The organism is Bradyrhizobium sp. CCBAU 53340 (assembly GCF_015291645.1).
In the GTDB taxonomy this organism is placed as follows: domain Bacteria; phylum Pseudomonadota; class Alphaproteobacteria; order Rhizobiales; family Xanthobacteraceae; genus Bradyrhizobium.
This window is the reverse complement of record NZ_CP030056.1, coordinates 458,136-515,806: the sequence shown is the minus strand read 5'-3', so window position 1 is coordinate 515,806 and position 57,671 is coordinate 458,136. Positions and strand designations below refer to the sequence as shown.

Sequence of the window (57,671 nt, the reverse complement as noted above, 5' to 3'; positions counted from 1 at the left end):
CAAAGACATATCTGTACGGCATTTGGACAGAGGCCGAGCAGGACGGAAAGCACTTTCGAATCCAGACTCTATCGAAGCTCTCACGAGAGGAGTTTGCCTCCGCGATCGCCAATCCTGCCGACAGCCTGATGCTGTTCGTCCATGGCTACAATGTTCCTTTCTCGGATGCAGCGTTCAAGGCCGCTCAGATTGCCTTCGATGCAAATTACAAGGGCCGCGTCATGATTTATTCCTGGCCCTCGAAAGGCGGGTTGGCGGATTACGATTACGACCGCGAAAGTGCTTTGCATGCCACCGATGGATTGTTCGATCTTCTCAAGCTCATCAAGACGGAGGGGAACGTTTCGCGGATCATCCTGATCGCACACAGCCTTGGCAGCGAAGTGGTATTGGGCGCCTTGCAGCAGGCAGCGCTGAGCCAAACAGCGCTTGGCATTACCGAGCTGATTTTCGCAGCACCCGACGTCGACCGTGACCTCTATCTGGAGCGGGCTAACCAGATCAAAGCGGCCGCGGGTGCGGTGACCGTGTACGCCTCGTCAACTGATCTGGCTCTGCTCGCCTCGATGAAGAAGGCGCAGTCGAAATCGCGAATGGGCTATGTGACTAAGAGCGGTCCAACTCTCGTCTCGGGCATCGAGACGATCGATGTCTCTGCGGTCGGAAGCGAAATGTTCGCGCTCAATCATAGTACCTATTCAACGAGCCGGGCGGTCCTCGACGATATCGGCCGGATCATCTCCTCATCTAGCCACCTCAAGCCACCGCAGCGGACCCCAACTTTGCGCTCGATGCCTAACGAGCTCAACGCGACCTATTGGATGTATCCTTACTAGTCATCTGGAACGCAAGTTCATCACATTAGTTGATGGCTCGAATCTTTGTAGAGGAGAGCGCTTGTGGGGAATGCAGGTGTGAGAGGCCGGCCGATCGCGCCGTTAGTGCTCAGTCCGCAGGAGCGCACGTACCTAGAGAGGCAAGTTCGTCGTCATCGTGTCGCGCGGTGCTATCTGAGCGATGCCGCGCGATCCTGCGATGTGCGGATGGCCTGCCAAGCAAGTCTGTGGCTGCTGAACTCGGCATCCATGAACACACCGTTGGCAAGTGGCGCCGTCGGTTTTTTTAGAAGGATCGCTGTGATGGCCTGCTTGATGAAGCCCGCCCGAGCCGCCCTCGCACCATCGACGACGATCAGGTTGCTGAGGTAATCGAGCGGACATTGCGTACGACGCCGGCCGACGCGACGCACTGGTTGATCCGCTCGATGGCTGCGGAAACTGGCTTTTCCCACACCACGATCCGCCGAATGTGGTCGGCGTTCAGCTTGCAACCGCACCGTAGCCAGACATTCAAGTTGTCGAGCGATCCACTGTTCGTCGACAAGGTACATTGTCGGCCTTTATCTATCCCCACCGAACCGAGCCGTTGTCCTCAGCGTTGATGAGAAAGCCAGATCCTGGCACTCGATCGCGAGCAGCCGGTCTTGCCGATGATGCCTGGGATGCCAGAACGTCGCACGCACAGTTATGTGCGACATGGCACGACCACACTGTTTGCCGCGCTCGATGTCGCTTCCGGCTTTGTCATTGGCAAATGCTACAAGCGTCATCGGGCGGTCGAGTTCTTGAAGTTCCTCAAGGAAATCGACGCTCAAATCCCCGAGGGGCTTGCGGTCCACATCGTCATGGACAACTACGCCACCCACAAGACACCTAAGATCAAGGCGTGGCTCGCTCGCCGGCCGCACAACCATGTCCACTTTACGCCGACTTCCGCGTCATGGATCAATCAGAACGAGCGCTGGTTCGCTGAACTCACCAGAAAGCAGATCCAGCGAGGTGTTCACACCTCCGTCAGACAGCTCGAGGCCGACATCCGTACCTTCATCGAACTGCACAACAATAACCCGAGGCCCTTCAAATGGACCAAGTCTGCAGACCAGATCTTGGCTTCCGTCAAACGCTTCTGCCACAAAGCCCAGCAGACTTTATGCGGCGAACTTTAGATTCACGTGACTAGGGGGGCGTGCGCATTAATCCTCGTTGATGTGCGGCTCGTTCCTATTTCGAAGCCTTTATGTAACGGCAGCAAATGTCGCGCAGCTTTCGCGGAATCGAGCAGTCTTGCACGATAGTGAGAAGCGGGCCGTGGTGAGATCGGGGACCGTACATGCATGCGCCCGGGAAGACCACAGTTTGGATCGGGATAGCGCGCATCTCGTCGTACGAGTGCCGCTTACTCAGTTGATGGTAAAAGTCCGTTCGGGCTTTTGATGTTTGAGCGTGCGACGCTCCATCATAACAGCCAGCCTTTGCGCTTTTTAGGTCTTGCCGAAGGAGGCGCCCTCTGGGTCCTCTGGCCGGGTCCGCTCTTCAGCATGAAGCCCATCAGAATGAGAGCTGAATACAGGGCTGCGCCGTCACCGCACTTGATCGCGGGGCGAGCATCTCTGAGGGGCCGCTCAGTCCGTGGTGGCGGCGCAAAGATCCGGCAGGCCAAAAGCATGATGGGCAACGACTGCAGTGTCCGAACGGATCCTCCGCTATTAATACTTCCATTATAATGGGTTGATTCTTGAGCTCACCTGCCATATACATCCCTAAAGGGATTTGTAAATGGACCTGACTGTAGAAACTTTCATAGAAGGCACGTGGCACGAGGCGGCCATTGTCAACTTGGAAGCCCCCGAAAAGGGCTACACGACGCCTTCCAGAACTAGCTACGAAATGGGCTATTTTGCCAAGTTCGGCGCCATTCCATTTGCGGAAGACCGTCCCCTTAAAGGCGTACATGCTTACTCGATCAACGCCCCAGTCGATCTGGTGGATCGCGCAGCAAGCACCTGGCCAGCTTTTCTACTGGACCTAATTCCTCAAGGTCACCACGCCGAGAGGATCGCGCGATTTCTGAACCTTCCGGTCGAGGCGCCTTCTACCCAAGTCCATCTTCTCATGAGAGCTGCGAGTTCTCCCGTCGGCAATATTCGCATCAAAGAAGCATATGATCAGGAGGTCGAACGTCTTCAGGACATATCGGTCGCGGGAATCACTATGGAAGAAATTCTCGATCGGAGCGATGCGTTTCTCGAAGTTGCTGATCGCTTTTCCTTGCTTGCCTCGGGTTCGAGTGGGCTGCAAGGTGACTGGCCCAAGGTGTCACTGACTCGCTCCCGAGACGGACTTTGGTATCCGAATTCGATGGTCCCGGACGCGGACGCCCTCGAATTTATCATCGTAAAGCTTCTGCGTAGTGATGAGCCGGTGGATCAGCGGATCCTGGAGTCTGAATCGGGCTATTCGGTGGTCGCAAAAGAGTTTGGCGTCAACGTCGAACGCACGAGCACCTACGGCAATGGTGTGCTTGTCATTCCACGGTTTGACCGCAGGGTGACGTCGGGTGGTCTAATCCGCTACGGACAAGAGAGTCTGGTCTCTGCGATTGGCGTTGCGGAGTTTGCATTTCAGAGCAGGCACGAAACTTATCTGAAAACAATCCAACAGGTCTCGTCGTGTCCGCTGGAGGACACGACGGAGTATCTGCTGCGAGATGTCTTGAACCTGGCTATGGGCAATCCCGATAATCATGGTCGAAACGCCGCGCTTAGAAAATTCCCGGATGGAAGCATACGTCTCGCCCCCTTGTTCGATTTCGCACCAATGAAGATCGCGACAGCGGGCATCGTCCGTTCCACAAGGTGGGGGTGCATGCTCGATGGTGGAGGACAGGACACCAATCCTGATTGGAGGCTCGTCTGTGAGACAGTTTCTAGCCCCAAGGTGCCCGCCCACAAATTGATGTCCGCTTTGGCAGCTAAGGAAGATCTTCTCCGGGCCCTTCCAGAGATTGCAAGAAAGTGCGGCGTGCCGGTCTCCGTCGTGACGAATGCAATCATTCGCAACGAAGATATGGCGAACGGTGTTGCCAAACTGCGCAATGTGACAGATTAGGCGAGCCTCATGGCCAGATGGCGTAAACCTACGAAAGAGGAGATCCGAGATCGTCGCGCCGCAATTGCAGCCAAAGCGCGCGCGGGTACTCTCCGCTTGCCGGAGGCTGTCGCCGAGATGCGTCAAGCCCTCGGGCTCACCCAGATTGAGTTCGCCCGACTGTTTAAGCTGACACCGCGCCAAGTCGCCGACATTGAAAGAGGAGCGGCCAATCCTACTGCGCAAACGCTAGACAAAATAGGTCGCGCATTCGGTTTCCAAATCGGCTTTATTCCGATCGCTGCTGGGGCGACAACGGCCTCTCGCGAAGATGAGAAATCTGCCGGGCCACATTGATGATGAGCGCGTCTCGAACCGAATAGATTCTTCCGAATGGCCATTCGTGAGGAATCTCTTTGGCGTGTTCGCAAACGGTCCGTAATGCTCTGGAGTTTTGAGGAGGCGCAAATCCGGTACGCTGGTCTATTTCAAGATGACACTGCCGGTGTGCCGGGCGAGCCCTTGGCCGACCAAAGGAGCGACGCTGATCGCAAAAAACAGCGGCAAGAGGTTGCGTCGAAGTGCAATTCTGCGAGATCTTGGCCTCTTTTCATCCACCTTGGTCGCCTTCGAACATCTTCGGCCGGTCGGCTTCCCCGTGGCGTTGCTGCAAGATCTTCGTTCAAACTTGACTGGAGGACGAATGTCTTGAACTGAAGAACTGACCTCGTACCCAGGAGGACAATGTCATAATCTTGAGCCGTGGGGTTCACAAACAAAGACAGCGCTCCATATCCCCAGCGAAAGTCGCGAGGCTTTTCGCATAGGAGAGAAGCCGAGCCCGGGCTGGATGCGCGTTAAACCCAAGCTCGCTCCAAGAGATTCGTATCATCAAATGTCGTGGAATGCGTAACCATTTGCGTCTTTTCGTTTCCGCTAGCGTTCACCGGACGACAGAGCCTTGAATTGCCAAGGCTCCCACCACGAAACTGACGTCATCAGCTCTACGGCGATCGGCCAAAAGATGACGTGGGGCGACGCATCCATGGCCGCGCGACCCCGTCGAAGGCCTCGAATGCGTCGATATCGCTGACATAACGCAGCGTCAGCTGGATATCGTCGAGCCCTTCAAGCAATGCTGTCCGACGCGAAGGCGACACGACAAACGGTATCGATAGCGAACACGACATCCTGATCTCACATCGCTCAAGATCGACCTTAATTTCACGCCCGGGGTCTTTCGCAAGCGCGCCTAGGATTTGCTCATAGTCGGCTTTGGGCAATGTGATCGGAAGAACGCCATTCTTGAAGCAGTTCTCGAAGAATATTTCCCCGAAGCTCTCGCGATAACGCAGCGAATACCAAATTGCTTCAGCGCCCAGACTGCTGCTTCTCGCGAGCTGCCGCAGCCAAAGTTATCGCCTGCCACGAGGATCGAGCTGCTCCGAAATGGCGGAATATTCAGCACAAAGTCGGCGCGTTCGGATCCGTCGTCCTGAAATCGGCTGTTGGCGAACAGGGCCTTACCCAAATTAGCGTTCGCAGAACGCATGAAGCGGGCAGGGATAATTGCATCTGTATCAATATTCGGGTCCGCCAGCACTGCGGCGACACCTTCCAACGTCACAAACTTTTCCATTTGCCGCCTCTATGCGTGCGCGAGCTTGCGAACGTCGGTGATGACACCCGTCACGGCGGCCGCCGCCACCGATGCCGGACTTGCAAGATGCGTGCGGCTATTTGGTCCTTGGCGATGCTCGAAGTTGCGATTAGAGGTCGCCATGCAGCGCTCACCTGGCGCGACTTGGTCGTCGTTGATCCCCAGACACATTGAACACCCGGCCTCTCTCCAGTCGAAGCCTGCATCGAGAAATACTTTGTTTAGACCGAGGGCCTCAGCCGCGCGCTTGACCGACGTCGATCCAGGCACAACCAGCGCCCGCACGCCTTTGGCGACCTTGCGCCCCTTGACGATGGCCGCTGCCGCCTGAAGGTCCGATAGGCGGCTGTTGGTGCAGGATCCAATGAAGGCGACGTTGATCGGAATGCCTTCAAGAGGCTGATTAGGTTTGAGGCCGATATAGTGCAGCGCCTGCTCCGCCATGGCGCGACGGACAGGATCGCCAATCAACACGGGATCTGGGATGTTTTCGTCGATACCTACGACATCGCCAGGTGTTGTCCCCCACGTCACCTGGGGGGCAATCTCGCTACAGTTAACCCTGATTTCCTTGTCGAAGAGAGCTTGCTCGTCTGTGTTAAGAGTGCGCCACTGATCTAATGCGGCCTGCCAATGCGCACCTTTGGGAGCATAGTCGCGGCCAGCGATATATTCATACGTGGTATCGTCCGGCCCGATCATGCCAGCACGTCCACCAAATTCAATGGACATGTTGCAGATCGTCATCCTGCCTTCCATGGACATCGCACGAATGACGGGTCCGCAATATTCGATGGCATATCCGCGCGCCGCCTGTGTTCCCTCTTTGCCGATCAAGTAAAGTATGAGGTCCTTGGCACAGACATCCTTTCCCAGACGTCCGGCGAACGTCACCCGTAGCGCCTTTGGCTTGCGCTGAAGTACGGTTTGGGTTGCTAGAACGTGCTCGACATCGCTTGTGCCAAAACCCCACGCATAGGCACCGAGCGCGCCATTTGTTGGTGTATGGCTGTCTGCGCAAACAACAGTCATCCCTGGCGTGATAAGCCCGAGCTCCGGCGCCACGACGTGTTCGATACCCTGCCTGGCATCAGCCAAGTCAAACAGCTCAATTCCGTGTTCGCTGCAGTTCCGTTCCATCAAGGTGATTAGCTCGCGCCCCTCGGGGTTCGAATCGACCGTGCGCCCAGGACGTGTCGAAACGATGTGATCCGTGACACCGAAAGTGAGATCAGGTCGACGCACAGATCGCGAGGCGCGCCGTAGCCCATCAAATGCTTGTCCGCTCGCCGATTCCTGGATGATGTGGCGATCGACATAGAGCAAGAAGACGCCGTCACCCATTTCCCGGATGACATGACTGTTCCAGATCTTTTCAAAGATAGACCGCGGTTGGATCATGTTACACCATGGCCGAGTTGCTCCCACGCTAAGAGCGGGTAGGCTTCACGCCAATTGCGTGATCGGCGACACCGGTCTTGATGCAGGAGGAGCTCGTCGACTAGTAAGAAATTGCAATTTCGAGCGGATGAGGGCTTATGGTCCGGTCGCCCACTTTTTGATATTTAGTCCTTACCCCTTCAGGCCCGATGCACCGGTAACACGGGACGGCTCTCGACTGAGCAGTCGAAACTTCTCAACCCAAGACTTGGCCTGGAACGCCAATGCGCGAGCGTCAGTGGAAAGCGTGACGAATCGAAAGCCACGCGTGACCATGCGCCACGCTTGTTCGGGACCAGGTGCGAAAATGCCTGCAATCAGACCCTTCTTAATGCACCCCTTCAAAACGCGATCGATGGCAGCGTCCACCTCGGTATCAAACTCCTCCAGCTGCGGCTTCCTGTTCAGGGACAGCGAGAGATCGCCTGGTCCGATATAGACACCATCCAGACCTGGCACATCAAGAATACTCTCGATGTTGGCGACGGCTTCAGCGGTTTCAATCATAGCGATGACGCTGAGCTCCCGGTTCGCATGCGCAGCATAGTCCTCGCCATAGGCCGTCGCCGCACGGACGGGGCCTAAGCTGCGCTGGCCCATCGGTGGATATTTGCAATATTGGACGAGGCGCTCAGCGTCCGCTGCCGTGTTGACCATAGGGCATGTCACACCAAGAGCACCTGCATCAAGCGCTTTCATGATGATTGCCGGGTCGAGCCAGGGGATGCGTACCAACGGGAGCACGTCCACGGCCGTAATGGCTTGTAGCATCGCGACGGCGGCATCGTACCCGATGAGACCATGCTGCAGGTCAAGCGTGATTACGTCGAAGCCTTGTCGAGCATAAAGTTCTGCCGAAAACGCATCGGGGATCGCGCAATAGCCGTTCAGTAAATGGCCATTTTCGGCCATGCGGCGATTTAGTCCTCGAAAGGGGGCCATAAGGAAGCTTTCTTTGCTGTGAATATGACGACTGGCCTCGATATCCTGTTGACGGCTGCTGGCATCGGAATGTCGTCGACGCCGCGCGCAACAAGTACACCACTGACCGCGTGATCACTTGACTGCTCCGATTGCGCCGGCAACCGCGCCTTGTTGTGCGCCGGAGCGGATTAGACCCTCAAGAACTCTAGACAAGCTTTTGCAAAAGGTCTGTCGCCAGTGGCGAACTTCTCATGCGCTCGATTTGCCAGCTAGCTGGTGGCTACCGCAACATAGCGCTTTGGCGTCACGCCGTGGACACGCTTGAAGTGCTTCGTGAAGTGACTTTGGTCAACGAAACCGACCTCGTAAGCTACTTGTGCCGCTGGCTCTCCCTGAAGAAGAAGATCAGCGCCGCGCGCGACGCGCCGTTTTATCAGATAGGCATGGGGCGTTACTCCCAAATCTCTTCGGAATGCCCTAATCAGTTGAAAGATACTTGCGCCCGTCTGACGCTCAAGATCGCGAAGCGTAATCCTGATCTCAGGGCTCTTCTTAATAAACGCGAGCGCAACTTCTGTAATGCTTCCGTCAGGGTCGCCGGGCGGAGCAGAGAATGCGTCTGCCGATACGACTGCCGTTTCCATCCCACAAGTCATGTCCAACTCTTGCTGCAGTGGACGAGTTTCATCGCGGGGCTGAGGATGAAGGCGATCAGCATGCCGCGCAAAGCAAGTTAACTGATGACTTGCATGAGTTTTTGCGATATAAGCGAAAACCTAGGGAGAATAATGGGTTATGGGCCAATACTTGCCCATGAATGCGCTACGAGCCTTCGATGCTGCGGCGCGTCATGGCAATTTCAGTCGAGCGGCGGAAGAGCTTTGCATTACCCAAGGGGCCGTCAGCAGGCATATCGCGGTACTTGAGACCCACCTCGGAATAAAGTTATTTGTTCGTAAGCATCGTCGCATCGAACTGACGGAAGAGGCTCGACGATATCATAAGCGGCTTCAGGTTGCGTTTGACGAGATAAGGTCCGCGACGTCCGAGATCTGCGCGTCGTCAAAACACAATGTCCTAAAGCTTAGGTGTTTACCCACCTTTGCCATGCGCTGGTTGATCCCTCGCCTCGCGAGGTTTCGCGAGCAATATCCGCAGGTGGAAATTCAGGTCTCAACCTCACAACAATCCCCTGCCAATTTTGAAGCGCAAGGCATCGATGCCTCGATCGAGTACGGATTGGGCCAGTGGCCTGGGCTCGAGGCCAAACATCTGTTCGACGAACTGCTCATCGTCGTATGCGGCCCCAAGCTTGCGAATGGAATGCCGGTCCCGCGCTATCCGCACGAACTCGATCATCACGTTCTTCTCCATTCCTTGCAGCGCCCGGATTTTTGGCGGCAATGGCTCCAGACTGCAGGCGCGCCGCAGGTCCCGGCCAACACGGGCCTACGATTTGAAAACTCGGGGCTCGCGTGCCAAGCAGCTATCGACGGCCTTGGTATTGCAATTGTGCATCTTCCCTTGATTGAAAGGGATCTCGAAACCGGCCGACTGATCGCACCGTTCAATCTCATTGTCCGCAACCAGATGGCATTCTATCTCGCTTATCCAACCGAAAAGAGCGATTTGCCGGCACTTGTCGCGTTCCGCGCAATGGCTGCTCGGTGAGGCGGCGGCAACCGTCAGATCCATCGATCTGAAATGGACGGGAAAGAAGCGACTCTCAGCCCCGGACATGGACCTTGTGACATCCGCGTAATATAGCGTGAGCAGCCCTTAACTGGTCTGCCCTCCGCGACCTGCGACTAACAGTCCCGGCGTCCCGCAAGATTATACAAGAATGCACTCCTCTAATGCCCTCTATCTGGGCCGAACGATGGGCGCAGTCGTCGCCTTGCTTGCGGCGCATGGCGGTGCACAAATAGGGGGACGGAAACAATGAAGCGCTTCAGCTTGCTGGCCTTCGCGGCGGTTCTTGCCTCACTGTCCATTTCTACAGATGCGCATTCTGCCGAGGTCAAGATCGGCATCATCGGCTCTTTTAGCGGCCCCTATGCCGAGTGGGGCGTCCAATTCAAACGAGCCGTTGACCTCTATGTCGAGAAGCACGGAGGAAAGCTTGGAGGCCACACCGTTGAGGTCCTCTATCGTGATTCTGGCGGCCCAAATCCCGCTCGAGCGAAACAACTCGCTCAAGAGCTGATCACCCGAGAGGGGGTACAATTTCTCGGCGGTATGGACTTCACGCCTAACGCGGTAGCCGTTGCCGATGTTGTGACGCAAGCGAAAATTCCCTTCGTCATTTTCAACGCAAATACCGCAGATACCACACGTAAATCGCCATATTTTTTAAGAGTGGGCTGCACCATCTGGCAATTGGCGTATGGCATCACGCGCTATGCTATTGATCAGGGCAAGAAGAAAGCTGTTGTCTTTGCCGTCGACTACGCCCCCGGTCACGACGCAATTGCAGCTTATGATGCCAATTACGGCAAGCTCGGCGGCAAGATCGTCGATGTCGTAAAGGTGCCTTTGGATACAACTGACTTCTCCAGCTACTTCCAGCGGCTGCAGGACGCGAACGCTGACGTTCTATTTACGTTCGTCCCGAACGGGCCCATCTCCGTTGCACTGTTCAAAGGGTATTTCGAGCGCGGCTTGGCACAACGGGGCTTGCAGTACTTTGGCCTCGGTGAAACCGAGGAGGCACCCCTCGCGGCATTGGGACAAACCGGCGAACTGGCCATCGGTGTATATTCCTCTCTCTTTTATGGTCCTCATTCGCCAGAAAGCACCGCGAATAAGGAGTTCGTCAATGCGCTGGAAGCAAAATACGGGAAGGGCGCCATACCTAATATCGGGACCGTTGAGGCGTGGGACGGCATACACCTGATCGCCCATATGACCGAAGCAACCGACGGGAAACTTGATGGTGAAAAAGCCTTGGCGGCCGCCAAAGGGTACTCCTGGGAGAGCCCGCGCGGATCGATCCGGTCGAACGGGACCTGATCCAAAACGTCTATATCCGAAAGGTCGAGAAGATCGACGGCGTCCTCGTAAATAAACAGGTCGCCGTAATTCCGAATCTCAAAGATCCCTGGAAGGAGGCCAATCCTGCCTCGCGCTGACGACGTTTAGGCGCGCGAAAATAGGGGAGTAGAATCAGGCCGCATGACTCCAGGCCAATGCGGCGGGACGTAATGGCCATTGGCAGCATGCTTGTGATGCAGGCGGTGTTTGAGGGATCAAGTGAATAGCTACTGGACGACGGGTATATCGCTTTTGATCGACGGCCTGTCCTTCGGGATGATCCTCTTTCTGATCTCCTCTGGCCTGACGATCACGCTCGGCGTGATGCGTCTTCTAAACATTGCACATTGTGGTTTCGCCATGATCGGCGGTTACACTGCACTCTCGCTCGTCAATCATTTTGGCCTGGGTTTGCTCGCCGCGCTTCCGATTGCTGTTGCAATCACGGCGATACTCGGGGCCATTCTTGAACGGACCGTATATCGATGGATCTATGAGACGAGTGCTCTCGGTCAAATCCTGATGACAATTGGCCTCACATTCATAATGATCGCCTCGATCAACGCCGGTTATGGCTCGCTGACGCATACATTACCAACGCCTGAATTCCTGGCGGGAGCATGGCATTTTGAAGAGATATCGATTTCTGCTTACCGTAGCTTTCTTTCAATCGTCAGCCTGACAATCGCAGGCCTGATTTGGTACGTCATCGAACAGACCGATTTTGGCGCCCGCTTGCGCGCCTCCGTCGATAATCCGCGCATGGCTCGCTGTGTCGGGATCAATGTGCGGCGGGTGTTCGCTCAGACCTTCGTTGCTGGGTGCGCGTTAGCGGCCATAGCCGGCGTACTTGGAACGCAGATGCTGCCGCTGCAGCCATACTATGCCACGAACTATATGGTCATGGTTTTGATCGTCGTTGCGGTTGGCGGCTTTGGCAGTCTCAAAGGATCGCTTATCGCCGCGCTCGGCTATAGCATCTTCGATACCTATTTTCGCTATCTCTTTCCGGCGGCCGGCGCTTTCGGCATCTACATTCTTCTGGCCCTCATTCTGTCCATTCGACCTTTTGGGCTTTATGGCCGTGCTTAAGGTAACTCCCTCAAAGGACACACCTAAACGGGACATCGCCGCGTCCTTTGGATCCCACCGCTTGGGACTTAGCGATGCGCTGGTGTGGGCGCTTGCAATTTTCGCTTATTTCTTCTTGGGCGCCTATCACCAGCTCGGCACCCAAGTCATCATCATGATCATCTTGGCTCTGTCGCTCGATCTCGCCATCGGTTACTCTGGAATCGAAAGTTTAGGTCATGCCGTCTTTTTTGGTATCGGAGCCTACGCCGCCGCCCTTTTTGCGCTCAATGTTTTATCTGAACCCTTGACCGGCCTTGTGGTAGGAGGGCTAGCTGCCGGCGCGTTCGGCTTCGTCACGGGTTTGCTGGTTCTTCGTGTTCGCGGCTTGACTCAAGTCATCCTCACGATCGCCATTGGTGCCGTCGTCCTCCAAGTTGCGACAACCTGGAAATCAGTAACGGGCGGAGATGATGGCCTTGCGGGGTATCAGGTCGCACCCATCTTGGGACGTTACTCGTTCGACCTCTATGGCCATACTGCCTATCTCTATTCGCTTTGCGTGCTGGCCTTCGTGTTTGCCCTTGCCCGGATCTTGGTAAACTCGCCATTTGGATATGTTCTGCGTGGGATACGCGACAACGACCAACGCATGCGCATGCTAGGCGTACCGGTCGCCGCACGGTTGCTTCTCATCTATTCGATTTCGGCAGCAATAGCGGGTGTGGCCGGTGCAATTTCCGCACAAGTCACCGGGCTTGTCGCAACCGACTCACTCTCATTCCTGCTATCCGGAAACGTCCTCATCATGTTGCTAATCGGCGGGATGGGGCGCCTGACCGGCGCATTCATTGGGGGCATTATTTTCGTCATTTTTTCTGATCGGGCCGCGGCGATAGACCCCTTCAATTGGTTGTTTATGCTGGGTGGACTCCTCATTCTCGCCGTCAGGTTTACACCTCAAGGCGTTGGTCCCTGGATTGATCGTATGGGTGGCTATCTCCTCGATCGCAGGCGGAAACCATGAATGATACGGTCCTCGAAATCGTCGGTCTGCACAAAAGCTTCGGTGCTCTCGCCGTCACGCGTAATATCAACTTCCGCCTTGAGATTGGTGCAAGACACGCTCTGATTGGTCCGAATGGCGCAGGAAAGACCACCCTTGTAAATCTCATCACGGGAGCGTTGGCTCCATCCTCTGGGTCGATCCGACTTGAAGGACGTGACATCACACGGTATTCGCCGCAACGCCGAGTCTCTCTGGGGCTCGCGCGAACGTTTCAAATAAACTCGCTATTCCCGTCCATGACGGTGGTCGAAAATATTGCCCTCGCGGTCGTTGCAAATATGCATATCGACGCAAAACTGTGGGGCGCGCTCAATAGGCGCAAGCAGGTTCTGATCGAACTCGAGCGGCTCCTAGACGTTTTTAACCTCAGTGGTTCGGCATGCCAATTGATTTCCAATCTCGCATATGGTCAACGGCGGCTCGTTGAGCTCGCGCTGGCGCTGGCTCTCAAGCCAAAGGTGCTCATTCTCGACGAACCTGCTGCTGGCTTGCCGAAAGAAGACAGCGGAAAACTTTCGGAATTGCTGCGGCGGTTGCCCGCCGACCTCGCAGTCATCGTCATCGAGCACGACATGCAGATCGTTTTTGGTTTCGCTGACCGTATCACGGTGTTGGCAGAGGGAAGCGTGCTGACGCAGGGAACCCCGTCCGAGATTCGAGCAGATGCTAAGGTACGAGAGGTTTACCTCGGACAGGCGCGCAATGACTGATTTGCTGAGACTGGAAGCTGTCACCGCAGGATATGGCTATGGCGCCGCGGCTATTGAAAACGTGGCTCTTTCGCTCCCGAGAGGGTCGTCATTGGCCGTGTTGGGACGCAATGGTGTCGGCAAGACGTCCCTGCTTGCGACCATTATGGGCCTAACGCAAATGGCCTCCGGCAAGATCACATTTGACGGCGGCGAGATCGGAGGCATCGATACCTACGAGCGGGCTCGCCTGGGCCTCGGTTACGTGCCTCAGGAACGAGAGATCTTTCCTTCCCTGACGGTAGAGGAAAACCTTTCCGTTGCAAGGGTTGATCGGGGAAAGTGGAACATTGAATCCGTGTTTGAGCTATTCCCCCGGCTTGCTGAGCGACGGCAGAACTTCGGAAATCATTTGTCGGGTGGAGAGCAGCAGATGCTGGCTGTCGGCCGAGCGCTCGTCAGCAATCCCGCTTTGCTTATTCTCGACGAGCCGTTCGAAGGATTGGCTCCGGTCATTGTTGACCAGCTTGTGGAAGCGCTCAAACGCATCAGAAAAGAAAGCGATATGACGTTTATCCTCGTAGAACACCATGTTGATCTAGCGCTGTCACTAACGGTCCAGGCCCTAATTCTGGATCGAGGCCAAGTGGTTTGGAACGGCAAAAGCAACGATCTGGCGGGCAATAAGTCCGTTCTATCGAGCCTCGTTGGCATCAGCTAGGGAGGTAGACGACCTCCGATTACATACCTACCGGCAACGATACCAGTGCCGAGGTTACGGTACGGGACAATTGCCTCCATCGACATTAATGGCTGTTCCCGTTACGAACGAGGCTAGGTCCGAGGCTAGAAAGCAGGCCACATTCGCAACCTCGGTCACAGTTCCAAGCCGACCGAGACGCACGCTCTTTCCTTTCTGCAAAACGAAGTCTTCGTAGCTCGCTTGCGGTGCGGTGGACCGGTGCATTCGTTTCCACTGGTCGGTTTCGATCGATCCAAGGCAGATGGCGTTGATAAGGACGTTATCCGGCGCGCATTCGTTAGCCAGCAGCTTCGTCATGGATAGGCCGGCCGCCCGGCTCAGCGCCGACGGAGCGGCGCCGGTACCGGCCTTTGCCGCAATGCTGAGAATATTGACAACTCGTCCCCAGCGTCTTGCTCGCATTCCAGAGAGGCAACGCTGAGTTAAGTAAAGTGCCCCTCCGACTTTCAGCATGAAATCGGACTGGAGTGCGTCCCACTCAACTCCCGATATTGGCTCGTGGGCAGCGTTGCCTGCGTTGTTAACGAGGACGTCAACATGACTGAAGTCGGGGGAGAGCCTCGACCAGGCCTGGTCAATCTGCAATTTGTTTCCGAGATCACATGAGATTCCAATCACGCGCTGACCGGTTGTGCTACTTATCTGGTCGGCGGTATCACTCACTTGTTGTTTATCTCGGGCGAGAATTGCAACAGAAGCGCCGGCCTCGGCGAACGCCAGAGCTATCGCTCGGCCAATGCCTCGGCTTCCGCCCGTTACGATTGCGGTTCGGCTTTTCAGCGAAATCTGCACTAAACTATCCTTGCTTGCTCTAGCACCGAGATTTCCATCGCAGCAGTCCGAAAATGCGGAACCGCGGACGAGTTACGTGGCGGGCGCAGAGGCCTGGGACCGGGCAACTTTGTCGAGCGCCTGCCAGTCTCGAAGTCCGACCGCCTCAGCAAAGGCCGCGCGAGCCGCCGGAAAATCGGCCAGTGCCGGGAGAGGGGACCCGTCGGCCGTGGACAACAACAACCCTGCGAGCGCGCTCGCCATCGCTTCTGTGGTCCGCAGCATCAAATAACTCGGATAAGCGATAAGATCGTAGCCCATCACAAAGAGATCTTGTGCCCGCGGCAGTTGCGCTTTCCCATCTTCAGTTAGGGCAAGCAGCTGGTGTTTCCCCCGGAAGGCACTCCCAACCGTCACGAGATCGTCATGTGCTTTCAATCCTGGAATAAATACACCATCCGCGCCCGCGGCTAAGCTGCGCTCCGCTCGCTTTAGGGCGCCATCTAGGCCAAGCGTTGTTAAGGAGTCCGTGCGGGCGATAATCAACATGTCGCCTGAACTGCGGGCATCAACAGCTGCCCGAAGCTTTGTTTCGAATTCTGCCATCGCGACAACAGCAGGAGCAGGATTATCGCCGGGTTGCTTGCTCGGGCGAGCCTGGTCCTCCAGGATCACGGCGCCAACACCAAGCGCCTCGTACGCGCGGATCATGCGAACAACGCTCTTGATGTCACCGTAGCCGTCATCGCCATCGGTGATGAAGGGTAGATCGGAGGCCGCCGCAATATCCTGAATACCGGCGACCATCTCGCCAAGCGCCGCAATGCCTAGGTCCGGCAACCCGTAACGGGCAGCAAGCATTGCCGACCCACCAATTGCAAACGCTTTGAACCCAGCCCGCCCTATCAGCCGGGCGGCAAAAGCATCTTGAGCAACCGGAAGGACGAGCGGTCGTCCGGCTTCCATGACCTTGCGCAGAGGAATACGAGCTTTCAAAAGACACCCAATGATGCGAGTACGGCAACGACGCGAGTCCGACAACCGTGAAAGCGGTTAGTGAAGGTCGCTCCAGTGCAGAAGACCATCGTTGGACTCAGCACGTTTCATAAAGCACGTGTACTATCAACCGACAGGCGCCGGCATCACTAGGAGAAAATTGCACGATGGGCTGCCCCGATAGCATTGCAATTTCTTGCTAGCGGATCAGCGCCTAAAACCCTGTACTCGCGCAAAATCCTGTGGCGACACGGCGGGCCTCAGGGCTAGTACTGCTCAAGCCAGAGGAGAACGTCGCACTCTTCTTTCATGGACGAGGTCGCATGACGAGTGGCCACCTTAGCTAGCCAAAGGGTGCGCCATGCCATAGTGCACTCAGCCAAGCGCGTGGTCTCTTGGTTCGCTGGGTCAGTGTCCGACGTGACGACATGGAGTAGATCTCGACAGGCGCCAAGGCCGGTCGAGCCTGGCCTTTTACTCAACCGAGCTCGCAAGGCACACATCTGGGCAGCTCAGACTAATGTTGCGTCCCGATGCGTGTGGCCGGTTCTGTCAACAATCCCATTCAATCGACCAGACACGGAGACTTCCACGATGACAGGACACACCAAACAGGAGCCTCGCCTGGCGGGAGGCGAAGATGCGTCCCTCCGGGGCAAGGTTGCGATCGTAACGGGCGCAAGCCGAGGCATCGGTGCTGCCATTGCGCTCGAGCTCGCGCAAGCAGGCGTCGATTCCGTTATCGTCGCCCGGGATGAGGCCATGCTCAACAGCGTTGCCGAACGCGCACGATCATTTGGAACAAGGGTAGAGGTCGTTGCTGGCGACCTGCGAAACGTGGAAACCGTTTCCTGGACGATCGACCGGGCCTTGGCCGCTTTTCAGAAGATTGATATTCTTGTCAACAACGCCGGTGCGACCACGCGGGGGCACTTCCTGGAGCTGCCCGATAGTGATTGGGAGGATGGTTTCGGCCTAAAATTCTTTGGTGCAATGCGCCTCTGTCGGGCGGCCTGGCCTACACTTGTTCAGACGAGTGGATCCGTCGTGAATATCGCCGGTGCAGGCGGCCGAACACCCGACATCTATTTCGCTATCGGTTCGCCAGTGAATGCCGCACTCAATAGTTTCAGCAAATTCCTCGCCGAGCTTGGCATTAGGGACGGCGTGAGGGTCAATTGTATCAATCCCGGCTTGGTGAGGACAGACAGATTGACAAAGCGCCTGACGCTGGAGAGCCGCGAACGACGCATCGACCCTGCCGAAATGGAATATCAGCTCAGCCGCGAGTTGCGCATTGCGCGAATCGGCGAGCCTGAGGATATCGCGGCGCTGGTTAGATTTGTCTTGTCAGATCGCGGTCGTCTCCTGCAAGGGGCTGCTATCGATGCGGATGCAGGTCTGACAAAAACGCTTTAGATTCGCCTAACCGCGCAACTCTGGTTCGTCGGCCCCACTCAGGGAGAATGCCGAGGTTCAGGTCGCGCGTATAACCAGGGCTGGCACGCTCGGCTCTTCTGCTGGAAGTCCTCAATGTCGGCGACGAATCTTAGCGTTTGACCAATCTCGTCGAGGCCCTCTAGCAGCGTTGCGCGACGGGCAGTTGGAATGTTAAAAGCGATTGTCCTGTCGTTCGGTAATTCGATGGTGCAGCTTTCGAGATCCACCGACATCGTCGGATCGTTCGTGGTCGCCAGGTGGTGATGGATCTCATCAACCTCTGCCTGCGGTAACGTGACGAGTAGCAGCCCGTTCTTGAACGAGTTTTCGTAAAAAATGTCGCCAAAGGTGGGTGCAATCACGCAGCGAATACCGAACCGTACCAGGGCCCAAACCGCGAACTCGCGGGAGCTGCCACAACCAAAATTGGCTCCCGCAACAATAACTTTGCTCTTGCGAAAGGGGGCGCGGTTCAAGATAAAGTCCGGCACCTCTTGGCCTTGCAGATCATACCGCCAGATCGCAAACAGGCCTTCCCCCGGATTGCTCTTCAAGCTGCGTTGCCAAGCGACCGAAATGATCGCGTCTGTATCGATGTTAGGGCGCGGGAAACTGGCCGCGACACCCTCGACACGTGTGTATTTCTCCATACGAATTCTCCGGCGGCCTAGGTTAAGTACCTTCTGACGTCCGTTACCGCCCCGGCAATCGCAGCGGCGGCCACCGAGGCGGGACTGGCTAGGTGGGTGCGACTCTTTTGGCCTTGGCGCCCCTCGAAATTGCGGTTCGACGTAGAGATGCAACGCTTACCGGGTCCTACAAAGTCATCATTGATGGCGACGCACATGGAACATCCGGCCTCCCGCCACTCAAACCCAGCTTCCAGGAAGACTTTGTCGAGCCCCAGAGATTCAGCGGCATGTTTAACCTGCGCTGAGCCGGGTACCACAAGCGCGCGTACATGCGAAGCGACCTTGCGCCCCCGCACGACTTCGGCGGCAGCCTCTATATCGGAAAGGCGGCTGTTGGTGCATGAACCGATAAACGCCACGTCGACGGTGAGCCCTTCGAGAGACTGACCGGCCTCAAGACCGAGATAAGTCAGCGAACGGTCCATTGCGGCGCGACGCGCAAGGTCGTTAACCGCCGCGGGATCAGGAATCGGATCGCTGACGCTGCCAACATCCTCGGGGGTCGTCCCCCAGGTGACCTGCGGGCCGATGCTCGTGCAATCAACATCGACCTCTCGATCGAAAACCGCTTCTGGGTCGGTCGGGAGCGAACGCCAGTAAGCCAATGACTGTTCCCACATTTCTCCCTTGGGCGAATAAGGCAGATCGTGGAGATATTCGAATGTGACGTCATCGGCAGCTATAAGTCCAGCTCTCGCACCGAACTCGATCGACATATTGCAGATGGTTTGGCGTTCTTCTATCGACAAAGACCGTATGACGCTGCCGGCATATTCCACAGCGTAGCCACGTCCCGCCGCAACGCCGATCTGACCAATCAATCTCAAAATGAGATCCTTGGCGTATACCCCTCGGTTGAGCTTGCCTTCGAAATTGATACGCATGCGTTTCGGCCGCCGCTGGACGATTGTCTGGGTCGCGAGCACATGCTCCACCTCGCTGGTGCCAATGCCCCAAGCCCAACAACCAAGTCCTCCACACGTTGCCGTATGGCTGTCGCCGCATACCAGTGTTGTGCCGGGCAAGACGATGCCGAGCTCAGGTGCGATTACATGGACAATGCCTTGCCGAGGATCGTCAACATCAATGAGTTCAATCTTATGAGCCTGACAATTTTCACGTAACAGCTGCACGAATTCCCGACCACCAGCGAACGTCTCTCCCGTACGACCTTTCGCCGTGGAAAGGATGTGATCGACAACAGCATAGGTCAGTTCGGGATTACGGGTCTTGCGGCCAGCACGCTTCAAGCCCTCGAAGGCGGCAGCCGATGTGCATTCATGAACCATGTGCCGGTCCACATGAAGAAGAAACACGCCATCTTCAATCTCCCGGATAACATGCGACAGCCAGATCTTGTCGAACAGAGTTTCGCTGTTTGCCATGGCGCTAATCGACTTGTCCCAAGGGGCTTGAATTCTCACGAGGTGAGCGAGCCGTACACGAGCTTTGGGAAGTTAAGAACCTCGGACATTGCCCAATAGGAGAAAATTGCAAACACCCCTTTTGCCCGGCTAGCAAATCGATGCTGTGCGTCAGATGCGCTTAAGTACTCGCGGTCCACGCAAAATAGAACGATCGGCCTGCATCAGGCCTGCGCTATCTACAAGAGCAACTTTCTGGAAACGCGGAGCGAGCCAACGGGTATTGCCTGCGCAAACAACTACGCCGGGCACAACGATTGCAAGAGGCGAAAGCTGCCTATTGACGTCCGTTCGGATGATCTTCTTGGCGAGCCAAACCGAAAGGTTCCAATATAGGCTGATCGCTTGTCCGGAACAGAATCGATTTCTCATACGCAATATATTCGCACCACGACCAAGCCGGCTCTGCGATCACATCGCGCTCTGACCATTCGTGCTTGACGCCATCGATAATGGTGGCACCGCTTCCCTTCGCAACAACACAAAGACTACTCGATGTGCGTCGTCGTGCCTTCGAGTGGAAGCCTTTACGGAATCCGTTCACGTGACAGGCGATTGTCGGCATGACATGCCCACCCGTGATAGGATTTACGTATTCGTAAACGACACCCTCGTACGGGTCATCATCGTCGCGGTCCAGTCCGGCTTGTATCATTGCTTCGGCGGCAGCCCATTTGTACACCAACTGGGGCGAGGCCGGCGGTTGCGCGCGCGTCCGACCTTGTAGCATTCCGAGCGCGCCAATATCTTCGTAAGAGCCCACAGTATTGGTATAGGGTTCTAAGGATTTGCTAGGATGCATCTCGAAACAATCGGCTCGCATGTATGAAACGAATGGGGTATCGAGCGCATCGAACCAAACCATTGGCTCCGTCCCGCCATTGTGCGCGTGACTATGCCAGCACCCTCCAGGCGTGAGCAAAAGATCAAGCTCGTGCATATCCGCGCGCGTGCCATCGACGACCGTGAACGCACCACTTCCCGACAAGATGAAGCGCAGCGCTGAATAGGTGTGCCGGTGCGCCGGTGCGACTTCGCCAGGTAGGATCATCTGCAACGCGCCATTGAGCGTAGGCGTTGCTGCTGCGGACCGTGGCATCCCGGGATTCTCAAACAGAAGAATTCGGCGCTCAGTGCCCGGCCCGGCCAATGATGTCTTAACAGCTTCCTCGAACTCAGCGTGCAAGTCGCGCCACCGCCATACATGGCCGCGCGCCTTGTAGCCCATCTCTTCGGCGACCCCGCTGGTATTCCAGATGGGAATGATACTCAGCCGCTTCATACGATCGGCCCGCTCGGCTGTGGGATCGGCATGTTTCGGATCTGGCTGAGCCGTGCTGTTCGACATTTTGGTTCCTCAACTTTAGTTCGAGCTTGCCGCCACGCTGCGGTTGATTAGACCTGCCGGCTAGCATGAAATTGCAGGACGAGGACTGCGCCTCCTCTAATTTTTGGCTATGCGCGGTGATCGGAGCATTTCGTCCGCCGACCAATCGCCGGCCTCGATCAGGAGCGTCATTTCGCCAATATCCTGTACGCCAACGACGACGCGGTCGCCCGGTACAATTTCGGATACTCCTTCGGGAGTGCCGCTCATGATGATGTCGCCGGGATGAAGTGTATAATAGGCGGACGCGAACGCGATCAGCTTGGGAACCGACCATATGAGGTGTCGCGTATTCGATCGCTGCTTCTCCTTGCCGTTTATGCTCAGATAAAGGTCAAGAACCCCGGGATCGGGAATCTCATCTCGCGTAACCAACCAGGGTCCCAAGACGGAATAGGTGTCGATTGATTTCCGCAGGCTCCGCTCTTCGGGACCACGGACAACCGCGTCGACAGCAACGGCGTACCCAGCGACATACTGCAAGGCGTCTGCCTGCGGGATGTTGCGACCCCGTCGACCTATAACAACACCCAACTCGGCTTCGGGGTCGTGCCTTCGCGTCGGATCGCCCAGTCTGATCAGCGATCCCGGGCCCACTAGCGAACTATTGGCCTTCAAAAAAAGACCGGCTCTGTCGATCGTCTGAACCTCCGATCGGCCCTGCCGCAATTCTTGATTGTTCGTCCCCTCGTCGAGATGGAGCTGATAGTTGACAGGGGCAGCGATGATCTTAGACGGATTAGCGACGGGGCTATCAAGCCGAACCGAGCTCACGGGAATGCGTCGAGCGCGCCCGGCCAGCTCCTGTGCCTTGGCGATGACGCGGTCCAAATGCTCGATCATGATGTCGTGCTGCGGAAACGGCCACTTGAGGCTGGGCAGCACGTCCAGCGCCTCGGTAACGACGAGAATTTCGCCATCTCGCACGATACCAAGCTGATTTCCATCGAAACGACAGAGCCGCATATTATTCTCTCCTATCCAGATAGAGCGGTTAGGGCAGCCAAGCCGCCGGCTTATGCCCTAACCCTATGGCGTCGCCCCGACGTAAGTGTTGGAGTGGGCGTGGCGCCGAATCGCGCGAAAGAACTCGTCCGTCTCCGGCAGAAACTCGAACAGCGCAAAACTATGAATGCTATCGTCGAACAAGTGCAGTTCGGCATCTCCGCCCGCCGATTTAGCAGCAGCGACCAATGCACGAGCGTCGTCAGCGAGGGCTTCTCCACGCGCCGCAAAGACGCGCATCGGTGGTAGCCCGGCAAGATTTCCGCGAAGCGGCGAAATGGCGGGATCATCGGGCTCTCGGTCTTGGATGAACGCACCAGCCAAAGTCAGTAGTCGCCGCCGGGTCATCCAGGGCTCGGTTCGTCTATTGCCGTCGATACTGGCCGCCGTCAGCGTGAGATCGGCAAAGGGCGACAGGAGATAAAGGGCGGCGGGCCGAGTGACATTCTCGTGACGGAGCTTTGCGGCGAGACTTAAAGCAAGACCACCGCCCGAGCATTCGCCACTGACTGCAACTGGGTCTGCGCGCCGCGAAAGCCACGCAAAGGCCGCTCGCACATCCTCCTGCATTTGCATTGGCGTATGTTCCGGGACAAGTCGGAACTCGGGTACCAACGCCCAGCCACCGATCGCGCGCGCTAGACCAGCTGCAAGCAAAACCGAGCTCTTAGCCGAACCAAACACATATCCTCCCCCATGAAGATGAAGAACGGCAGGACCACTTTTCCCGCCGGGGGGAATGACGCATAACGCAGGCACCCCGTCGCAGTCGACGGTTTCTACCGACACATCCTCTGGCAACGCACATAGACTCGACATGAACCGCTCGTAAGCAGCCCGTTCGCTCATCCAGTCTTCATCTTCGAACTTGAGAGCATTCGACCAAAGATCGAACGCGCGGGCGGCGGCCGGCCGCGACGGCCGCACCAATGGACTGGCGTTAAACAGGTCGAATGGCTTGTTTGATTCGGCGACTTCATCATAGCCATAGAGCCACGCAAACCGCTCATACCCAGCTTGGTCGAGCTTCAGCATGCCCCGCCCCATCCGTCCGTAAGCCGCCTGACGCTCGGGTGCCTTTTCATGAAATGCCGTAAGATCGCCGCGACTTTGGTGAAGCAACCGAGTGGTCCGCGGCTTCCGCCGCGCTTGAAACTCGGAAAAAGCGGCTTCCAAGTTGCTCCCGCTCCGGTGCAAACAAGCCGCCAACGCCACCGAATCTTCGAGCGCCATCGCCGCACCGGAGCCGGATGTCGGCAGCACCGGGTGGGCCGCGTCGCCAATCAGAACTATTCGCCCGCGATGCCATTCTGGCAGGGGATAACGATAATTGATCGCCGTGATGAAAGCTTCGGTTACAGCCTCAGTGATCTCTCGGACGTCTTTGCAGGCGTCCTTAAATGAGGCGCGCAAATCCGCGACATCCCCAGCTGTGGCCCAGTCCTCACGATGGATCTCATCGGCAGGTACGTAGAAGGCTGCATAAAACTGTTTGCCGCGACGAATCGGATAGCAAACCACGTGGCGACCCGCACCGCTCCACACATTGGTATCCAATGTTAGCGCTTTGCTGAGAAGCGTCGTTGGTAGAACGGTCCGCCAGGCGAGGAGGCCCGTAGATATCGACTCGCTTTCTCCAAAAATTGCGCTTCGCACCTTGGAACGCAGGCCATCGGCTCCGATTAGGAGATCGCCAAGAACAGCCTCACCCCTCTCGAGAATGACGGTAACACTTCGATCATCTTGCTTCACATCGACAACAGAGCAGTTGAGCCGGATCTCCGTTCCGTCCAAATGTCTTGCAAGAGCGTCGATCAAATCGCGGCGATGCGTCTTGTAAAGCGGGGCGCCATACAGCTTGGCTCCCGCTTCGCCCAGTTGGGTGCGATTGCGTACCTCACCGCTCACCATATCATAAAATGTAATCGTCTCGGGCGGCTCATCCGAGCGCTTTATCTCCGCCGCAATGCCCAGCGATTCAAGAACGCGCATAGCATGAGGTCCAAGGACAACACCTGCTCCAACCTCGCTTAACTCCGCCGCTCGCTCGATGACGGTCACGTCGATGCCGTTACGACGCAAAGCAACCGCCGTAGCCAGTCCGGCCACTCCGGCTCCGACAATCAGGGCACGCATAGCCATCCTCCCGTAGTTGGACATCTGTGACCGATATCCTTTATTCGCAGGTTAAGCTCACCAGTCGTCGAACCGACCAGAGCGCTGCGGGTTAAGGCGAGCTTTCCGGGCTACTCACTGCCCGGTCAATCATCGACCTACGTCGCGCTGCCGCCTTGTCATTTTGGTAAACGTGTTTCCTATTCTGTCGTTTGTCAAGCAGCGCCCAGTCCTGGCGGCAAACCCCAAGCCAAACTCTTTCCGTCGCACAAGTATGCGGCGCAGTATTGTCCTATTCCGCTAGTCGCACCGATTGTAAGTTCCGGCGATACCCTCAAGCCCTGCGGCATGCATACGCCCGCCGCTACACAACTTTTGCTGACCTATGAAACAGCTGATCTCTCCTGTTCGGTGCAGCTTTCCACTATGCGGGGCCGTTCAAAGCGCACCGCCGCCACATAGCAGTGCGACGTGCACCAATCGATGCGACCCTGCTGCGAGCGAGGTTAAACAATAATGGCTGGCCGTCTGGCTGGACGTCACATTTTGATCTCGGGCGGCGGAAGCGGAATCGGCCATGCCACCGCCATGCGATGCGCCGAGGAAGGAGCGGTGGTGACTGTTGTCGGACGGCGGCTCGATTGCTTGAAAGAGGTCGCCAGGTTGACGCGAGGACACGCTATTGCGGCGGATCTTACCGACGAGGCGCAAGCATTTGCCGCGGTGAACGACGCCGCGGCCCTTATGGGCTGTCTCGATGGTATCATCAATTGCGTCGGCAATGCCGAGGCCGCTGTTCTAGAAGATATCGACTTAGCTCGTTGGGACGCGAGTCTTCGCACCAACCTTACGTCTCACTACCTGGTCTGCAGAGCAGCATTGCCACATCTTCGAAAGACTCGAGCAGCAGCCATCGTCAACGTGTCGGCACTGGCAGGTATACGACCCGGTGTAAGCAGCGCGGCGTACGGAGCCGCAAAGGCCGGCGTCATCCAATTTACCAAGACACTTGCTGCCCAGTTGGCGCCCGATATACGAGTGAACTGCGTCTGCCCGGGGGCCGTCGATACTGAGATGATGGACCGATTTTTGGCCGGAAAGTCAGCCTCGCAACAAGACGCTTTTCTGGCGAGGTACGCGCTGAGGCGGCTGGCAATTCCCCTAGAAATAGCAAATCTCTTGCTGTTCCTGGTCAGTTCGGAGGCTCAGTACATCACAGGCAGCAACTATGTCTGCGACGGAGGTCGGGCCTATCAGTGATAGGGAGGTCCTACCGAACGGAACTTGTCACCTGTCCAGTCGACACTGGATCATGACGGCTAGGCTAAGGCTGGCACGCTTGGATAAGGCGACCAGCCTAATTTGCAGATGAGATCGGGCCTAGACAGGCCCGCGATGGCTCGGTGTCGACAGAGCAGGCATGGCGCGCTGCCAAGCCCGCTCAGCCCTTTTGAAAGATCTGACAGTGCGAACCGCGGGTCGGACCGCTTGAACTAGGTCGGCAGCCGCGAATTCGCGGGGACGATCCGCGGCGGCCCCAGAGCGCCACGCTGGGTGCGCGGCTTCTTCACGAAGTCTGCAAACTCGGCATCGACGCCGTATGGCCAGCTGCGCTTGAGAGGGTCCTCCACTAACGTCGTCAGCCGACCGAGCCCCGTTATTTCCTGAACGATGGTATCGCCATGCTGCATCGGACCTAAACCCTGACGGTTGCAGCCTGTCGCGATTATATCGCCTGGGAAGAACGTATTGAACATCGAGGCCTTGTGAATGAGCGCCGGGATTCGATGGGCCATGTCACTTGTGTGGTAGTCCTGCCGTAGCTCGCCGTTGGCCCAAAGCCGGACCTGCAGATCGTGAGGGTCCCGCACTTCATCCTTTGTCACGACCAAGGGACCAAGAGGCGCAAACGTATCCCAATTCTTTTGCGTGAAAAATGACATCTGACCGTTCGACAATATGCCGCGTGCGGACCCGTCTTGAACGATCGTGTATCCAAAAACATAATCCAACGCTTCGCTCTCCGAGACGTCCTTGCAGGTCTTGCCTATGACCACGCCTAGTTCCAATTCGTGATGGACGATGGTCACTTCGACCTTAGGAAGAATCATTGTGTCGCCATCGCCAATGATCGCAGATGGCGATTTGTGAAAGAACTCAAGATCGCTGATATTGCCTTCGATCCCCTCTTTATAGTTCGCTGCGGCGCACAGAATTTTAGATGGTCGCGGCAGCGGCGCTCTCAGCCGCACTTCGGAGACTGGGCGGCCCTTCGTGCGCGACACGTAATCCTCCAAGAGCGGCCGGTAGGTCGCCCAGTTAGTCATCAGACCTTCCATCAGGTATTGAGGCCCGCATTTCGCGAGCGCGGAAACCGGCTTTGTGATGTCGACAATTTCATTCTCTTTGATTGCCCCGGGTATGAACTCGTTGAACAAAGCTAGTTTCATCGAAGTACTCCTCGCATCCCGCTGAAAGCCGCCGCCTAAGGTGCATAAACCAAGGCGCATCCGACGCTGCACGTCGCGACCGACGCAATGTCACTAGGCGTCAAACCCACCAATCAAAATAGTATGGAATTTTGCAAGCGCTGGAACAGCGCAATTTTTTACTCGAATTGCACAGCGAAGCACCGAATACTCTGATGTAAAGCATGGCAGGTCGGGGCTTGCATGACGGTAAGGAGAGCGGCCTCGGAAAGGCGACCGGACCGTAGCTCGCGGCCAAGTCTCTGACGGGAGGGGAGTGAAGGAGCGAGCCCGCCACCTGCGCTCGGCTTCACCTCGTCTGCGGCCATTGGCTTCCATGACCGAATGTGGACGCTGCGGCGCGGCGTGTCGAGCGGCAAGCCAATGATTGGACTTCCACAACATTCGTCCAACTGCTGGCTCTTGCGAGACCAATGCTCCTAAGTTGGCGGCTCGGCTAGGCCGCCCAGGCGCCGCGAAGCTGCTTGCGCGGCGGCGCGGAGCTTCTTTTGAAGTGCAGGTTCGCTATTGATGGACGAACCATGGACTGACCCAAAAAACGTGAGGGCCATTGGCACACGGCCGCGATGATCGAAAATCGGCGCTGCTGTGGTTTCCAATCCTAGTCTGATGACTGTGGGAAATACGGGGTCGAGCAGACCATTGCGTTGCTGCGATGGAACCGATGCTGAGAGACCGAACTCGCGAACCGCCGCACACATGCGCGTCACGTCCTGGCGCCGAATCTGCTGTTCGGGGTTCTCGCGATTCCACACGGCAAGCTCTTGCTTCACCAGCGGGGCAATTTCCCCTCCCTCGCGATAGGCCATGAGCACGCGCCCGGTTGCCGACCATAAGAGCGGGAGCACGCGGCCTTCGTCGATCCGGAAATGATAGCCCAAGCGTCCGGATTGCCAACGCACCACCGTCGGACCAAATGAGCCCCAAACGGAGAGATGTCCGTCAAAGCCGGTCTCCTCACTGAAGGCGACGAGCGCATCCACGCCGATCCGAATGTGATCCAATTGACCGAGGGCAACCAATCCTAATTCGACAACGGCTTGCCCCAAAGCGTAATGGCCTGATCTGACGTCCTGCTCCATAAAGCCCGCCGCGAGCAGGCTTGACAAATACCTATGAGCCCGGCTCGGGCTGAGTCCGCTGACGGTGGCAACATCCTTAAGCGGAAGCGGCCGGCGCTCCTTCGCGATCGCCTGTAGCATTGATAGACCAACGAGCATGGCACGGATGCCGTTGCCGGCCTCTTCCCCGTCCTCCCGTTCACGCAGCGGCATTCCCTTTGACCGGAGCCTGCCGCCAGCTGGAAGGCCCTTAGCTTTTTTCGGATCCGAGCGGAGGTTCTTTTTTCGGGCCATGTCTTTGATAGCGGTGGCTGCGCCGTGGTTCGGATCAAGATCGTTATTCGGTTCCGTGCCGTGCTTCAAGCGGCGGTCGGTTGAGACTTGGGGAGCGAGTGGCTAAAAGCCCGAGAGAAACTAACCGGCCGCTGGGCTGTTTCAAGCGCCAGGCACAACTGGGCAGCCTATCAAGATTACTGCCGGCTGAATGGCCGTGTGAGAGCGCAAACTTTGGTAGCTCCTCTGCTGGAGTAGCCGATCTGGAAGCGCAAAAGAGCCGATGTCGCCCTGCGCGGTGGCAGGTTTTGCTAGGCTACGTCGGATCAACAAACCGGACCGATGATCGTGACAGCGACGATATCGCGGGCCGTGCCGAGCCTGGAAGGACACGAACCGACGTCACGAACGTCGCACGTAGAAGGCGCCCCAGCCAAGGCCGAGCGTCACGGCTATGGCCGAGCCCAACAACACGCCCAATTTTGCTGCCCTTAAAAAACCTTCACTGGAGAAGGCCAGCATCGAGATGAAGATGGACATGGTGAAGCCGATGCCCGCTAGCAGTCCGACGAGAAAGACGCCGCCCCAAGAAACCCCGGGAGCAAGGCAGCAGAACCCCGATCGTACGGCGATCCAGGCCGCTCCGAAAATGCCAAGCGGCTTTCCCACTATCAAAGCAAGTGCGGTGCCCATCGTCACCAGCAGGCCGGCAGCGGGTAGATCCGCGCCCTTTATGCTGACCCCCGAATTCGCCAGCGCAAACATTGGCATCACTCCGTAAGCTACCCACGGATGAAGTACCATCTGCACGCGCGACGCGGGCGGCAAAATCTCACGGTGAGCTATGCGAAGGTCGCGCAACGGCTGCTGCAACAAATGCAGATCTCCTGTTTTCATCGCATCGCCAGTTTTCAACTGTCCGAGCGCTTGCGACGCCACCTCCAGCGGAGGTTCTCGCATCGCTATGGGGCGAGCCGGAGTCATCAACCCGAGCACCACTCCAGCAAGTGTTGGGTGGACCCCGGCAACGAACAATCCGACCCAAACCAACAAACCTGGCACCACATATGGCGATGCCGCACCGATCCCCATCCGCTGGAATCCCAAGACCCCGAGAACGCCAACGGCTGCGATAGCAAGGCCGCCTAATTGCAGAGTTTCGGTGTAAAAGACGGCGATGATCAAAATCGCAATGATGTCGTCGATGATCGCTAGAGCGAGTAGGAACACTCGCACATTGACCGGGATTCTTCGTCCAAGCAGGGCGAGGACGCCAACAGCAAAGGCGATGTCCGTCGCGGTCGGCACGGCCCAGCCGTGTCCCCGAGCAGCATCATTGTTGAGGCTTAGATAGATAAGCGCGGGAACGAGGACGCCACCGGCCGAAGCAATCAGCGGCAGAACGGCCTGGTCAAAGCGGCTCAGTGCGCCCTCATGAACCTCCCGCCGAATCTCCATGCCCACAACAAGGAAGAAGACGGTCATCAATGCGTCATTCACCCAGAAATGCAGCGACTGGGAAAAGACGTACTCACCAAGGCCAATGGTGACAGGGAGAGTCCAAAAGAGGTGGTAACTCGGGGCCGCGGTCGAATTCGCCCAGATCAAGGCCGCGGCTGCTGCAACGAGAAGCACCGCGCCGCTTACTGCCTCAATATGCAGAAATCGGTTAAGTGTGTTCGCAGCCTGTTCTGCCAATCGCTGAGCTGTCGGAAGATCGCCGAATTTAGGATCGTGGTTCATAGGCGCAGATCGTCCGCGTGGCGGCCCGACCATCGCGTTACCTGACGCCGCCCCAATGCAGCGAACACCCATGCGTCCCTATACAGGGTAATGGTGGCAATTCAACGTCGGGACGAGACCCTGGAACAAGGGCCAGCGGCAGATGGCTGTAAACTGCCGAGGGTCTTCATTTTGACTGTGCTCTAGATGCCTTGGCTGGCTCAGTGGCGCGCGACAATTCGCCGGCCAATTTTCGATAGGCTTCCATAGCCGTCAGCTTCAGGTCGCGCGAGAGTCGAATGGCAGATAGCAGGCAGAATTGGCGATGATTGCTCTGTGCCGGCTCCGGCAAACGGAAACGATCAACAAAATCGACCAAGTGTAGGTTGATGGCCGCTATCTCTCCTTCAACGAGCTCGATTTGCCGGTTGAGCACGGCCACAGCTTCACTGGGCGGAAGCAACCGCAATGCCGCCATCTTTACGCTGAACTCGTCCCGGACAGGCACATGGGTCGGACCTTTTCTCGCCCACTCCTTGAGAGCTTCGAGGCCGCGCTCCGTAACCTCGTAGACCTTCTTGTCCGGTTTGCTTTCCTGCGCAATGTCCTCGAACGTGACATAGCCGTGTTCCGCTAGCAGCTGCAGCGTCGGATAGACTTGGCTGTGCTTGGCCTCCCACATGTAATTGCGCGGGGGGCCCATCAATTGAGTCAGCTCATAACCGGTATGAGGATGGTGGGCCAAGCTCGTCAGAATGACATAACCAAGCGTCGGAATTGCTGGAGGAGTTGCCGCAGGGGCCTTCCGTTTTACGGTCGTCTTCTTCTTCGCCATCGCTAGTTCCAAGCTCGCCTAATCTCCAAGCACAATCACGCTCTTACGGAGCATTCAGTGACCTTGCCCTGACCCTGCATAGTCTGGAGGGCGAGCTTTTACCATCGGCAACATTTGACATATGCACATTCGCCTGTTACTCACATATGTAATATATGACATATGGAGGAAATCGATGCTTCCCGGCGTCGAATGCCCACTAAGCCCCGTTGCGCAGCCGGCGTTCGGGTTATTGCGAGGGCCTCTGAAGAATGAGTGGCATGCCCGCAGAGGGACGTTCCGGAGAGCAGCGCGCCCGGCCAATTCTCAAAAATGCAGGGCAGGGGCATGCCTCTTGGAAAGCCTCGGTCGCTGCCGAAACACCACCTCTAGCGCCGCAGCCCATTGACCGGTGCGGCCAGACGGTCTCCGGCGAGCAGTTCAATTCAGGAGGAATGTCCGTGGAAACGATCGATACGCCCGTCTTGATAGTCGGCGGAGGGCCGGTCGGCTTGTCGCTTGCAATCGATCTCGGTTGGCGCGGTGTCGAAGCGCTGCTCATAGAGCAGGAGCGGCCGACGGCCCGGATGGTTCATCCTCGCATGGACAATGTCGGCATTCGCACTATGGAATTCTGCCGACGCTGGGGAATTGTCGAGGCCATCGAAATGGCCGGGTTTCCTCGCGATCTGCCGGTCAGCATCGTCTATGCGACGGGGGTCCTCGGCCACGAACTGGCGCGCGATGTCTACCCTGATAAAGCGCACGCGGTCCCGCCACCGTTTAGCCCGCAAAAGCACGAGCTATGCCCTCAAAATTTTTTCGACCCCGTACTCCAGAACGCAGCTTCGAGCTACTCGACCAACCAGTTGCTGTATCAGCACCGCCTAGAGGAATTCGAGGACAAGGGCGACCACGTCATCGCTCACGTGCGCCCGCTGCTTGGTGGCGAACCACTATGCGTGCGTGCGCAGTACCTTGCCGCCTGCGATGGGGCAAGCAGCACAGTCGCACAGCGACTCTCGCTTGGTCCGACAAACAGCAAGGTATTGAGTTGTAGCACGAACATCTTCGTTCGGTGTCCGGCTCTGGCGCAGAAGACGCTCGCCCAACGGGCGTATCGGTACGTGTTAGTCGGGCCTGAGGGGGTTTGGGGAAGCTTCGTCAATATAGACGGGCGCGATACCTGGCGGCTTCAACTGCTCGGCGACGAGACCTGGCCCAATTGGAGCGAGGCGCAGATCAACACTTTTGTGCGACGAGGAATCGGAGCCGATGTTGACTACGAGGTGCTCTCTTGGTTGCCGTGGTCCCGTCGTGAGATCACTGCGCCGAAGTTCAGCTCCGGGCGCTGCTTCCTCGTCGGCGATTCGGCCCATCAGCTCTCTCCGACCGGCGGATACGGCATGAATACGGGCATTGCCGAGGCGGTTGATCTGTCATGGAAGATCGCAGCTGTGTTGGAGGGGTGGGGCGGCCCCACACTCCTGGAAAGCTACGACACAGAGCGGCGCCCGATCGCCATGCGCAACGTGTCGCAGGCGTCCGCGAACCTAGCCGCGATGCGCTCGGTTCCTCCAGAGCCGATGCTGCTCGACCAAGGCCCTGCGGGCGAGACGGCGCGGCGCGCAACAGGAGCCTATACCCAGCAGGCCATGCAGCGGGAATGGAGGTCGTTCGGAATTCATCTTGGGGCGGTCTATCGCAATTCGCCGATCGTCGTCGCTGAATCGTTCGAACGAGCCGAGCCCGATGTCGCGAACTTCGTGCAAGTAGCCGAGGCCGGCGGCCGCGCACCTCATGTTTGGCTCTCGCCGGGCCACTCCACGTTAGACTTATTCGGTCGTGGGTTCGTGCTGCTGGAGTTCGCATCGGAGGTGGGTGCTGCTGTGGGCGGTCTGACCCGTGCGGCGCACGCGGTTGGGCTGCCAATCCGTCATCAGCTCATCCCGGAGCCAAACACCATCGCCGTCTACGGGCGCCGCTACGCTTTGGTCCGCCCGGACGGACACATCAGCTGGATTGGGGACGCTATTCCTGAAGAGCCGGCGCGGCTCATTGATCGCATCCGCGGCGCGGGCGGCGTGCAGGGCACGTCGGCATTAAGAACGCTTCCCTTGAGCATGGGCAGCGTGGCCTCATGAGTCTGACCGGCAAAACCCTGTTCATTACCGGCGCAAGCCGAGGCATTGGGCTCGCCATTGCGCTGCGAGCCGCGCAAGACGGCGCCAACGTTGCAATTGCAGCCAAGACTGTCGAGGCGCACCGGCATCTTCCCGGCACGATCTATTCTGCCGCCGAAGCCATCGAGCGAGCTGGGGGCAGGGCGTTGCCGCTGGCCGTCGACGTCCGTGATGAATCCTCCGTCGAGGCCGGCGTTGCCCAAGCGGCAAAGACGTTCGGCGGCATCGACATTTGCATCAATAATGCATCAGCGATCCATCTGGCCGGCACCCTACAAACGGATATCCGGCGCTTCGACTTGATGGCTCAAGTCAACGCACGCGGGACCTTCATCACTACCAAGGCATGCCTTCCGCACCTGATGAAGGCAGCTAATCCGCATGTCTTGATGATATCTCCGCCGCTTGACATGACGCCCAAGTGGTTCGCGCCGCACACCGCCTACACCATGGCGAAGTTCGGCATGAGCATGTGCGTGCTCGGCATGAGCGCGGAATTTGCCGATCGCGGTATTGCTGTCAATGCTCTCTGGCCCCGAACCGCCATTGCGACGGCTGCCATCCAATTTGCATTGCTCGGAGAGAACGGAATGCGTCATTGCCGCAAGCCGGAGAGCATGGCCGACGCAGCCCATGCCATCCTCTCAAAGCCTGCGCGCGCCTTCACGGGCAACTTTCTGATTGACGACACGGTGCTCTATGACGAGGGGGTGCGCGAGTTTACGCATTATAGCGTGGATCCGGCGCTGCCTTTGATGGGAGACATGTTCGTTCCGGGCGACTTGCCGGCCCCACCCGGCGTGCAGATCAGCTCCGCTATCGATACCGCACGGAGCTAATGCCGGCGTGCCGGAAAGTCTTTTGCGCCAGCGCATCCAATGGAGTTGCGAATGAGTAATTCCTCTATCTCGCTCGATGATCGTTATTCCAAGCGCGGCGGAACAGTTCTCCTCGGCGGAGTGCAGGCGCTCGTCCGCCTGATGCTATTACAGGCCGAGCGAGATCGGATGAATGGCTTGTCGAGCGCGGGTTTCGTCAGCGGTTATCGGGGTTCACCCCTTGGTACGCTCGATGCCGCGTTTGCCTCTGCGAAGCGGCTAACGAGCGACCAAAAGATTGTGGTGCAGCCGGCGGTCAATGAAGAACTCGCGGCCACCGCCGTGGCCGGTACGCAGCAGATCCATCAATCACCCGGCGCCCGGGTCGATGGTGTTTTTGCGTTGTGGTACGGCAAGGGCCCTGGACTGGATCGCGCGGCGGACGCGATTAGGCACGGCAACTCGCAAGGTTCTTCGCCGAACGGCGGGGTGGTCGTCGCCGTGGGTGACGATCATCTGGCAAAATCCTCAACGGTCGCCTGCTACAGCGACGAGACTGTCGCCAGTCTCCTCCTCCCGCTGCTCTACCCGGCTGATCCCGGCGAGATCGTCAGCTATGGACTCCACGGCTTTGCCATGTCGCGGCTGACGGGATCTTGGGTTGCGCTAAAAGTGCTGACGGAAGTGGCCGACAGTACACGCACCGTGCCGGCCGCAGAATTAGGTAATTTGCCCGTTCGGCCCGACGTCACTGTGCCGGACATTGGCCTGCATAACCGCTGGCCTGACTTGCCGCTCGATCAGGAACGGCGGCAGCATGAATTCCGTTTGCCGGCTGCGCTTGCTTATGTCCGGGCAAACGGTCTCGATCGCGTCGCGGTGAGGCCTAAGGACGCGCGGGTCGGTTTCGTCGCGGCCGGCAAATCTTGGAATGATTTGCGCGAAGCACTCGACCTGCTGGGCCTTCACGATTCACGGCTGATCGAGCTCGGGCTGGCTCTCTACAAGCCGGCGATGATCTGGCCGCTAGAGCCTCAGGGCCTCACAGCCTTTGCCGAAGGCCTGCAGGAGCTCGTCATCGTGGAGGAGAAGGCGCCGCTGATCGAGCGCCAAGTAAAGTCTATACTCTACGGCCGGTCACAGGCTCCCTCGGTTTGGGGCAAATGTGGACCGGAGCAACACCCGATGTTTTCTGCAACGGGCGATCTAACGCCCGAGCAGATTGCTGTCCAGATCGCGGCGGTCATCGCAAGGATATCCGGTGATCAGGTCGTAGCAGCACGAGGCGAACGCTTGCGCCGGCACACGAACCAACGCGGATTTGCAGATGTGCCCGCATCCCGGCGTCCATTCTTCTGTTCCGGGTGTCCGCATAACCGGTCGACAGCCGTGCCAGATGGCAGTCGAGCTCTCGCTGGGATTGGCTGCCACGGTTTAGCCGCGCGCAATCGCCCTGACACGTTCAGCTATTCCCAGATGGGCGGCGAGGGAATCCACTGGCTCGGCCTCGCTCCGTTCACCGACGAATCGCATGTGTTTTCGAATATGGGCGATGGCACGTATTTCCATTCAGGCCTGCTCGCAATCCGCCAGGCGGTCTCTGCTAAGCTGAACATCACCTACAAGCTGCTCTACAACAGTGCTGTCGCGATGACAGGCGGTCAAGCAGTCGATGGCGACCTTTCCCTCGAGCGGCTTCTGCGCCAGCTCCGGGCCGAGGGCGTCAGCACAATAATTTTGGTCACCGATGATCTGGCGTCCTATCGTGAGCATGCCGAGGTCCACTCCCTGGCGGGAGAGGTGGTGGATCGCGACGAACTTGATGCCGTACAGCTCAAATTGCGAGCCCAACCGGGTGTAAGCATCATCGTATATGACCAGATGTGTGCTACCGAGCGCCGGCGGAAACGCAAACGTGGCCAACTGAAGGAAACCAGCCGCCGCGTCTTCATCAATCAGCTGGTCTGCGAAGGCTGCGGCGATTGCTCGATCAAGTCAAACTGCCTATCCGTGGAGCCGGTCGACACTCCACTAGGTACGAAGCGAAGAATCAATCAATCGAGCTGCAACACCGATCTCAGTTGCATTCGAGGCTTCTGTCCCAGTTTCGTAACTGTCGAGGGTGCCCGTGTGAACCGCGGGCCAAAACCGCAGCTTACGATCGACCAACCATTGCTGCCCCTGGTGAGCGCTGCGCCGCCGCAACACAGCCGCATTCTTCTTGCCGGCGTAGGTGGGACCGGAATCGTGACGACGAGCGCGGTGCTGGCAATGGCCGGACACCTGGCAGGTCGAGGGGCCGCGGTGCTGGACCAGATCGGAATGGCTCAGAAGGGCGGGGCGGTTACAAGTCACGTTCATCTTGGCGGCCCCATTCATGCTTTGCGGATTCCAGCGGAGCACTGTGACCTTCTCCTGGCTTGCGACCAGATCGTCGGCAATGCATCGGACGTGATGGCATCTCTCAACCGAGGGCGGAGCCGCGTCCTCGCCAATGCTGACGTGTCCATCACTGGAGATTTCGTCACTAATCGTCAGGCCGTCGTGAATTCGAGTTTGCTGACGAGACGGCTGAGCACACAAGTTGAACCGGAACATTTCGCGGTGTTTCCCTTCACGGCTTTGGCACAATCTTTGTTCGGCGATTCGATCGCCGCCAATTTCATGATGATCGGGTGCGCTTATCAGAAAGGCTGGCTTGGCCTTAACCTTGAGGACCTCCACCAGGCGATCGAACTCAATGGCGCCGCCAAGGAGGCAAATCTCGCTGCGCTTGAGTGGGGGCGTCGGTTAGCTTCCGACCCTCAATTCGTCTTTGTTGCAGCAGGCCTGGCCGAAAAGACTGAGCAGCGCACCCCTGAGGCGGAGATCCAAGATCTTACGACATTTCTTCGCAACTATCAGAGCAATGACTACAGCCAGCGTTTCCTTGATGTCATCAACCACATCCGTGAGGCGGAGACTAAGGTTCATACTGGCCATTCGCTAACGCTGGCTGCTGCGCGATCCCTGTTCAAGCTGATGGCCTACAAGGATGAGTACGAGGTTGCCAGACTCTATACGAGCGGAGAGTTCGAGCGGGCAGTCCGATCTCAGTTTGATAGCTTCGCAAAGCTGTCAATCTATCTTGCACCGCCTTTTCTGTCTCGCCGCGACAAGACAACGGGAGAGCCGCGCAAGATCCGGTTCGGAGCTTGGATCTTGCCCGTCTTCAGAATCTTGGCGGCCTTGAAGATCTTGCGCGGAACACCCTTCGACGTCTTCGGAAGGAGCGCCGAGCGCCGCACCGAGCGTGCTCTGATCGCCGAATTCATCGATGCCTTGAACCGCTTACCCCGTCGATTGTCAGCGGCATCGCTTCCACAGGCTGTCGCCATTGCTGAGCTACCGCTCGAGGTGCGTGGCTTCGGCCACGTGAAGCAAAAGGCGATCGAATTGTTCCGGCGGCGCCTTGGGGAGGCGCTCGCAGGTTACGAAAATGCGGCGCCTCACTTGGACGCTAGCGCGCGCACTACGCTAAAGGCATGAAAACCGAGGTGACAAATGACGAAGCGTTTCCCTGACGATCCGATTTATCATGGCTTCGACGCTCCTGGCCGTGTAGAGGCACACGTGTTCGATCTTGACGTTGAAGGACGCATTCCAACCGATCTCGACGGCACCTTTTTCGTGTAGCTCCCGAACCACAATGGCCGCCGAGCTTGGCCGTGACATCTTTTTTAACGGCGATGGCATGGTTGGCGCCTTCCGTTTCAAGGATGGTCATGTCGACTTTACGTCGAAATATGTCCTGACCGACAAGTTCGTTGCGGAGCGGGCGGCGCGCCGCGCCCTCTACGGCGCCTACCGCAATCCGTTCACTGACGATCCATCGGTTGCCGGTACTATCCGAAGCACGGCCAATACCAACGTCGTCGTTCACCATGGGCTGTTGCTCGCGCTGAAGGAGGACGGACCGCCGGTCGCGATGCGGCCAGATACGCTTGAAACGATCGGTAACTACCGTTTTGACGGAAAGATGACCAGTCAGACATTTACGGCTCACCCCAAGATCGATCCGACCAATGGCGAGCTGATTGGCTTTGGTTATGCCGCCAAGGGTGTGACGACCACCGATATCGCCTATTACGTCATCGATCGCGGCGGACACGTGGTGCATGAAGCTTGGTTTAATGCGCCGCGGGCAGCGATGATACACGACTTCGCCGTGACGGAAAACTATGTCGTCTTTCCCGTGAGCTCGCTGACGTCGGACATCGAACGCCTGAAGCAGGGCGAACCGGCCTTTGCCTGGCAGCCGAATGTGGACCAAATCTATGGGGTTCTGCCCCGCCGCGGCAGCGGAAAAGATATTCGTTGGTTTACAGTGCCGACGAACGGCTTCCAGGGCCACACCATCAATGCATGGGACGAAGGACACAAAGTCTATCTCGACCTGCCCGTCGTCAATGACAACGTGTTCTGGTTCTTCCCAGAATATAGTGGGCACGTGCCTGATCCCCGGTCCCTGCGTCAAGCCATGACGAGATGGACATTTGATCTATCTAGCAACAGCCCCGTTCCTCAGGCCGAGATCTTTACCCAAACGATGGGCGAGTTCCCCCATGTGGACGAGCGTTACGCCACGCGGCCCTATCGTCATGCCTTTCTCGCCCTTATCGACCCCTTCGCTCCGTATGACGCGGATCGCTGTGGCCCGCCCTCGGTCAACGCTTTCCTCAACGGCCTCGCTCACCTGGATATAGCGACCGGAAAGAGCGAGCGCTGGCTACCCGGTCCCACCTCGTCTGTCCAAGAACCGGTGTTTGCTCCCCGATCCCCTAATGCGCCGGAGGGAGACGGCTACGTCATTGCGCTCGTCAACAGGCTCGACGAAAGGCGGAGCGGCCTCGTCATCTTGGACACTCAACATTTTGCAGATGGCCCGGTCGCAGTCGCTCACTTACCGCTGCGGCTACGCAACGGCTTGCACGGCAACTCGGTGCCTTCAAGCGAGCTCACTGCACCAAACTGACACGGCTCCACTACGGACAGCAACCAGCTGACCTCAGCCACAGGCAACCACAAGAGGATGTAACATCTCTTGTGGTGACCTGCCTGTGGCTGATTTCGCTCGTGAGGCGACCGTCGCGCCAGGGACGGCGATCTTGGACGGCCTTGCATGTTGCCGCTTCAGCATGACGGGCGTTTGATCATTCACGAACAAGCGCCCGCGCTCAACTCCAGACAAATGCTGCATGGCGCCATATGTAATAGTTGACATATCGTCGAGCCCTGATAACCTAGAACTATAAGTCAAAAGTGTCATATGAGGAATCTGTCCCCATGAGCGTCCAATCGCTACCCGCCGACCTGCACAAGGCAACCTCCGCGCTGCCTTCGCCGCGCGTTTCGGAGATCGTTCTGCAAACTGCACAGTACGAGCTGATGCGCGACTGGTACTCATCTGTGCTGGGATTGAGCTGGAGCATCACAAATCCTGGCGGTGCCCCGGAAAACCGGCGCCGTTTCGCCGGCTCGCCCAAACAGACCCGAGCTAGCGACGTGCGATCCTGTTTCATGTTCTTGGACCGCTCGCCGGTTCATGGGCAGGTCCTGGCGCTATTCGAGCTGCCAGAGCTATCCGACTCGCCCAGCCGCGATCCCGGCTTGAATCACTTTCAATTTCGTCACGCAAATCTGGCGGCGCTGCTGGATCGCGTGGAATTGTTGCTCGGCGCTGGTCTGCAAGCCCACCGCGCTTCCAACCACGGTCCAGTGACAAGCTATTATTTCTCAGATCCAGACCAGAACGTCGTTGAGCTTTGCTGCAACAATTTTGACGACGCCGAGAAACTCAAGGCCTTCATCGACTCTGACGCTTTCAAGAACAATCCCTCTGGCATTGATGTCGACCCGAAGGATTTCTTGGCGCGCTTCCGCGCCGGCGAGCCATTAGACCAGCTGCTTAAGATCTGAGGGCCCATGCAGCGGGATAGGCTAGAACGAGCGGCGGATATCCTCGAGGCTCAAGCGACGGTCTTGAGCTTCATGGAGCATTTTGACTATGGCAATGCCGAGGCCGCTGCAGGGCTCTTCACAGAAGATGGTGTCTGGCACCGCGGCGATGGCCTTGTACGCGGCAAGGGCATGCTTGTTGATCTTATCAATCGCCGCGATCGCAACCTGGTCGTCCGACACCTGATCTCCAACATCAGATCGGAATGGCTGAACGAAGATCGCATTCTTATTCACGCGTACGTAACTCTGCTCAGCCAGCGCAGTGAGACCACTCCTCAACAGTTTCCTCTGCCATTTGATGGCGTAGCAGGATTTGGCCGTTACGAAGACGAGCTGCATCGGAGCGACGGGCGCTGGTTGATCGCAAGAAAGAAAACGGTGACCGAACTCAAGAAAAAATAAAACATGAGCTGAAAAGGGGAGGAAGATGATGACGAGCGTTAATACGCCTGCGCTGCCGGCCGTTGGCGACCTGTCGCCGCAGGTTCAGCTACGTGGAATAGAGGCAACAAAGGTCGTGCTCGGTTCCGGAATTGGCATGTTGACCAATTTCGGGCCGATCGTAATCTATACTTTCGGAACATTCCTGCTGCCAATTGTCAACGATACGGGCTGGTCGAGGGCCAGCGTGGCTGCCGCTCTTGCGCCAGCTGCTCTCTGCTCCGGCTTCTCGCAGCCAATCGTCGGGTGGCTGGTCGACCGATATGGGCCGCGCGTCTTTGCAGGCTTTTCTTTCGCTTTGTTTGCGCTCGGCCTGATTGCACTCGGTCAACTTCCACGTGATCCCTTAAGTTTTGCAATCTTTATGGGCCTGCTCGGACTCCTTGGCGCGGGGCAAGGGATCACGGCTTTCACCTACATAGTCACTCGGACTTTTTCGACCTTTCGTGGGTTTGCGCTCGGCATCATTAATGCAGCCTCGGCCGCCGGCATCATGTTAATGCCCGCGATCGCCACCTTTTCCATTGCAGAATACGGCTGGCGCAACAGCTACGCAGCGATCGGCGCTGGGGTCGCAATCCTTGGCGCAGTAGCCGTCATCTGGCTCATTCCCGGCAAGGAGCGCTTTCAGAAGTCCGCCGCTTCCGCGCAATCCTCCAAGCTTGTCTTCGGTGAGCTTTTGTCTGCTCCAATTTTTTGGATGCTTGCGTTGGCATTCCTACTGATGACGCTCGCCATTCAAGGTATGATTGTCCACATGACACCGTTGTTGATCGATCGCGGCTTTCGGCCCGTCGATGCGGCGGCTGTGATGGCGACATACGGCATGACGATGCTGGTAGCCCGCTTCTTGCTCGGGTCCATGCTTGATCGATGGTCTCCACGGTTGGTAGCGGTCGTTGGTTGCCTCGGTCCTGTGGCTGCCGGACTGCTGTTGGTCTCGACACGGCAGACTTCTATGGTTTATTTGGCCGCAGCTCTTCTTGCGCTTGGAGCGGGAGCAGAGTCGGATCTCATCCCATACACTGTCGCACGGCAATTCGGCGTTGCCCAGCTGGGGCAAAAGATCGGGCTGTTTATCGTCGTGTTCGCCATTGGCGTAGCCATTGGCCCGCTGATGTTTTCCGCGGTTCAAGCCTTGCGGGGAAACTACGACATCGCGCTCATCGCCAGTAGCGCCCTGATGCTGGCGGCGTCAGTCATCTTTGCTTTGATCCCATCCGCCTCGTTAAGCCAAAACGGCGAAAAGAGCGGCTGAGTCAGCCTTCATCAGCGCCTCAAAAAAAGAAGGTATCTCAATGAAAGTAGCTCGATTTGCTCGGAATGGCTCGGTCAGCATCGGCCTTGTGAAGGGCGACGGCATCATCTCCCTGTCGCCGTTTGATAAAGGCCTATCTGATATCGATGAAGTAGTGGCTGCGGAAGGCTGGGCTCGCGCAGAAAAGCTTATGACACGCGAGCCTGACCTGAAGATTGGTGACGTTGAGTTTCTTCCTCCCCTGTCTGCTAGGGCCAGGGTGTTCTGCGTTGGCTTCAACTATAAAGCTCACGTAGACGAGACCGGAAACGAGGCGCCTGCTTACCCGACTTTTTTCCAGCGAACGCACGAGAGCTTCGTTGGGAATCGCCAGCTGCTGCTTCGGCCTAAAGTGTCTGAGCGCCTCGATTACGAGGGGGAGCTTGCTCTCATCATCGGCCGGACGTGCCACAGAGTGGAGGAGGGAAGGGCGCTCGACTACGTCGGCGGGTACACCTGTCTAAACGAGGGCAGTGTCCGAGATTACCAAAAACACTCTGCCACTGGCATGACGGGCAAGAATTTCGATTCGAGCGGATCCATAGGACCCTGGATCGTGGCGGCGACTGACGTCCCGCATCCGGACCGCCTCGCGCTTTCCACGCGCTTAAACGGCGAGGTGGTTCAACAGGCATCGACGAGCCAGCTGATCTATGGGTTACCGCGGCTTATAAGCTATCTGTCCAGTGTTCTCAGGCTCCTGCCAGGCGATATCATCGCGACCGGTACTCCAGCAGGAGTTGGGTCGCGTCGCGTTCCGCCGCGTTGGCTGCGCGCTGGCGACCGGGTCGAGGTGGAGATCTCAGGCGTCGGAATTTTGGAAAACGCGGTGATCGACGAACCGACGTGAAAGCTCGCCCGAAAGCGGCCGCTTAAAACCTTCCCGATAGGCGGACCCAACAATCTGCTTTCAACAACGGCCCGCGGTTAAGCGCGCCAATACGACCTTACCAATTCAGCGCACGGAGGTGTTCATGCCCGCAGCCATGATGAAAGCTGTTCAAGTCGAAAAGCCGGGAGGACCCGAGGTCCTCAAATACATCGATCTGCCAATTCCCACACCGGCGGCTGGGCAAGTCCTCATTCGGACCGACACCATCGGGGTCGGGAAATACGATGCGCTGGTCAGGACTGGACGCTACCCGTGGCCCGTGGAGTATCCGGAGGTGCCGGGGATCAGTGTAACCGGCTATGTTGAGCGGGTGGGAGATGGTGTTGAAGGCTTCTCCCCGGGCCAGCCCGTTCTCGCATGGAAGTTTTCTCGCCGATGTTACGCCGAATATGTCGCCTGCGATGTCCACGAGATCACGAAGCTGCCTGAAGGCATAGACATTGAGGGCGCGGTCGCAATTCCCGACTATCAGGTCGCATGGGGCATGTTGAATGACGCTGCAGATCTGCGCCGGGTAAAGGTCGCCTCCATCAACGGAGCTACTGGCGGCGTCGGCTGCGCCATGATCGATCTTTGCCGCGCTGCTGGGATACAGCTGATAGCTGTCTGCCGGGCCCCGAACAAGGCAGCGTTCGCCTTGGAGCGGGGTGCAAGCTATGCGATCGACAGCAGCTCTGAAGCGGTTGGTGCCCGGATCTTGGATATCACCAAAGGTACGGGCGTCGACTTGATGTTCGACCAATTGGTCGGTCCGGATTTCCGCGACAACATCAAGCTCGTTGCTCCCTTGGGACAGATCGTCACGTTCAATGCGCTGTCGGGACTTCCATCGTCCGACCTATTCGCGGACTTGCGCAAGAACATGGACCGCAGCATCTCAGTGCGTGCTTATAGCGTTCACGTCTACGATCCATTTCCTCAAGAGCGCGTACGGATTGCGTCAGAGGTCTTCAAACTCGTGGAAGCAAGAGCCATCAATCCGTCCGTGACGGTGCGATTGCCGCTTAGGGAGGCTGTGCAAGCGCATCGAATGCTTGATGGCCGGGAAGTTATGGGCAAGCTGGTGTTAAAGCCGTAGCGAGGGATGCATCACCGCACACCCGAGACGCCGTGATTCGCCGCCTTCCATTTCCTGTCGATGGCAAGGAGATGCGGCGCAATCGACGACACGACAATTCTATACATAGGCATACCGCCACCAAGATGCGTCCCGGACTTAATGATGAATTAGCGAGAGCGCGATAGGTTCTCGGAAACTTATGCGAAATGTGGGGTACGCATGCGAATCGGAAAGCTCTTTGCGCTGTCGATGCTGACGGTGACCACGTTTGCGGTTATTCTCGGCGCCGAGGTTCTGCTTCCGCAGACGCGCATCTTCGTTAGTCGCTCCGAATCCATCAAAATGGTCGAGGCTTTCGGCGCGGTGCTGATGGTCAGTCAACACCTGGCGGGCCTTCGTACACCCTACATCACGATCTTTCAGGAAACGCCCGCCACGCCGACCCAGATCGAAGCGATGGGCAAGGCGTCGAGCGCCGCCGATGCGGCCTTCGACCTGGCCCGCAACAGTTTGCTGGCCCTTGATGGTGGCGAACCGATGATCCAAAGCCTGGACCGTACCGGGCGCCGTTTCAAGGATGTTCATGCGGCGGCCGATCGGGCCGTGCGCGTATCCCTCGGATCGCGCGATAGTGCGGTGGTCAAAGAACTCCTTCCCACTGTTGCCGAGATGATCGGCGCGATCGAGCCGATCCTGAATCGGCTGGAGGGGCAGGTGGTCAGCGCCGATTCTTCACTTGCAACGCTGCTGAGCCTGGCGCGAACCGCGCAGGATTTGCGGGTGACCGCCGGCAGCCACGCCTCGCCACTGTCGCCGGCCTTGAGCGCCTCGCGTCCGCTCACTCCCGCTGAATTTGCGCTGATGGATCGTATGCAGGGCCGCTTAGATGCCGACCGAGAACGCATCGAGGGCACGATCGACCAGCTCGGCAATCCGCCCCGCCTTGCCACGGCCATGAAAGCGGCCGTCGAAGCCTATTTCGGAAAGGCGATTCCGGTCGTCGAGAAGGAAATGCCGGCGGCCAGAGGCGACGGCAAATACAGTCTCAGTCCCTCCGACATGGCCAAGGTCATTGTGCCCGCTATCCAGATGTTCTTCGGCGTCCGCGATGCCGCCTTGGCCGAAGCTGCCGAGCGCGCCTCGGCGGTCCGTGACGGCGCGCTGGGGATGCTGGTGCTTGCAGGAGTTGCAGTGCTGGCCCTGCTCGGTACGCTCGCTGGCGTGACCATAATGCTGCGCCGACGCGTGGTGACGCCGCTAGGCCAGCTTGCGGAGGTGATCGGCACTCTTGCGGCCGGAAACCATGACGTCGAGATCCCATCGACCGGCCGGAATGATGAAGTCGGCCAAGTTGCCGGCTCGCTACAGCATTTCAAAGACAAGCTAGTCGCCCAAAAGGCTGCCGACGCCGCGGCCGCCAGCGAAGCCGAGGGCAAACTCAAACGCGGCCAACGCTTGGACCAGATTGCGCGCGAATTCGAGGCCATGATCGGCGATGTGATCAGGACCGTTTCGTCCGCCTCCGCGGCGTTGGAAGCGTCGGCCGGTATGCTGACTAGCACGGCCGAGCAATCCAAACAGATCACGGCTGCCGTGGCTGGCTCCTCCGAACAAGCTTCGACCAACGTGCAGACCGTGGCGGCGGCCGCCGAGGAGATGTCGTCGTCCGTCGACGAGATTGGTCGCCAAGTGCAAGATTCAGCCCGCATTGCTGGCGAAGCGGTGCTGCAGGCGGGACGGACCAACGAGCATGTCGCCGAACTCGCCAAGGCGGCCCGTCGGATCGGCGACGTAGTCGAACTCATTAGCCAGATCGCAAGCCAAACCAACCTATTGGCCCTCAACGCCACTATAGAAGCGGCACGCGCCGGGGAGGCCGGCCGCGGGTTCGCGGTGGTGGCGTCGGAGGTCAAGGCTCTGGCCGAGCAGACGGCCAAAGCAACCGACGAAATCGGTCAGCAGATAACAGGCATTCAGAGCGCAACCCAGGACTCGGTCGGCGCGATCAAGTCGATCGGAGACACCATCGGCCGCATGTCAGAAATCGCCTCCACGATCGCGGCGGCGGTTGAGGAGCAGGGCGCGGCAACGCGCGAAATCTCCCGCAACGTGCAGCAGGCGGCGCATGGTACCCGACAGGTTTCGGCCAGCATCGTTGATGTACAGAGGGGCGCCAGCGAGACCGAAACGGCGTCATTCAACGTGCTCGCCGCCGCGAAGTCACTGTCCGGCGAAAGCAACCGGCTAGAGACCGAGGTCGCCACATTCCTGGAAGCGATCCGCGCAGCCTAACGGGCCTAACACGGATCACCTGTCCTCGCCGGAACTCTCCGGGCTGAACGTCTCATTGCTCGTCTTGAACGGGCACTCACCACAAGGTCACCTGGACACACCGTCGATAGTCATGTCGGGATAGCACTCAATATGTTTGCCTCGAGTTCGTTGCGGAAACCCCGCAGACTCTGATCGTCCGCTGGATAACAATTGAGTGACAGGTCAGCACCCACACTAGTCACGACCGCCGCCTCACAAACTTTGCTGGCGGTGCAGCTGTGAGCCGTGTCGTGGAAACGTTGCGATCACGACGTGGCTGGGCAGCCTCCTACTTCCTTTTGGTAAACTCAGGCGGCGACGACATTCTCTTTTTCGCCCGTCGATCGGCTACTAATTCAGCAGCCTGCTAGGCGTTTTCGGGACACATCACTGCGCTAATGACGGCGATCAGCTCCTTGCGGAATTGCTTGTCGTCTTTAGCAACCGGCGCAAATCGCGCGATGAATTGCCGGTTAGCCATGGACATCGACATCGCGCCGAGGGCGGCAAAGAATCGCAAGTTCGGATCGACTTTCCGGCTGTTGCCACTCCGATTGACTGCTGCGATCAAGGGTACCAAGGTTTCTCGGAGTGGCTTAGTTAGGGCATTGTGAAAGAACTCAAATCGCTCGCTCTGGTCGATCCCGGCAACCTCGTTGATGACAAATCGCGCAAATTGCGGCTTACGCTGGCCCACATTGATCAATTGTTCAATCGTAAGCTCTAGGCGCTCCCTCGAAGACACTTCTGCCCCATCCGATCGCACGGATGCGAGCAGAGCCATCGCCTCCCCCGAAAACGACTCGATTACGGCCTTCCATAGTTCGAGTTTTGATCCGTAGTGGTAAGAGATCAGGGCGACATCAACTTTCGCGGCAGCAGCGATTGAGCGGAGGTTTGCCTTTTCGAAACCGTGCTCGGCAAATGCGTCGAGCGCTGCATCGAGAAGGTTGTCGGCCTCTAGTTCTGAGCCCTTCCGTGGTCGACCGCGCGTTCTCACGGCTTTTCGAGACATCCCTCCTCCTCCATCGACCATTCCGACCTCTTGACGTTTAGAACGATGCAACTAAATATTCAACGCCTGTTGAATATTACGCCTTGGAGTTCTTTGGCGGGGCGCTCAGACAACTTGAAACTTTGAGTTAAATCAGCATGTTGCAAATGCCCAGCGAAGAAGGGGACCTAATGCCGCGGCTGGCCAACAGGGCGCAATTCCGCACGTCGCTCGCGCTCGTCGCGACCGTGCTTACAGCGTTCCCGAACTCGATGGCGCGAGCGGGTGACAAGTCTTCGGCGCTGTTGCGCGTGACCGTCGCCACCGCCCGCCGGCAACACATCACGCCAGACCTTCCCCTCACTGGGACGATCCAGGCTCGCATCCTTTCGAACATTGCATTTCAGACCAGTGGACGAGTTGTCCGTCGCGACGTCGAGGTTGGGCAGTATGTCAAAGCAGGTCAAACTCTCGCGCATCTTGAACGGACCGAGCAGCAGACCGATGTTACCAGTGCTGAAGCAGCGCTGAATGCTGCGAATGCGCAGTTGCTGGAAGCCCAACGAAATTTCGAGCGACAACAGTCTCTGCTTAGCAGTGGCTCTACCACACGTGAGCGATTCGATCAGGCGTTAGCCACGCTTCGAACAGATGAGGCGCAGGTCAACAGCGCACAAGCTGCCCTGAATACGGCACGCGAGCGGCTAACCTACACGGAATTGAAGGCAGGACGGGACGGCATCATTGTCTCACGTAGTATCGAAGTCGGCCAGGTTGTGCAGGCCGGACAGACGGCTTTCGCCCTTGCCGAGGATGGCCCGCGGGATGCGGTATTCCAAGTTCCCGAGATTCTTGTCACCAATCCGCCAAACGACAGGACTGTCGACATCACCTCGCAATCGATGCCGAATGTAACTGTTGCCGGCTCTGTGCGCGAGATCTCGCCGATTTTGGATCAGGCCACCGGCACCGTTACGCTCAAGGTCGCGGTCGAACGAGCGCCGGCCGATTTGACACTCGGTTCGGCCGTCGTCGGTAGAGCCCGTTGGGAGTTATCGCCTGCCTTTGTCATTCCATCGAGCGCGCTGTTTGCAGCCAACGGTAAGCCCGCAGTCTGGATATTGGATAGCGAGAACAAGGCCCGGCTTCGCGGGGTCGTCGTGCAGGAATATCTCACTGGAGCGGTCGCGTTGGCCGCCGGATTGGAAGAAGGCGAGCGTGTCGTAACTTCCAGCGTACAACTGCTGTATCCAGGGAAGGTTGTCGCGGTCGCCTACGGAGCCGAGCCATGACGTCGCCCGCACCCACGGTCTTGCGGCTGCTACTTTTCGCCTGCGCCGCGGCGCTTTCCGGGTGCGAGGAGAAGAGCCTCGAATCGCCCGTCATTCGTCCCGTGCTCACCATGGTTGTGCAACCGGCCTCGTAGAGGATCGACACCTTCACCGGAACGGTGCAGCCTCGGTACCAGGCCGAGCTTGGCTTTCAAACAATGGGGCGAATGAGCTCGCGCGACGTCAATGTGGGAGATCTCGTTGCCAAGGGGCAAAGACTCGGGTCCCTTGATTCGACCGTCGCGCAGCTCGCGATCGTCTCAAGCCAGGCCGATCTGGCCAACGCTCGAGCGGTCCTTGCCAATGCCGAGGCCACTCTGGAACGAAAGCACAAACTGTTCAGCACGGGCAGCGGGACACAGGCGGACCTCGATGCGGCAACAGCAGCCCAGCAGAGCGCCCAATCACGCGCCACGCAAGCTGAGGCGAGTCTGCAGAAGGCGACCGAACAACTCGGCTACACGACCCTAAACAGCAGCTATGACGGTGTCGTCGTCTCCTGGTCCACGGAAATCGGCCAGGTCGTCTCGGTAGGCCAGACGGTTGTCACCATCGCTCGCCCAACTTTTCGCGACGGTGTGTTCGACATACCGGACGACCGAATTGGCCAATTCATCGAAGGTTCATCCTCTCGGGCATCGCTCCTCGTCCAGGATAGCATCGCAGCCAAGGCGGTCGTCCGTGAGATCGCGCCGCAGTCGGACTCCTCGACCAGAACTCGGCGCATTCGGTTCACCATCGAAGATCCACCTGAAGCGTTTCGGCTGGGAACCACGATCCGCCTCGCGGCTGCACAGGAGGGCCAAATGGAGATTCCGGTTAGTGCTCTTTTGAAAATCGAAGGTCAGGACGCCGTCTGGATCGTGGGAGCAAACAAGAGGGCTCTAGCACGTCCTGTGATGCTCGGCGCCCACAGGGGAGACCGCGTGGCAGTTACATCCGGCTTGTCGATTGGCGATCGCGTCATCACTGCCGGCGTGCATTCCCTCTCCGAAGGACAACTCGTCAAACTTTTGCAAGAGAATCAGTCGTGACCTCCTTCAATCTATCTGAATGGGCCCTAAAGCATCGCTCGTTCGTTTGGTTCCTGATGATAGCGTCCGCGATAGCGGGCCTGCTCGCCTACCGCAGCCTCGGTCGCGAGGAAGATCCTCCGTTCACCATCAAGACTATGGTGATCCAGCAACAATGGCCCGGCGCGACGGTTGACGACATGCTCAATCAAGTGACCGACCGGATTGAAAAGGAGGTGAAACAGATCGGCGCGGTCGACTACGTCAAGAGCTACACGACGCCCGGTCAGACCACGATTTTGGTCAATCTGAAGGACACCACCAAGCCAAAGGACGTGCCGTGGCTATTCTATGAGGTCCGCAAACATGTTCAGGACATCCAGTACACCCTGCCTTCAGGCGTAGGCGCAGCCTCCTTCAACGACGAATTTGGCGATGTCTTCGGCAACATCTACGCGTTTACGTCCGACGGACTCAGCCCACGGCAATTGCGCGACTATGTCGAGCGGGTGCGCTCGGAACTTCTCACCGTGCCAAGCATCGGCAAGATCACGGTGATCGGAGCACAAGATGAGGTCATCTATCTCGACATCTCCACGCGCAAGCTGGCGGCACTCGGTCTTAATATGCAGTCGCTCATCAAGACACTGCAAAATCAAAACACAGTGCAGCCGTCAGGCGTCGTACAAGCGGGCCCAGAACAAGTTTCGCTGCGCGTAAGCGGTCAATTCGCTTCGGAAGAGGCCCTTCGAAGCACCAACCTGCGCATCGACAACCGCTTCCTTCCGCTTAGCGACGTCGCGACCATCACCCGTGGATATCGCGATCCACCCGATCCGCTATTTCGTGTCGATGGAAAGCCTGCGATCGGGCTCGGCATCGCGATGATGGCCTCTAGCAATGTGCTTCAATTTGGTGAGGCGCTGAGAGCAAAGATGCGCGACATCTTGGCCACGCTTCCGGTAGGCGTCGAACTCCACCTGGTTTCCGATCAGCCGAAGATAGTTGAGCAGGCAGTCGGCGGCTTCACCGAAGCGCTCGTTGAGGCCATAGCCATCGTGTTGGTGGTAAGCCTGATCAGTCTTGGAGTGAGGGCAGGGCTGGTGGTCTCGTTCTCAATTCCGCTCGTGCTGGCGGTCGTGTTCGTCATCATGCAGTATTTTGGAGTAACGCTGCAGCGCATTTCCCTAGGTGCGCTGATCATCGCGCTTGGACTGCTCGTCGATGATGCAATGATAACAGTCGAGATGATGGTGCACCGCCTTGAGCGCGGGGACAATCTCTATAACGCAGTGACCTTTGCTTACACCTCGACCGCATTTCCGATGCTAACCGGAACCCTGGTAACTGTCGCAGGCTTTATCCCGATTGGGTTCAACGGCTCATCGGCTGGCGAATACACCTACACTCTGTTCCTCGTAATCGCAGCATCGCTACTAACCAGCTGGGTGGTAGCCGTTCTGTTCGCTCCACTGATCGGCGTCATGGTCCTTCCAAAAACCATGAAACATCACGACCATATCGGTGTCGGCCGGCTATCCCGCTACTTTGTCGTTCTACTGGAGGCCGCGATGCGCTTCCGCTGGGTCACAATCGGCGGAAGCCTCGGTCTGCTCGCGGTGGCAATCGTCGGTATGGGATTTGTGCAGCAGCAGTTCTTCCCGTCGTCAGACCGGTCCGAGCTGCTCGTCGACTTGACGCTTCCGCAGGGCAGCACGATCCTTGAGACCAAGAAGCAGATCGACCAGTTCGAAAAAGGGCTGGCCTCCGATCCTGACGTCGAAAGCTGGAGCTCTTATGTTGGGCAAGGTGCGATCCGCTTCTATCTGCCACTCGACCAGCAGATGGCCTTTAACTATTTCGGCCAGGTGGTCGTCGTAGCCAAGTCACTTGAAGCTCGCAATCGGATCGAAAGCAGATTGCGAAAGACCGCGGCCGATCAATTCATCGGGATCGACGTCTTCATCCACCCGCTCGACCTTGGACCTCCGGTTGGACGTCCGCTGCAATACCGCCTCAGCGGGCCGGACATCCAGCAATTGCGCGCCAAGGCACTGGAGATCGCCAAAATCATGAGCGACAACCCGCATCTTGACCCTCCGACATTTGATTGGAACGAGCCAGGCAAGGTCGTTCAAGTCGAAATAGCGCAAGACAAGGCGAGGCAGCTCGGGCTCGACTCCGTCGATGTTGCCTCGATACTGAACGGCCTTGTCGGCGGGACGTCCATTACACAGATGCGCGATAGCATTTATCAGGTCAACATCGTTGGGCGCGCCGCAAACGACGAACGCAGCCGAATCGAAACGCTGCAGTCGTTGCAGATCCCGACTGGCAATGGACAGGTGGTCCCGTTGCTCTCGTTCGCAACACTTCGCTATGACCTGGAGCAGCCCATTATTTGGCGACGCGACCGTGTCCCAACAATCACGATTCGAGGCACCATCCACGATGGCACGCAACCGGCAACTGTCGTCCAACAGCTTGCGCCGGCTATCGAGACCTTCGCCGCGAACCTGCCGGCGTCGATGAAGATCGCAACCGGAGGCGCCGTCGAGGAGAGCTCAAAGGGTCAGGGTCCAATCGTTGCGGTCGTGCCTGTGATGCTGCTTGCGATGGCGTTCTTCATTATGGTCCAGCTGCAAAGCTTTGCGAAGCTGTTCCTTGTCGTAAGCGTGGCTCCCCTCGGCTTGATCGGCGTTGTGTTCGCTCTCCTCGTATCCGGAAAACCGATGGGTTTTGTCGCGATTCTCGGTACGTTAGCCCTTATCGGGATCATCATTCGCAATTCGATTATCTTGATGGCGCAGATCGACGAAATGCTTGACGAGGGTCACGATCAATGGTCGGCAGTCGTGCTGGCAACACAGCATCGCATGCGGCCAATCCTGCTGACGGCCGCCGCAGCAAGCCTCGGCATGCTTCCGATCGCGCCGCAGGTCTTCTGGGGTCCTATGGCGCTATCGATGATCGGTGGCATCATGGCTGCGACCTTCCTGACTCTCTTTTTCTTGCCGGCGCTTTACATCGCCTGGTTCCGTGTAGAAGCCCCACTAAAGGACTCTTCTTCGCGCCAGGAGGAGCCCAGCAGGCTCGCCAGGGCCAGCTCACCATAGGGAAGCCCGAGCGCGATGCCACAAGGCCTTTGGCGTCCTGCTTGGTAACCGCCACGCTCCGCGCCGGTTTGTACCGGGAGTTCGTGATGCCTTTCCCTGCACCGGATCCGACCGTAGAGCTCTTCGGGCTTGGCGATCCGGTGCACGACGATCGGCGATTGCCGGCAGCGTCGCACGACGTTCACCGCGCTTTCACAATCCACGAGCGTCGTGAAATGATGTCACCGCCGTAGCTGTCGAGCTACCGAGTGATGGTCCTTAGGAGAATCAAACAATCGATCGCGAGACCGAGCACCAGAACGACGTTAAAAAAGCTCGCCACATCATCGTCCTGAATGTCTCTCCCGTAGCGTCCACGGCTATCGAAAGCGCAGCGCCACTGAATTGATCAGGAGCGTGGCACATTGGTCTCGTCTCAGAATGCCGGTGACGCGTCGAACTCGGCCCAGCTACAGTCGACGTGGCTCGGACGTGCGTTTCCGACCGTGCTTATGAAAGCGCACGGCGCAACATGGGTATGGTCGAGAACAAGACCACTGCTAGCAATGTCGTAGACCTTCTTATCAGGTCTGCTCTCCTGCCAGACGTTGTCGAATGCGACGACATCAGCCGTCCCAATCGGCGTATTCTCGTGGGCACAACAAAAGCCCCAAGCTTCAAATCTGGCGCTCTTTGCGGTTCTGCATAGTTGCCGGCCACGCGCATCCATACGTCAGATTTGACATATATGTTCATGCCTGCTAGCCAGTAAGTAATAAATGACATATGGAGGAAGGCCGTGAATTGCCGCTCGGGGGTGGACGCACCTGACCTGTTCGGAATGACGTCCGAACTCTGCACCAAACGCTCTGACCGGTGCTGGGTATCCTCAATTGCTGATCAACGGTGAAGCCATTTTCGCAAGCAGCTGCGCTTTGTGCAGATGCCATTGGTAATTGGCCGCGATGGCTAGTTGAAGCAACGGGCAATCGTCCCGTCTAGAGCTCTCATCCATGATGCTCTCGATGGATAGCAAAGCACTCTGTGAGGCGCGCGCCGGCAGCTCAAGAGTTTCGATGGCAGTGGGGAGCGAGCGTCGCGGCTCTCCATAGCTGTCGGATGCCTTCATCATGCCTGCATCGGTGCGGAGCTGCAATTCACGAGGGCCGACTATCATACGGGAGGAAAAAATGGCGCAGATTAACTCGTTGGGGTCAAAGATTTCATTAGTGACAGGGCACATGGCTGGGATGATAGACCAGCCCGCACTTCCGATTTGGGTCGGTGTTCTGATCTCGGAATATGCGTTTTCACCGGCGCGAGCGGGGGCGCTTCCGACCCTCTTTCTAGGAGCCATGGTCTTTGCAAGCGTTACACTATCGCCATTCTTCCATCGCGCTCCGGGGCGCTGGATGCCGACGCTGGGCTTCGGCATCAGTGCCGGGACCTTCTATGTGATGGCCGGCTTCACCGAATTTAGCATTCTGGCAGTTGGCCACTTCGTCGCTGGATTGGCGACAGGAGTCGCACGGATAACCCACATCGTGTCTTTGCAATGGGGGGGTTAACGCTTGGAGTCTTCGCGGTAATATTGCTCGGCGCATCGGCGACTCTCATCACGAAATTCGGTCCACCAGCCATCTTTGAGGTCTTTGCCGCAGTTACGGCCGTGGCAGCCGCAATAGCGACTTTCTTCTTTCCCTCTGCTTCCATCAGCGAAGACCTCGTCAGGGATGCCGCTGGATTCACACGCCCTGTGTGGTTCATTATCACTGGAATCGTCCTGATGTCGCTCGTCCAGGCAATGATATTCAGTTTCCTACAACCGATGGGCACCGATCGCGGACTGTCGCCTGTCCAGATCCAAAGCGTTCTGGTCACGTTAGGTCTGGTGGCTATGACACCGACCCTGCTCGCCGCGTTTCTCCAAAAGCGGCTTCCGCCGATGCGGGTCGCGATGACTGGAACCCTGCTGCAGGGAGCGGTAGCTGTCCTAATCTCTTGCTCTAGCGGTTTCTTGCCGTATGCGGTCGGAGCGGTCGTTTTCCCGTTCATAATGTTGTTCACGCATACTTTTGTCTTCGGGCATCTCGCGCGCCTTGATCTCACCGGGCGCGCGGTTGCTGCGACCCCAGCCATGTTGGTCGGCAACATGATTGGACCGCTCCTGGGCGGGACATTGGTCCAGACGACTGGCTATCTTGGTCTCGGGTCGGCGGCAGCGGCCGTCGATCTCATTGCTCTCTGCTGCTTCATTGCTGCATCACAGAGAGCCACATCCGCTATCCAGCCGTTGCCGCAGCTAAACCAGTAGGCAGATCTCTTGGCTTGCCGGAGCCTGACGAGAGCCAACGCTACGCGCGGATTCGAAATGCTGAAAGACGTTGAGATGCCGATCTAGTTTCTGCGAGCAGCCAAGTTCTCATTCGCTTTTATCCAATTCGACGCAACCCCTTTGGCAAATTCCCCAGGTGCCTGGCACCGGTGCGAGCGAGAGATGTCGAAAGAGGTATAGGGGCCGGGCTCAAAGAGGCCTCTCCGCCAATACGTTCTCGCGGGGACGCTCTCTCGCCGCTGTTACGCCGAATAGGGTGATTGCGTCAGGCACAATCACGACCCTTTCCGCGACATGCACATAAGGCGCAGTCGCCATGATCGCTTTTGCCGAGAGGGCGGCATTCAGCTGATAATGATCCGCCGGCTCCGGAGACGGCATGGTTCGAATTGGAGCAGGGTTGCGAGCTTTGCTATCGACAACAACATCTCGGATGTCAGTCTCGGTTCTTCGAGTTGACCAAAGGTGTGAGCATTAATCTGATGTTTGACCATTTCGTTGTTCGGTTTTCGCGACGACACTCGCTGGTCGCATCGTTAAGTCAGATATTAACGTTCAACACAAGTCCGGACGTTCTTTCCTCGGAGCTGCGCAAGAACATCGACGGAGGCACCTCCGTCTAAGCTCGCATGAAGTGCGAAGTCTACGATCCTTTCGCCGAATAAAGTGACCGCATCGCCAGGGAAGTCTCATCGCCTAGGCGGCCATCGCGCCATCCGTGATCACGTCGATGCCGACTAAGGTTCGATAGGGCAATCGTGGTAACTTCTTCCTACCTTCTTGTTTGCCGCTACTGCTCGGCGGTTGCCACGGCGAATTCTTCGCGTTCATACCTTTCAATCAGGCAATCGGCGAGCGCGGTACACACCTCGCCGCCCCGCATTCGGGAATTCCGCTTTGCTGAGCAGAAACAGAAAAACATAAGGTTGGTCCACCGGCAGGTAATATGTAAGGATTGCCATATGCGATAACCTGATGTATTCTTACTATAAGTCAAAACTGACATATAGGAGGATCCGTCCGATGGGCTTAGTCCGCCTGTTCGAGCAGTCGAAGGCTCCGTCAGGCTCAAGTCGGAGCGTCCGGATTGTGTGTGCTGGTCTTAAGGATCAGCCAACATTTGGTTCGCTTGACCGAGTAGCTCATTTCGAGCGACGTCCCGATTGGTCGCCTGTTTCCGCGCGCTTTCGATTTTTCTCACTCAAGTCGATGCACAGCCGCCGGCAAGCTCCTCCCGCAGCTTGCGCAGGGCCCCGGCACGAGTTGTCGCGGCACCGCATTTTGCAAGAGCGCCGCCTAGGTGCTCAATCGCCTTTGCAAAATCAGTTTGAAGTTCGTGTCTGCGCTACTGGTTGCGCGCATTGGGGAAACGCCGGTCGACTCCCTGCGTATGCGATGCGGCTCTTTGTACAAGCCGAGCTCCGCGCCAAGCCGCGAAGTCATGGAATGGCGGAGTAACGATCATGAAGAAGGGCTACAAGTGGATCAACAGGAGGATCGAGCAACTCGATCCGCACGTCGATTATGCTGAAATTTGGCGGCTATCCAGCTGTTACGGCCTGACGGATTTCATACAGAATTTTTCGTATTGTTTCACATTTCCCAACTTCGTAGTGACTGAGTGGGGCGCTCGGGCCGTTTGGCGCGAGGATGGCGGAAAGCTTCTTTATAGAGCCACTCATCGCGCCGAACAGACCGGAATCAACAACACAACCTGGTGGTATTACGGTCCTCAGGACGATCGCACCATCAAATCCGTCGAAAACATCAACAAGCTCCACGCCCATTATGCCAAACAGTACCCGGGCGATTTTTCTGATCACGAAGATTAGATCTACACGCTTGCCTTCACGGCGATCGCCATGGATCTGGCATTCAAGGCGATGGGATTGAAGGGCTTCAACGAGAAGCAAAAATAGCAGCTCACAAGTTTTGGGGTGAGATGGCAAAGCTATTCGTCGCCGAAGGTGGCGTACCTTTACACGGGTATCCTAAGGACTGGGACGGTCTCGTTGCATTTTGCCGGGATTTCGAAAGCAGGGAGCGATCAGTGACCGAGAGAGGGAATCTGATCGTCAACGCGCTCTTCGATCAGTTCAGCTATCGCTATTTTCCGCCAGGCTTGCGGTGGTTGGGTCACCAGATGTTGCGATCAATGGCGCTGCCTTCGACGCTGAAGGCGCATGGCATTCCGCCGGCGCATCCCTTGGCTCAAGTACTCATACCGCGATCGTTGGGCTGCGTGGCCTGGATTGCAAAGACGCTCCTTCCTGATCCGCGGATCAGCTACATGGAACAAAGGAGCAGTATGCCGGCGGAAAACAGGAAGAAGCTGCGTAATCGGATCAATGTCCTTGATGAACAGTTTCCATCCTACTTTATCGGACGTCATGCCGAGGATCAGGCATGGGCTGGCTGTCCCTATCATGCTGCGCTGAAGTGCACCTGGACAATCCGCCCCCGCCGTTCAGGTGAGGGCTCTTGAGAAGCAGTCGAGCGTGCTCGACGCCAATTGACCCGGGACATTTTGGAGAATGAAAGAAATGGTTAGCGACAACATCGTGGCAGGCTCGGTGCTGACTGGGCAATTCTTCACGGGCGAATGGTCATCTAGCAAATCCGCCTTTGAGGCAGTCGAACCTGCGACCGGTGCGGTGATTGGTAAGGTTGGTCTTGCAAGCGCGGTCGACATTGGGAGCGCTTCTGCGAATGCACGGCAGGCGCAGGTCTCGTGGGCCGCGACGGCGCCAGATGCACGCGAAAACATACTTCTAAAGGCGTGCGAAGTCGGCGAGCGTTATAGGGATGACATCGTCACCTGGATCATGCGAGAGAGCGGCGCGGTCCGCTTGAAGGCTGAGATCGAGCTCGCAGGTACGCTCAAAGCAATCCGGCTTGCGGCTGCGATGCCCTCGCAAGCTCAAGGGAACGTGCTTCCAAGCCCGGGAGGGCGCATCAGCTTCGTGCGGCGACGCCCACTCGGGGTGATCGGCGTGATATCACCCTTCAATTTCCCGCTCTACCTTGCCGAGCGCGCCATTGCGCCGGCCCTGGCCGTCGGAAACGCGGTGGTAGTCAAGCCGGATCTGCGGACTGCTATTTGTGGTGGCTTCGTTATTGCGCGCCTCTTCGAAT

At 57.6% G+C, this 57,671-nt stretch carries 46 protein-coding genes and 2 pseudogenes (2 of these 48 cut by a window edge); 31 read left to right on the top strand and 17 right to left on the bottom strand.

Translation table 11 applies throughout. The annotated features are described in order from the left end of the window. From XH89_RS39015 to XH89_RS39000, 4 genes and pseudogenes are all read left to right on the top strand, one after another. Positions 1–836, top strand: the 3' portion of a protein-coding gene (locus tag XH89_RS39015; protein WP_128929974.1) for an alpha/beta hydrolase. It extends 514 nt beyond the left edge of the window; 836 of the gene's 1,350 nt are visible here — the last part of the coding sequence; its start codon lies off the left edge, out of view; it ends in the stop codon at positions 834–836. A 63-nt stretch (positions 837–899) separates the two neighbouring features. Next, a pseudogene (locus XH89_RS39010) lies at positions 900–2,005 on the top strand (IS630 family transposase). Positions 2,006–2,615: 610 nt separating this feature from the next. Continuing rightward, positions 2,616–3,947, top strand: a complete 1,332-nt coding sequence (locus tag XH89_RS39005; RefSeq protein ID WP_128929975.1) for a type II toxin-antitoxin system HipA family toxin — start codon at positions 2,616–2,618, stop codon at positions 3,945–3,947. A 9-nt stretch (positions 3,948–3,956) separates the two neighbouring features. Further along, a complete protein-coding gene (locus XH89_RS39000; RefSeq protein WP_128929976.1) occupies positions 3,957–4,283 on the top strand; it encodes a helix-turn-helix domain-containing protein in 327 nt (108 codons plus the stop codon). Between the two features lie 647 nt (positions 4,284–4,930). Here the strand turns inward: XH89_RS39000 and leuD (XH89_RS38995) are convergent. From leuD (XH89_RS38995) to XH89_RS42245, 4 genes and pseudogenes are all read right to left on the bottom strand, one after another. Beyond that, positions 4,931–5,565: pseudogene (gene leuD / locus XH89_RS38995) on the bottom strand (3-isopropylmalate dehydratase small subunit). Between the two features lie 9 nt (positions 5,566–5,574). Continuing rightward, positions 5,575–6,984: a 3-isopropylmalate dehydratase large subunit gene (gene leuC, locus XH89_RS38990; RefSeq protein WP_164933598.1), complete on the bottom strand. Its 1,410-nt coding sequence runs from the start codon at positions 6,982–6,984 to the stop codon at positions 5,575–5,577. 174 nt (positions 6,985–7,158) lie between these two features. Beyond that, positions 7,159–7,938: an HpcH/HpaI aldolase/citrate lyase family protein gene (locus XH89_RS38985; RefSeq protein WP_206733115.1), complete on the bottom strand. Its 780-nt coding sequence runs from the start codon at positions 7,936–7,938 to the stop codon at positions 7,159–7,161. Positions 7,939–8,219: 281 nt separating this feature from the next. Then, positions 8,220–8,594, bottom strand: coding sequence for an AraC family transcriptional regulator (locus XH89_RS42245; RefSeq protein WP_164933582.1), 375 nt, complete (start codon positions 8,592–8,594; stop codon positions 8,220–8,222). A gap of 151 nt (positions 8,595–8,745) precedes the next feature. Between XH89_RS42245 and gcvA the strand changes: the two genes are divergently transcribed. From gcvA to XH89_RS38950, 6 genes are all read left to right on the top strand, one after another. Further along, complete coding sequence (gene gcvA / locus XH89_RS38975) at positions 8,746–9,621, top strand: transcriptional regulator GcvA (protein ID WP_128929980.1); 876 nt, start codon at positions 8,746–8,748, stop codon at positions 9,619–9,621. 270 nt (positions 9,622–9,891) lie between these two features. Continuing rightward, positions 9,892–10,962 (top strand): ABC transporter substrate-binding protein, encoded by a 1,071-nt coding sequence (locus XH89_RS38970; protein ID WP_128929981.1) that lies wholly within the window; start codon positions 9,892–9,894, stop codon positions 10,960–10,962. 240 nt (positions 10,963–11,202) lie between these two features. After that, on the top strand, positions 11,203–12,075 hold the full coding sequence (locus XH89_RS38965; RefSeq protein ID WP_128955133.1) for a branched-chain amino acid ABC transporter permease: 873 nt from the start codon (positions 11,203–11,205) through the stop codon (positions 12,073–12,075). Between the two features lie 61 nt (positions 12,076–12,136). After that, complete coding sequence (locus XH89_RS38960) at positions 12,137–13,081, top strand: branched-chain amino acid ABC transporter permease (protein WP_206733114.1); 945 nt, start codon at positions 12,137–12,139, stop codon at positions 13,079–13,081. Next, positions 13,078–13,833 carry an ABC transporter ATP-binding protein gene (locus XH89_RS38955; RefSeq protein ID WP_128929984.1) on the top strand — a complete coding sequence of 252 codons (756 nt, stop codon included), beginning with the start codon at positions 13,078–13,080 and terminating at the stop codon, positions 13,831–13,833. The genes XH89_RS38960 and XH89_RS38955 overlap by 4 nt, the downstream gene beginning before the upstream one ends. Continuing rightward, the gene (locus XH89_RS38950) at positions 13,826–14,533 is read left to right on the top strand and encodes an ABC transporter ATP-binding protein (protein WP_128929985.1); all 708 of its coding nucleotides are present in this window, start codon (positions 13,826–13,828) and stop codon (positions 14,531–14,533) included. Before XH89_RS38955 ends, XH89_RS38950 begins: the two co-directional genes overlap by 8 nt. A 54-nt stretch (positions 14,534–14,587) precedes the next feature. On the opposite strand, the gene XH89_RS38945 is transcribed toward XH89_RS38950, so the two are convergent. Both XH89_RS38945 and XH89_RS38940 read right to left on the bottom strand, forming a co-directional pair. Beyond that, positions 14,588–15,367: an SDR family NAD(P)-dependent oxidoreductase gene (locus XH89_RS38945; protein ID WP_128955134.1), complete on the bottom strand. Its 780-nt coding sequence runs from the start codon at positions 15,365–15,367 to the stop codon at positions 14,588–14,590. A 72-nt stretch (positions 15,368–15,439) separates the two neighbouring features. Then, on the bottom strand, positions 15,440–16,342 hold the full coding sequence (locus XH89_RS38940) for an oxaloacetate decarboxylase (protein ID WP_128929987.1): 903 nt from the start codon (positions 16,340–16,342) through the stop codon (positions 15,440–15,442). A 594-nt stretch (positions 16,343–16,936) separates the two neighbouring features. Here XH89_RS38940 and XH89_RS38935 point away from each other — a divergent pair. Next, positions 16,937–17,761: an SDR family NAD(P)-dependent oxidoreductase gene (locus XH89_RS38935; RefSeq protein WP_128929988.1), complete on the top strand. Its 825-nt coding sequence runs from the start codon at positions 16,937–16,939 to the stop codon at positions 17,759–17,761. 38 nt (positions 17,762–17,799) lie between these two features. On the opposite strand, the gene leuD (XH89_RS38930) is transcribed toward XH89_RS38935, so the two are convergent. From leuD (XH89_RS38930) to XH89_RS38910, 5 genes are all read right to left on the bottom strand, one after another. Beyond that, entirely contained in the window at positions 17,800–18,432 is a 633-nt protein-coding gene (gene leuD, locus XH89_RS38930) for a 3-isopropylmalate dehydratase small subunit (RefSeq protein ID WP_128929989.1), read from the bottom strand. A 17-nt stretch (positions 18,433–18,449) separates the two neighbouring features. After that, positions 18,450–19,859 carry a 3-isopropylmalate dehydratase large subunit gene (leuC, locus tag XH89_RS38925; RefSeq protein ID WP_128929990.1) on the bottom strand — a complete coding sequence of 470 codons (1,410 nt, stop codon included), beginning with the start codon at positions 19,857–19,859 and terminating at the stop codon, positions 18,450–18,452. Positions 19,860–20,175: 316 nt separating this feature from the next. Continuing rightward, positions 20,176–21,246, bottom strand: coding sequence for a cupin domain-containing protein (locus XH89_RS38920; protein WP_128929991.1), 1,071 nt, complete (start codon positions 21,244–21,246; stop codon positions 20,176–20,178). Positions 21,247–21,342: 96 nt separating this feature from the next. Beyond that, the gene (locus XH89_RS38915) at positions 21,343–22,251 is read right to left on the bottom strand and encodes a fumarylacetoacetate hydrolase family protein (RefSeq protein ID WP_128929992.1); all 909 of its coding nucleotides are present in this window, start codon (positions 22,249–22,251) and stop codon (positions 21,343–21,345) included. A gap of 63 nt (positions 22,252–22,314) precedes the next feature. Beyond that, positions 22,315–24,426, bottom strand: coding sequence for an alpha/beta hydrolase fold domain-containing protein (locus XH89_RS38910; RefSeq protein ID WP_164933583.1), 2,112 nt, complete (start codon positions 24,424–24,426; stop codon positions 22,315–22,317). A gap of 495 nt (positions 24,427–24,921) precedes the next feature. Here XH89_RS38910 and XH89_RS38905 point away from each other — a divergent pair, with 495 nt between their 5' ends. Continuing rightward, entirely contained in the window at positions 24,922–25,665 is a 744-nt protein-coding gene (locus tag XH89_RS38905) for an SDR family NAD(P)-dependent oxidoreductase (protein WP_128929994.1), read from the top strand. A 233-nt stretch (positions 25,666–25,898) separates the two neighbouring features. Here XH89_RS38905 and XH89_RS38900 read toward each other — a convergent pair whose 3' ends face one another. The 4 genes from XH89_RS38900 to XH89_RS38885 form a co-directional block, all read right to left on the bottom strand. Beyond that, the gene (locus tag XH89_RS38900; protein WP_164933584.1) at positions 25,899–26,855 is read right to left on the bottom strand and encodes a fumarylacetoacetate hydrolase family protein; all 957 of its coding nucleotides are present in this window, start codon (positions 26,853–26,855) and stop codon (positions 25,899–25,901) included. 458 nt (positions 26,856–27,313) lie between these two features. Continuing rightward, on the bottom strand, positions 27,314–28,318 hold the full coding sequence (locus XH89_RS38895) for an IclR family transcriptional regulator (RefSeq protein WP_128929996.1): 1,005 nt from the start codon (positions 28,316–28,318) through the stop codon (positions 27,314–27,316). 312 nt (positions 28,319–28,630) lie between these two features. Further along, the gene (nhaA, locus tag XH89_RS38890; protein WP_128929997.1) at positions 28,631–29,971 is read right to left on the bottom strand and encodes a Na+/H+ antiporter NhaA; all 1,341 of its coding nucleotides are present in this window, start codon (positions 29,969–29,971) and stop codon (positions 28,631–28,633) included. A gap of 166 nt (positions 29,972–30,137) precedes the next feature. After that, positions 30,138–30,785 (bottom strand): PadR family transcriptional regulator, encoded by a 648-nt coding sequence (locus XH89_RS38885; RefSeq protein ID WP_128929998.1) that lies wholly within the window; start codon positions 30,783–30,785, stop codon positions 30,138–30,140. Between the two features lie 440 nt (positions 30,786–31,225). Between XH89_RS38885 and XH89_RS38880 the strand changes: the two genes are divergently transcribed. The 11 genes from XH89_RS38880 (at position 31,226) to XH89_RS38835 (ending at position 45,747) form a co-directional block, all read left to right on the top strand. Beyond that, a complete protein-coding gene (locus tag XH89_RS38880) occupies positions 31,226–32,908 on the top strand; it encodes an FAD-dependent oxidoreductase (RefSeq protein WP_164933585.1) in 1,683 nt (560 codons plus the stop codon). Beyond that, the gene (locus XH89_RS38875) at positions 32,905–33,786 is read left to right on the top strand and encodes an NAD(P)-dependent oxidoreductase (RefSeq protein ID WP_128930000.1); all 882 of its coding nucleotides are present in this window, start codon (positions 32,905–32,907) and stop codon (positions 33,784–33,786) included. Before XH89_RS38880 ends, XH89_RS38875 begins: the two co-directional genes overlap by 4 nt. Positions 33,787–33,837: 51 nt before the next feature. Then, positions 33,838–37,293, top strand: coding sequence for an indolepyruvate ferredoxin oxidoreductase family protein (locus XH89_RS38870; protein WP_164933586.1), 3,456 nt, complete (start codon positions 33,838–33,840; stop codon positions 37,291–37,293). Positions 37,294–37,308: 15 nt separating this feature from the next. Next, complete coding sequence (locus XH89_RS42240) at positions 37,309–37,440, top strand: hypothetical protein (RefSeq protein ID WP_276575769.1); 132 nt, start codon at positions 37,309–37,311, stop codon at positions 37,438–37,440. A gap of 13 nt (positions 37,441–37,453) precedes the next feature. Beyond that, positions 37,454–38,779, top strand: a complete 1,326-nt coding sequence (locus XH89_RS38865; RefSeq protein ID WP_206733113.1) for a carotenoid oxygenase family protein — start codon at positions 37,454–37,456, stop codon at positions 38,777–38,779. A gap of 311 nt (positions 38,780–39,090) precedes the next feature. After that, positions 39,091–39,723, top strand: a complete 633-nt coding sequence (locus tag XH89_RS38860; protein WP_128930002.1) for a VOC family protein — start codon at positions 39,091–39,093, stop codon at positions 39,721–39,723. Positions 39,724–39,729: 6 nt separating this feature from the next. After that, positions 39,730–40,167: a nuclear transport factor 2 family protein gene (locus tag XH89_RS38855; protein WP_128930003.1), complete on the top strand. Its 438-nt coding sequence runs from the start codon at positions 39,730–39,732 to the stop codon at positions 40,165–40,167. Between the two features lie 25 nt (positions 40,168–40,192). Further along, complete coding sequence (locus tag XH89_RS38850) at positions 40,193–41,464, top strand: MFS transporter (RefSeq protein ID WP_128930004.1); 1,272 nt, start codon at positions 40,193–40,195, stop codon at positions 41,462–41,464. A gap of 40 nt (positions 41,465–41,504) precedes the next feature. Further along, positions 41,505–42,353 carry a fumarylacetoacetate hydrolase family protein gene (locus XH89_RS38845; protein WP_128955136.1) on the top strand — a complete coding sequence of 283 codons (849 nt, stop codon included), beginning with the start codon at positions 41,505–41,507 and terminating at the stop codon, positions 42,351–42,353. Between the two features lie 124 nt (positions 42,354–42,477). After that, a complete protein-coding gene (locus tag XH89_RS38840) occupies positions 42,478–43,473 on the top strand; it encodes a zinc-binding dehydrogenase (protein ID WP_128930006.1) in 996 nt (331 codons plus the stop codon). A 201-nt stretch (positions 43,474–43,674) separates the two neighbouring features. Next, a complete protein-coding gene (locus tag XH89_RS38835) occupies positions 43,675–45,747 on the top strand; it encodes a methyl-accepting chemotaxis protein (RefSeq protein ID WP_128930007.1) in 2,073 nt (690 codons plus the stop codon). A 388-nt stretch (positions 45,748–46,135) separates the two neighbouring features. Here the strand turns inward: XH89_RS38835 and XH89_RS38830 are convergent, their stop codons facing one another. Further along, positions 46,136–46,783, bottom strand: a complete 648-nt coding sequence (locus tag XH89_RS38830) for a TetR/AcrR family transcriptional regulator (protein WP_164938227.1) — start codon at positions 46,781–46,783, stop codon at positions 46,136–46,138. A gap of 146 nt (positions 46,784–46,929) precedes the next feature. Here XH89_RS38830 and XH89_RS38825 point away from each other — a divergent pair, with 146 nt between their 5' ends. The 3 genes from XH89_RS38825 (at position 46,930) to XH89_RS38815 (ending at position 52,222) form a co-directional block, all read left to right on the top strand. Then, positions 46,930–48,054, top strand: a complete 1,125-nt coding sequence (locus XH89_RS38825; RefSeq protein ID WP_164933587.1) for an efflux RND transporter periplasmic adaptor subunit — start codon at positions 46,930–46,932, stop codon at positions 48,052–48,054. A gap of 197 nt (positions 48,055–48,251) precedes the next feature. Beyond that, positions 48,252–49,127, top strand: a complete 876-nt coding sequence (locus XH89_RS38820) for an efflux RND transporter periplasmic adaptor subunit (RefSeq protein WP_232995547.1) — start codon at positions 48,252–48,254, stop codon at positions 49,125–49,127. Continuing rightward, positions 49,124–52,222, top strand: coding sequence for an efflux RND transporter permease subunit (locus XH89_RS38815; protein ID WP_128930011.1), 3,099 nt, complete (start codon positions 49,124–49,126; stop codon positions 52,220–52,222). The genes XH89_RS38820 and XH89_RS38815 overlap by 4 nt, the downstream gene beginning before the upstream one ends. Before the next feature lie 868 nt (positions 52,223–53,090). Here XH89_RS38815 and XH89_RS38810 read toward each other — a convergent pair. After that, positions 53,091–53,333: a hypothetical protein gene (locus XH89_RS38810; RefSeq protein WP_128930012.1), complete on the bottom strand. Its 243-nt coding sequence runs from the start codon at positions 53,331–53,333 to the stop codon at positions 53,091–53,093. Positions 53,334–53,391: 58 nt separating this feature from the next. Here XH89_RS38810 and XH89_RS38805 point away from each other — a divergent pair, with 58 nt between their 5' ends. The 5 genes from XH89_RS38805 to XH89_RS38785 all read left to right on the top strand — a co-directional run. Continuing rightward, a complete protein-coding gene (locus tag XH89_RS38805) occupies positions 53,392–53,769 on the top strand; it encodes a hypothetical protein (RefSeq protein WP_128930013.1) in 378 nt (125 codons plus the stop codon). A gap of 23 nt (positions 53,770–53,792) precedes the next feature. Beyond that, positions 53,793–54,515 (top strand): hypothetical protein, encoded by a 723-nt coding sequence (locus tag XH89_RS38800; protein WP_128930014.1) that lies wholly within the window; start codon positions 53,793–53,795, stop codon positions 54,513–54,515. A gap of 1,484 nt (positions 54,516–55,999) precedes the next feature. Next, a complete protein-coding gene (locus XH89_RS38795) occupies positions 56,000–56,368 on the top strand; it encodes a hypothetical protein (protein ID WP_128930015.1) in 369 nt (122 codons plus the stop codon). A 110-nt stretch (positions 56,369–56,478) separates the two neighbouring features. Then, positions 56,479–57,021, top strand: coding sequence for a hypothetical protein (locus XH89_RS38790; RefSeq protein WP_128930016.1), 543 nt, complete (start codon positions 56,479–56,481; stop codon positions 57,019–57,021). 49 nt (positions 57,022–57,070) lie between these two features. Then, positions 57,071–57,671, top strand: the 5' end (the start) of a protein-coding gene (locus tag XH89_RS38785) for a benzaldehyde dehydrogenase (protein ID WP_232995548.1). Its footprint extends 872 nt past the window's final position; only the first 601 of its 1,473 coding nucleotides appear in the window; its start codon is at positions 57,071–57,073; its stop codon lies beyond the right edge, outside the window.

Bases quoted from the DNA above. Each gene is read 5' to 3' on its own strand.
- XH89_RS39000 (WP_128929976.1), top strand. From the start codon at position 3,957: ATGGCCAGATGGCGTAAACCTACGAAAGAGGAGATCCGAGATCGTCGC.
- XH89_RS38875 (WP_128930000.1), top strand. From the start codon at position 32,905: ATGAGTCTGACCGGCAAAACCCTGTTCATTACCGGCGCAAGCCGAGGC.
- XH89_RS38920 (WP_128929991.1), bottom strand. From the start codon at position 21,246: ATGTCGAACAGCACGGCTCAGCCAGATCCGAAACATGCCGATCCCACA.
- XH89_RS38865 (WP_206733113.1), top strand. From the start codon at position 37,454: ATGGCCGCCGAGCTTGGCCGTGACATCTTTTTTAACGGCGATGGCATG.
- XH89_RS38820 (WP_232995547.1), top strand. From the start codon at position 48,252: ATGGGGCGAATGAGCTCGCGCGACGTCAATGTGGGAGATCTCGTTGCC.
- XH89_RS38885 (WP_128929998.1), bottom strand. From the start codon at position 30,785: ATGGCGAAGAAGAAGACGACCGTAAAACGGAAGGCCCCTGCGGCAACT.
- leuD (WP_128929989.1), bottom strand. From the start codon at position 18,432: ATGGAGAAATACACACGTGTCGAGGGTGTCGCGGCCAGTTTCCCGCGC.
- XH89_RS38810 (WP_128930012.1), bottom strand. From the start codon at position 53,333: ATGATGAAGGCATCCGACAGCTATGGAGAGCCGCGACGCTCGCTCCCC.
- XH89_RS38915 (WP_128929992.1), bottom strand. From the start codon at position 22,251: ATGCGGCTCTGTCGTTTCGATGGAAATCAGCTTGGTATCGTGCGAGAT.
- nhaA (WP_128929997.1), bottom strand. From the start codon at position 29,971: ATGAACCACGATCCTAAATTCGGCGATCTTCCGACAGCTCAGCGATTG.
- XH89_RS38805 (WP_128930013.1), top strand. From the start codon at position 53,392: ATGGCGCAGATTAACTCGTTGGGGTCAAAGATTTCATTAGTGACAGGG.
- XH89_RS38955 (WP_128929984.1), top strand. From the start codon at position 13,078: ATGAATGATACGGTCCTCGAAATCGTCGGTCTGCACAAAAGCTTCGGT.
- leuC (WP_128929990.1), bottom strand. From the start codon at position 19,859: ATGGCAAACAGCGAAACTCTGTTCGACAAGATCTGGCTGTCGCATGTT.
- XH89_RS38910 (WP_164933583.1), bottom strand. From the start codon at position 24,426: ATGCGTGCCCTGATTGTCGGAGCCGGAGTGGCCGGACTGGCTACGGCG.
- XH89_RS42240 (WP_276575769.1), top strand. From the start codon at position 37,309: ATGACGAAGCGTTTCCCTGACGATCCGATTTATCATGGCTTCGACGCT.
- XH89_RS38795 (WP_128930015.1), top strand. From the start codon at position 56,000: ATGAAGAAGGGCTACAAGTGGATCAACAGGAGGATCGAGCAACTCGAT.
- XH89_RS38935 (WP_128929988.1), top strand. From the start codon at position 16,937: ATGACAGGACACACCAAACAGGAGCCTCGCCTGGCGGGAGGCGAAGAT.
- XH89_RS38870 (WP_164933586.1), top strand. From the start codon at position 33,838: ATGAGTAATTCCTCTATCTCGCTCGATGATCGTTATTCCAAGCGCGGC.
- XH89_RS38970 (WP_128929981.1), top strand. From the start codon at position 9,892: ATGAAGCGCTTCAGCTTGCTGGCCTTCGCGGCGGTTCTTGCCTCACTG.
- XH89_RS38830 (WP_164938227.1), bottom strand. From the start codon at position 46,783: ATGTCTCGAAAAGCCGTGAGAACGCGCGGTCGACCACGGAAGGGCTCA.
- XH89_RS38825 (WP_164933587.1), top strand. From the start codon at position 46,930: ATGCCCAGCGAAGAAGGGGACCTAATGCCGCGGCTGGCCAACAGGGCG.
- XH89_RS38855 (WP_128930003.1), top strand. From the start codon at position 39,730: ATGCAGCGGGATAGGCTAGAACGAGCGGCGGATATCCTCGAGGCTCAA.
- XH89_RS42245 (WP_164933582.1), bottom strand. From the start codon at position 8,594: ATGGAAACGGCAGTCGTATCGGCAGACGCATTCTCTGCTCCGCCCGGC.
- XH89_RS38900 (WP_164933584.1), bottom strand. From the start codon at position 26,855: ATGAAACTAGCTTTGTTCAACGAGTTCATACCCGGGGCAATCAAAGAG.
- XH89_RS38850 (WP_128930004.1), top strand. From the start codon at position 40,193: ATGATGACGAGCGTTAATACGCCTGCGCTGCCGGCCGTTGGCGACCTG.
- XH89_RS38835 (WP_128930007.1), top strand. From the start codon at position 43,675: ATGCGAATCGGAAAGCTCTTTGCGCTGTCGATGCTGACGGTGACCACG.
- XH89_RS38905 (WP_128929994.1), top strand. From the start codon at position 24,922: ATGGCTGGCCGTCTGGCTGGACGTCACATTTTGATCTCGGGCGGCGGA.
- XH89_RS38845 (WP_128955136.1), top strand. From the start codon at position 41,505: ATGAAAGTAGCTCGATTTGCTCGGAATGGCTCGGTCAGCATCGGCCTT.
- XH89_RS38860 (WP_128930002.1), top strand. From the start codon at position 39,091: ATGAGCGTCCAATCGCTACCCGCCGACCTGCACAAGGCAACCTCCGCG.
- XH89_RS39005 (WP_128929975.1), top strand. From the start codon at position 2,616: ATGGACCTGACTGTAGAAACTTTCATAGAAGGCACGTGGCACGAGGCG.
- XH89_RS38840 (WP_128930006.1), top strand. From the start codon at position 42,478: ATGCCCGCAGCCATGATGAAAGCTGTTCAAGTCGAAAAGCCGGGAGGA.
- XH89_RS38790 (WP_128930016.1), top strand. From the start codon at position 56,479: ATGGCAAAGCTATTCGTCGCCGAAGGTGGCGTACCTTTACACGGGTAT.
- XH89_RS38985 (WP_206733115.1), bottom strand. From the start codon at position 7,938: ATGGCCGAAAATGGCCATTTACTGAACGGCTATTGCGCGATCCCCGAT.
- gcvA (WP_128929980.1), top strand. From the start codon at position 8,746: ATGGGCCAATACTTGCCCATGAATGCGCTACGAGCCTTCGATGCTGCG.
- XH89_RS38950 (WP_128929985.1), top strand. From the start codon at position 13,826: ATGACTGATTTGCTGAGACTGGAAGCTGTCACCGCAGGATATGGCTAT.